This window comes from Brevundimonas sp. TWP3-1-2b1 (genome assembly GCF_049896165.1).
Classification (GTDB): Bacteria; Pseudomonadota; Alphaproteobacteria; order Caulobacterales; family Caulobacteraceae; genus Brevundimonas; species Brevundimonas subvibrioides_B.
In genome coordinates this window covers 1-52,249 of the sequence record NZ_JAFCTT010000002.1, presented here as the reverse complement: position 1 = coordinate 52,249, position 52,249 = coordinate 1, and the positions used below count along the sequence as shown (strand labels likewise).

Here is a 52,249-nt window from a genome sequence, read left to right as displayed (position 1 = left end):
AGCACGCGGACGTTCGGCACGACAGGACCGCCGCGCGCCTCGGCGATCAGTTCGGCGGTGCGACTCTCGACCACGGCTTCGAGCCGGGCGAGGAACTCCTCCTTGCCGAGGCCGGTCGGGATCGGATCGAGGAACTCCAACGTCGCCACGCCCGGATGTTTCGCATAGGCCTCCTGCGGCCAGAACAGGCCGAGGTTGGAGGCCAGCGGCACGACCGGCATGTTGAAGTCGCGGTACATGTGCCAGACGCCCGAGCGATAGCGGAATTTCTCGCCGACCCTGGCCAGATTGCCCTCGGGGTAGATCAGGATCTTGCGGCCCTCGGCATGGGCGGTCGCGCCGCTCTGCTTGAGCGAATCGCGGGCTTCGCGGCCGCCGCAGTTGTTGACGACGATGGCGCCGAGCTTGCGCAGCACGGTCCCCAGCAGCGGGAATTTCTCCAGATGGTCGCCGGTGACGAAGGCAAGATCATCGAACTGGTCATAGGTGGCGAAGCCGTCGCCCCAGCTCTGGTGCTTTGAGGCGATGATGAAGGCGCCGCTGGGCAGACGTTCGCGGCCGCGCACCTCGATGCGGATGCCGGCGAAGATCCGCATGGCCTGAACCATGCGCTTCACATAGTGGCGGATGACCCAGGTGGTGGCGTCCCGGCCGGGCGCCAACGCAGCGAAGGCGGCGGTCAGCCCGTAGCCGATCGACAGAAACCAGTAGGCGACATTGAACGCAAAACTTCGCATCCGGTCAGCCTAGCAGAGTGTGTTGATCAGGTTCACCAGATTGGCGCCCGACCTTGACCGGTTTGATCAGGCCGCCTGTTCCAGCCGCTCGCCGTTGGTGACCTTGTTCCGTCCGGTGCGCTTGGAGGCGTAGAGGGCTTCGTCGGCACGGTCGAGCAGGGAGGAGCCGGTCTCGCCGGGGCGACGCTGGGCGACGCCGGCCGAGATGGTCACGGCGCCGAGCTCGTCGTTGGTCGAGCGGCGGCGCAGGGCGCGGGTCCCGACTTCCTCGCGCATGGTGTTCAACGCGGCCTCGACGACCGAGGCGCTTTCCGACGGGAAGATGATGGCGAACTCTTCGCCGCCATAGCGGGCGGCGACGCGGGGCGCCTTGGATACGCGGCCGATGACGCTGGCGACATAGCGCAGGACCTGGTCGCCGGTCTGGTGACCCCAGGTGTCGTTGAACCGCTTGAAATGGTCGATGTCGATGACGGCGAGGCTGAGGGTCTGGCGCTTCTTCTCGGCCTCGTCGCAGGCCCGCAGCAGCTCTTCGTCGAAGGCCTTGCGGTTGGCGAGGTTGGTCAGGGCGTCCGTCATGGCGTCGCGGCGGACCTGTTCCAGGTGCTCGCGCAGACGGGCGACTTCCTTGGTCGACGTCTCCAGACGCTTCTCGAGGGTCGCGTTCTCGGCCTGGACCTGGGTCGTGGCCTTGGTCAGTTTGGACACGACGCCGAGCAGGACGGTCGGCTCGGACGCGCCTTCCAGATGGGCGGAGGCTCCGGCCAGGGTCTCGCCATAGGCAGCCTGCGACCGCTGGGCCTTGGCAATGGCCTCCGAGACGGTCGACAGTTCGCGGTTCAGCACGGCGCCGGCGTCGCGGATTTCCTCCGAGAGGCGGCCGCGGGGCAGGTATTCGGCGGCGAGCATCTCGGCTGTGCCCTCGGTGAAGGCATCGCCGACGGCGAGGAGACGCAGCATCTCCTGACCGAGCGCGCCGTCGGGATCGCCGAGGTAGTGAAGCCACAGCTCGAAATTGAGCGGGGTCGGCCACACGCCGGCACGCTCCATCTCCTCGACCGCCTTGCGGGCGAGGCCGAAGGCTTCGGGCCCCCGGAGCGTGGTCTGCACCTGTGTGGACATTCTGTTTTTCCGACCGGCGTTCTTTTTTAGCGCTCTATGGTCAGAACTCTAGACCGGCGTTCCGTAACACCGGGTTAAGCGAGGCCGTTAAAGCGGCGAACCCGGCCCGGAATTCAACCTTTACGAGAGGTCGAGCGACGTAGAAACGCAGGGATGTCTCCCCCGAAACCGGCGCCTTCGCGGGCCGGCGGCGCATCGCCTTCGGTCCGGCCGCCGGGTCGGCGATCGGCCTGACGCAGGCGGGGTTCGGCGGCGGCGACGGGCCTGGCGGCCTGTTCCGACACGACGGGCGCCGCGACCACTTCGGCGGGCGCGATCTCGACCTGAGCGGCTTCGACGGGCTTGCTGGAGCGGCGGCTGCGGGTGCGCCGGGCGGGCGGCGCGGTTTCACCTTCGGGCGAAGCCTCCGCGGGCGCGAAGGCGGGAGCCGCTTCAGCGACCTCGGCCACGGGCTCAGGCGCCGGGCGTTCGCCACGGCTGCGGCCCCGGGCGGGACGGCCTTCGGCGCGCTCGGCCGGACGAGCCGCCGCTGGCCGACCTTCCGACCGGCGAGCACCGCCCAGGTTGGACCAGTCGAGATCCAGAACCAGTTCTTCAGGCTGCATCTTGATCAGCTTCATGACCTTGTCGAGCGACTTGTCGTCGGCCGGGGTCACGATCATGAAGGCCTGACCCGTCTTGCCCGCGCGGCCGGTGCGGCCGATGCGGTGGACGTAGTCGTCGGCGTGGTGCGAGACGTCGTAGTTGAAGACGTGGCTGACGTCGGGAATGTCCAGTCCGCGCGCGGCGACGTCGGACGCGACAAGGATCTTCAGCGCTCCGGACCGGAAGTCCGCCAGGGTCCTGGTGCGCAGAGACTGATCCAGGTCGCCGTGGATCGGGGCGGCGTCGAAGCCGTGCTGCTTCAGCGACTTGGCGACGACGTCGACTTCGGACTTCCGGTTGCAGAAGACGATGCCGTTCTTGACGTCCGCCCGCTCCATCAGGGCCCGCAGCGCCGCGCGCTTGGCCTTGGGGTCCGCCGACGGGATGCGGACCAGATACTGGGTGATGGTCTCGGCCGTCATGGCGGGGCGCGAGGCCTCGATCCGGGTCGGGTCCTTGAGGAAGGCCTGGGTCAGACGGGTGATCTCGGGCGGCATGGTGGCCGAGAAGAACAGGGTCTGGCGCTTCGGCGGCGTCAGTTTGAAGATGCGCTCGATGTCGGGAATGAAGCCCATGTCGAGCATCCGGTCGGCTTCATCGACGACCATGAGCTCGACGCCGTTCAGCATCATCTTGCCGCGTTCGAACAGGTCGAGCAGGCGGCCGGGCGTGGCGATCAGGACATCGACGCCCTTGTTCAGGGCCGCGACCTGGTCGCCCATCGAGACGCCGCCGATCAGCAGCACCCACGAAAGCTTGGTGCCCTTGGCGTATTTCTCGAAGCTCATGGCGACCTGGTCGGCCAGCTCGCGGGTCGGGGCCAGGACCAGGGCGCGGGGCATGCGGGCCCGCGCGCGGCCCTTGGACAGGCGTTCGATGAGGGGAAGGGTGAAGGCGGCGGTCTTGCCGGTGCCGGTCTGGGCGATGCCGAGCACGTCGCGGCCGGCGAGGGCGACAGGAATGGCCTGGGCCTGGATCGGGGTGGCGGTCGTATAGCCGGTGTCGATCACGGCTTGCAGGGTCGTGGGCGAGAGGCCCAGCTGGGAGAATTCGGTCATGCGTCCTTAGGACTAAGGCCCGGTCGCCAGGGGCGCCGGGTTGGGACTGTTCGACCGATGCGAGACGGATCGATCGAGGAGGGCCGCGCCATCGGTGGCGAGGCGGGGAATACGCGGAACCACCCTGTCTCTTGGGCGAGCGGGTGGCGCGGTAAGCCAGTCCTGTCCCGAACGTGGGCCGGATATAGAAGCCCCTTCGCCAGAGTCAAGTATTCGCGGGCCACGGCATCGCTTGGCAATTCGTGAACGAACGGTAATAATCGACCCTTGGGATTGGAATGCCGCGTGAGGTCAGGGCATGAGGAAATGGATCGGCGCCCTGGCGCTGGCGGCGGCCGTGATGGCCCCGATCACGGCCTCGGCCGAGATCGACGAGACCTTCGGCAACACCGTCCTGTCGCGCTATCCGGACGGCGGCTGGGTCAAGCACTGGTTCAATCAGGACGGCTCCTATTCTGCTGAGTTCTCCGACGGTCGCCGGCTGGCGGCCCGCTGGCGCGTCGAGGGCGAGCGCATCTGCCTGAACGGCATCCGGCCCTCGTTCATGATGATCTCGCGCTTCTGTTCTCCGTTGATCGAGGCCAGCCTGGGCGAGAGTTGGGTGTCGCGCGATCCGCTGGGCCGGCGGGTGACCAACGTCCTGCAGCCGGGGCGATAGGACACTCGCAATTCCTCCCTTGGAGGGACAGATAATAAAACCCGGGCAATATTGACTTCAGTATTTCGTCCGGGTAAATCCATGTCCGCAAATCCGAGTTGGACCGGATCTTTGGGGAGAATGGCGATGCAACAGGATCTGACCCAGGGGTCCATCACCGGCAAACTGGTGGGGATGGCCGGGTTCATCGGCATCGGTCTGGTGTTCCAGACCCTGTATTTCATCGTCGACCTGTATTTCGTCGCCGGACTGGGCGCGGCGGCCATCGCCGGCGTCGGTCTGGCGGGCAACGCCTTCTTCCTCAGTCTCGCCCTGGCGCAGATGGTGGGCGTCGGCGCCCTGTCGCTGATCGCGCGGTCGATCGGGGCCAGGGATTTCGGCGCCGCGGAAGGGGTCTATCGTCAGGCGATGATCCTGTCGCTCGGGCTCGGGGCTCTGACCCTGGTCGTCGGCTACCTGTTGGCCGAGCCCGCGCTGGCGTCGATCGCGGCGGACGCGGAGACAACGGCCATGGGCAAGGCCTATCTGTATGGTTTCCTGCCGGCGCTGGCGCTGAGCTTTCCGACCAACGCCATGGGATCGGCGCTACGGGCGGCGGGCGTGGCGCGGCCGACCATGTTGCTGCAGACGGCCTCGGTGCTGCTGAACGCGGCGCTGGCGCCTGTGCTGATCGCGGGCTGGGGCACGGGGGCTCCGCTCGGCGTGTTCGGCGCCGGTCTGGCCAGTTCGATCGCGGCCCTTTTCGGTTTTCTGGGCATGCTGTTCGTGTTCGGCCGGTCCCAGACCCTGATCGCACATCCGCTGAAACTGCCTCGGCCGGACTGGAGTGTCTGCCGCCGGATCGTGGGCATCGGCCTGCCGACCGCGGGCGAGTTCCTGCTGATGTTCGTCATCACCGCCGTCGTCTATGGCGTCATCCGTCAGTTCGGCAGCGAGGCCCAGGCCGGTTACGGCGTCGGCGCGCGGGTGATGCAGTCGATCTTCCTGCCGGCCATGGCGGTGTCGTTCGCCGTGGCGCCGGTGGCGGGCCAGAACTTCGGCGCAGGCCGCGCAGATCGCGTCCGGCGCACGGTGCGGGATGCGGCGGTGATCTCATCGGGGTTGATGCTGGTGCTGACGCTGGTCTGTCAGGTCTGGCCGCACGCCATGATCGCGGTCTTCGCCCATGATCCGGCGGTCATCGATGTCGGGGCCATGTTCCTGAGAATCGCCTCGATCAACTTCCTGGCGACGGGGCTGATCTTCGTGGCGTCCGGGACTTTCCAGGCGCTGGGCGACACGCGACCGGCGCTGTGGGGGAGCTTCAGCCGACTGGCGACCTTCTCGATCCCTGCGATCTGGTTGTCGGGGCAGCCCTGGGCCAAGCTTGAATACGTCTGGTGGCTATCGGCGACGTCGGTGGCGATCCACTGCCTGGTAGCGCTGTGGTTCCTGCGTCAGCAGCTCAAGCTCAAGCTCGCAGGAATGACGGTGCCGGCGCCTGTCACCGCCTAGACGTCGAGATCCGCTTGCGCGAATTGCGCATTGTCCTGGATGAAGCGGAAGCGGGCGTCGGCCTTCTTGCCCATCAGCCGCTCGACCAGGTCCTCGATGTCGTCCTCGGATTCCGGGACGGTGACTCGGGCGAGGGTGCGCTTCTTCGGATCCATGGTGGTCTCCTTGAGCTGGGAGGCCATCATCTCGCCGAGACCCTTGAACCGGCCGATCTCGGTCTTCTTGCCCTTGAAGACGGTGGCGATCAGTTCGTCGCGGTGGGCGTCGTCGCGGGCGTACTCGCTCAAGGGACCGGCGCTGATCCGGTACAGGGGGGGCAGGGCCATGAAGAGGCGGCCCTGGCGGATCACCTCGGGCATCGAGCGATAGAAGAAGGTGATCAGAAGCGCCGCGATATGGGCGCCGTCGACGTCGGCGTCGGTCATGATCACCACCCGCTCGTAGCGCAGGGTGTCGATGTCGAAACGCGGGCCGGGGGTGACGCCGAGGGCCAGGGTCAGGTCCGAAAGCTCGATGTTCTGGCGTAGCTTGTCCGCCGTGGCGTTGGCGACGTTCAGGATCTTGCCGCGCAGGGGCAGGATGGCCTGGGTCTGGCGGTCGCGCGCCTGTTTGGCCGAGCCGCCGGCCGAGTCGCCCTCGACGATGAACAGTTCGGTGCCGTTGGCGGACTGGCGGCTGCAGTCCGACAGCTTGCCGGGCAGGCGCAGCTTGCGGGTGGCCTGGGCGCGCTGGACCTCCTTGTCCTTGCGGCGCCGCAGGCGGTTTTCGGCGCGCTCGATGATGAAGCCGAGCAGGATGTTGGCCTGTTTCGGATTCTCGGTCAGCCAGTGGTCCAGCGGGTCGCGCAGCAGGGCCTCGACCAGACGCTGGCCGTCGGCGGACGACAGGCGGTCCTTGGTCTGGCCCTGGAACTCGGGATTGCGGATGAAGACGCTGATCAGGGCGCCGGCGTTGGCGACGACGTCCTCGGCCGTGATCTGGGTCGCGCGCTTTTCGTTGGTCAGTTCGCCGTAGGATTTCAGGCCCCGGACCAGGGCGGCGCGGAAGCCGGCCTCATGGGTGCCCCCGTCGGGGGTCGAGACGGTGTTGCAGTAGGACTGGACGAAGCCGTCGGCCTCGCCGAAGCCGATGGGCGACCAGGTCACGGCCCATTCGACGGCGCCGGTCTCGCCCTTGCGTTCGACGCGGCCCGAGAAGGGCGGGGTGACGGTGTCCAGCGCGCCGATCCGCTCGGACAGGGCGTCGGCCAGGCCGTTGGGGAAGTGGAAGGTGGCGGTCTCTGGCGTGGCGTCGGTGATCCGCTCGGGCGAGCAGGTCCATTTGATCTCCACGCCGCGGAACAGATAGGCCTTGGAGCGGGCCATGCGGAACAGGCGGGCGGGCTTGAAGGCCGCGCCGACGCCGAAGATCTCCGGGTCCGGATGGAAGCGGATCAGGGTGCCCTTCTTCTTCGACGGCTGGAGCTGCTGGATCGGGCCCAGCGGGATGCCGCGCGAGAAGGACTGTTTCCACTCGAAGCCGTCGCGCCAGACCGTGACGTCCAGCACGTCTGACAGGGCGTTGACGACCGAGACGCCGACCCCGTGCAAACCGCCTGAAGTTTCATAGGCTTTGCCCGAGAACTTGCCGCCCGAATGGAGGACGGTCATGACCACTTCCAGAGCCGATTTGCCCGGATGTTTCGGGTGGGGATCGACCGGGATGCCCCGTCCGTCGTCGAACACCGACAGGACGCCGTCCGCGTCGAGATCGACCTTGATGATCTTGGCGTGCTTGGCGACCGCCTCGTCCATCGCGTTGTCGAGGACTTCGGCGAACAGGTGGTGCAGGGCGCGTTCGTCGGTGCCGCCGATATACATGCCGGGGCGTTTGCGGACGGGCTCCAGCCCCTCCAGCACCTCGATCGACGAGGCGGAGTAGCTGCCGGGGACGTGAGCCTGGACGGCCTGCGCAGGCGCTGCGGCCTGCAGCTTCAGGGCCGGTTCCGGGGCGGGCGCGGGTGCGCGTTCCGCAGCCGCCGGCTTCGGCGCTTCGGGCATGTCATCGAACAGGGACGGGACGGTGGACGCGGGCATGGGCGGAGTGTGCGGCGATTCGGGGAGCCGTCTGGTAGGCCCGTGACCTCGCCGTAGCAAGCGGCGCGCGGACGCGATCGGGCTCGAACGCCAGGGCGCGCGCCAGGATGGCCAGCAGCAGGGTCCAGGGCAGGTTGGCGTGGCTGAGCAGCACGCTCTCCGACAGGCTCAGCAGCAGGAAGACCAGCAGATAGCCGACGGCCCAATAGCCTTCGCGGGCGCCCGAGCCCGGGATGCGGAACACGGTGACGACCGCAGCGATGGCGACGGTGATGCCGACCGTGATCGCGCCCGGCCAGCCGAGCTGGATCAGCAGATCGATCCAGCCGTTGTGCGCCGAAGGCACCGGCCACTGGGTCTCGGCGCGGATGAAGGCGGCAGGGACGGAATCCTTGCCCCAGAAGGCCTGGTAGCCGAACCCGGTCCAGGGGCGTTCGGCGACCTCGCGCATCAGGGCTTCCCAGATGTCGGTGCGGCCGGTCAGGGACGGGTCCTTGCCCAGCGCCTGAAGCACCATGGCCGGGTCGGTGATGAAGGCATAGGCCCCGCCCGCCGACAGGACGACGCCGAACCAGACGGCGACGATGGAGAAGGCCGCGCCGCCGCGTTTCATGGCCCATAGGCCTCCGACCGCTCCGACGCCGAGCAGAAGGCACAGCAGCGAGGTCTTGGACTGGGTCGCCAGCACCAGAAGCGTGGTGACGGCCAGGGTCATGGCGGGCAGCAGTCTTCGCTGATCCGCCGAGGCGAGACAGGCGGCGGCGGCCACGGCCCCGGCCGACATGACCAGCCCCATCTGGTTCTTCTCGTACCAGAGGCCGCGCCACAGGCCGGCGTTCTCGATCTGGTGCACGCCGATGGTCGGGTTGGCGAAGACCATGACGAGACTGCCCAGCCCCATGATCAGCGAGGCCAGCATCAGCATGCGCGGCAGGTGGCGGCCGGTGAAGGCGACGCCGAGATAGATGGCGAAGGCGCTGGAGATGGCCATGGCGATGACCCGCCTCTGGGTCACGCCCGGATCGATGGACCACCATTTCGAGGCGAAGGCCTGAAGCACCAGCAGCGCCAGGATCAGCCACGCCGGCCAGGCGCGCACGAGGACCGCCGGACGCAGGGCGATCAGGCCTGCGATGACGGCATAGACCGGCAGCCAGACGAGACGCAGGATCGGCGTCTCCACCTGTGTCGGGGCGAACACCGGGCCGATGAAGGCCTGGGTCAGCATCATGATCACGACGATAGCCGCCGCCTGTTCCCACAGGGGCGGGCCGGGGTCGGTCAGGTCAGGGGATTCGCCAGGCGGTCGCACGACCCGCAGGGTCGGCGCTGACGGCTAATGAACCGTTAGGAAAGCGGATCAGCCGAGCGGTGCGAGAGCCGCGTCGATCTGAGCCGCGGCGGCGGGCATCGAGGCCTTCAGCGCGGCGCCGTCAGCCGCCAGGGCCTCACAGCGGTTGGCCTGGACGGCGGCGGCGATCTCGGCCGCGCGGGCGGCATCGTAGGGCTCTTCGCCGCCGAAGTGGACGCAGAGCTCGGCCCGTTCGACAAAGGCGGCCACCGGATCGGCCGGTGGCGCGGGCGCAGCGGCCTCGACCGCCGGAGCCGCTTCGGCAGGCGCTGCGGGACCTGCGGGCTGGGCTGGCCGGCAGGCGGCGAGAGCGATGAACGCAAGACCGATCGCGAGCACACGAGACATGGCAGACCCTCTGTCACCAGATTGAACGATCACTGTGACGCGAAAGGCCTGCGGTGGAAAGGCCAAGCGAACGGCGACGCCGAAAGGTCACGACGGCGGCTCGCCAGCCCGTCAGTCCTCCTGCCGGGTCAGCAGCGCGTCGATGCGCGCAACGGAAGCCGGGTCGCCCGCCAGCGTCCCGCGCAATTCCCGCGCCTCCGCCAGCAGTTCGTCGCCGCACCGCAGTTCGTCCATGCGGGCATTGATGGCGCGATCCTGTACGGAGTCGTCTCCGCCGAACTCGCTGCCGAGGAAGTCGCAGCGCACCCCGCGCCACATCACGGCCTCGACGGGGTCCGAGGGCTCGACGTTGACCGCCAGATAGCGGTCCTGTTCCGCCGCCCAGGCGGCATCGACGGCAGGCTGGGCCGCGGGGGCCGGCGCGGCGGCCGCCGCAGGTTCGGCAGGGGGCGCCGGTTCGGCGACGGGTTTGCAGGCCGCGAGGACGAGGCCGGCGAGGCCGATGGCGATGACCCGGGACATGGCTGGCCCTCCCCAGGCTGTTGAATAGTCACTGTGATTGGAAAGCGGAGCCGGGGAAAGGGCGTGCTGGACGAAACCGGTCCGGCGCGACACTCGCCGTCTTGGGCGCCCCCGCAAAGCTGACTGACAAGACAGTCTAGTCGCCCGCCTTCTCCACGAAGGTATCGATGACCTTCTTCTCGCCGGCCTTTTCGAACTCGACGGTCAGTTTGTTGCCCTCGACAATCCGCACCGAGCCGTAGCCGAATTTCTGGTGGAAGACGCGCTGGCCCTTGGTGAAGCCCGAGCCCGACTTCGGGTCGGCGGTCGCCACCAGCCGGCCTTCGCCTTCGATGACCGTGTTGCGGGCGGGGCGTGCGCCGGGGGCTCTGGACGCGGTGACCGCCTGGGCCCGATGCCAGCCCGGAGAGGTGTAGCCGGCGCCGAAGGTGGGGGCGTCGTCCCAGCGGGATTTGGCCTCCTTCATCCCGGTGGAGGCGCCGTAGTAGCCGGTGTCGCTCTCGGCCTCGACGTGGGCGATAGGCAGTTCGTCGACGAAGCGGCTGGGCAGTTGCGAGGTCCAGCGGCCGTAGACCAGCCGGTTCGCGGCGAACGAAATCCGCGCGTCCTGTTTGGCGCGGGTGACGCCGACATAGGCGAGGCGGCGTTCCTCCTCGAGACCCTTCTCGCCCTTCTCGTCGATGCTGCGCTGGGAGGGGAAGACGCCTTCCTCCCAGCCGGGCAGGAAGACCAGGGGGAACTCCAGCCCCTTGGCGCCGTGCAGGGTCATGATCTGGACCGCGTCAGACGACGGGCCGCGATCGAGGTCCATCACCAGGGAGACGTGTTCGAGATAGGCCCCGAGGGTCTCGAACGACTGCATCGCCTGGGTCAGTTCCTTGAGGTTATCGAGGCGGGTCGGGCCGGTGACGCGGTCCGCCTTCTGCATGTCGGTGTAGCCGCTCTCTTCCAGTACGGTTTCGGTCAGCAGCCAGTGGCGGGTGTCGGCGGCCAGCGTACGCCAGCGGTCGAGGTCGCGCACGAAGGTCGACAGGGCCGTGCGCGTGCGGGCCTGAAGCTCGTCGGAGCCGATCAGCTCACGCACGGCGGTCATGGCCGAGACGCCGCGATGACGGGCGATCTGGAGGATCTTCTGCACCGAGGTGTCGCCGATGCCGCGCTTGGGCACGTTGACGATCCGCTCGAAGGCCAGGTCGTCGTCCTCGGACTGGATCAGCCGCAGATAGGCGTGGGCGTCGCGGATCTCGGCCCGCTCGAAGAAGCGCGGCCCGCCGATCACCGTATAGGGGATGGCCAGGAGGACGAACCGCTCCTCGAAGGCGCGCATCTGAAACGACGCGCGAACAAGGACGGCCATATCCTTGTAGTTCCTGCCGTCACGCCGCGCGGTCTCGATCTCGTCGGCGATCAGCCGGCTCTCGGCCTCACCGTCCCAGACGCCGCGCACCCGGACCTTGTCGCCCGTCTGGTCCTCGGTCCACAGGGTCTTGCCCAGCCGGTCGCGGTTGGCCGCGATCAGGCCGGACGCGGCCCCGAGGATATGGCTGGTCGAGCGATAGTTGCGCTCCAGCTTGACGATCTTGGCGCCGGGGAAGTCCTTCTCGAACCGGAGGATGTTGTCGACTTCTGCGCCACGCCATCCGTAGATCGACTGGTCGTCGTCGCCGACGCAGCAGACGTTGCCGGTCGAGGCCGTCAGCAGCCGCAGCCACAGATACTGAGCGACGTTGGTGTCCTGATACTCGTCGACCAGGATGTAGCGGAAGCGTTTTCGATAGTCCTCTGCAATATCCGCGTGTTGAGACAGAATCGTAAGGTTGTGAAGCAACAGATCGCCGAAGTCGCAGGCGTTCAGCGTGGCCAGCCGCGACTGGTAGGCGGCGTAGAGGGCATGGCCCTTGCCGTTGGCGAAATCCTCGCCGGCTGGCAGCTGATCGGGCCTCCAACCGCGGTTCTTCCAGTGGTCGATCAGGCCGGCCAGCGACTTGGGCGTCCAGCGCTTGGTGTCGATGTTGGCGGCCTCGAGCAGCTGTTTCAGCAGCCGCTCCTGATCGTCGGTGTCCAGGATGGTGAAGGTCGACTTCAGTCCGGCCAGTTCGGCATGGCGACGCAGGATCTGGGCCGCGACCGAGTGGAAGGTGCCGAGCCAGCGCAGCCCCTCTGCCGACGGCCCGATCAGATGGGTGATCCGCTCGCGCATCTCGCGCGCGGCCTTGTTGGTGAAGGTGACGACCAGCAGCTCCCACGGACGGGCGCGGCCGGTGGCGAGGATATGGGCGAGACGGGTGGTCAGGACCCGGGTCTTGCCGGTGCCGGCGCCGGCGAGGACCAGGACAGGCCCCTCGGTCGTCTCGACGGCCTCGCGCTGTTCGGGGTTCAGGCCGCTGAGATAGTCCGGCGTCTCATGCGCCACGCCTCCGGGACCGCGTGAGCGGGCCAGGTCGGAGATGCGCGGCCCGGACACTGGAGGATTGGGCAGGGAATCGGTCAAACAGAGGCACTCGGGAGCGATGCGGGATTCGAGAACATAATGAGCACATGAGGCAAAGTCAGGCCCTCACGGTTCATCTAGCGGAACCGGCAAGCGTGGCCGGAGTTTGGTCGGCTCAGGGGAAGCTTCCGAGAGGGAAATACAATGGCTGAGAATACCAACAGCGGCGGCGGCAACACAGGCCTCGCCTTTATCGTCGGCGCGGTCGTGGTCGTGCTGGCGATCGTGGCGTACTTCGTCTTTGCACGCGGCGGCATGGGTGGAGACACCAAGGACGTCAACGTCGATGTGAATCTGCCGTCGGTCGAGGCGCCGGCCGTCCCGGGGACCAACTAGATGACGGACCCGAATATGCCGCCCGAACGCGTCGTGGTCGTCGATCCGCCGCGTCAGACCACCGTCAATGTCCAGCCCGAGCGTCGTGGCGGAGGCGGCGGCGCCATGGCCTTCATCGTCGGCGGCCTTCTGGTCGTCGTCGCGGTCATCGCCTTCTTCGTCTGGAACGGCGGCGGCATTGCCACGCCGGACGCGGCGGACACCAACGTCGATGTCGATGTAAACCTGCCAAGTCTGCCGGAAGCGCCGAAGCTTCCGGATGCCCCGACGCTTCCACCGATCGAGCCGCCGACCCTGCCGTCACCGGGTCCGGCCCCGTCGAACTGATCGACTGAATGTCTCCGCCCCACCGCCTTGCGGCAGGGAGGAGACGCTGCAACAGCTAGCGCAGCTGGTAGGTGACCGTGGCGACCACCCGGACGCGCTTGTCCAGCGAGGTGGATTCGCTGTCGACATCCTCTCGGGCGAGGATCTCGAACGAGCCCTGGGTCGCCTGTTTGATCGGACCCAGCGGCGCCCCCGAATCCTTGGCGAACTGTTCGGCGCCCGAACGGGCCGAGGCGGTGGCCTCGGCGATCATCTCCGGACGCACGTCATTGAGCTTGGTGAAGACATAGGTCGGGGCGGTGAAGTCCAGCAGGACGCCCTGACGGACCAGGTCGTTAAGCGCACGTTCGGTCTGGGCGACGCGGGCGACGTCCGTCGTGCGGACCGTCACGCTCTGGGCCACGATATAGTGGGGCGTGCCGTCGGACGGGGCATAGCTCTGCGACTGGGTGTCGGTGACTTCCAGGCGGCCGATGGTGATGATGTCGTCGGCATAGCCCTGTGAGGTCAGAAAGGTCCGGACCTTGGCCAGATCGCCGTCGATCTTGGACTGGACCCCCGGCAGTTCCTCGCCGGCCACGGTGAACCGCAAGGACAGGATGGCCAGATCGGCCTCGACATTGCGCTCGGCGACGCCGCGTACGGTGACCTGGCGGTTACCGGTGTTGGCGTTGACCACGCCCCCGCCGACGGCGATGCCGGCTCCGATCAGGCCGATGGCGATGAGGCCGCCGATGATGGCGGGTGGAATGAGACTGCGGTCGATCTGCACGGCGGTTACCCCTTGATGAGGAGGCCACCCTGCGCCTCAATATCAGTGTTCGCCAATGACCCTTTCTGACGCCGCGAACTCCAGCGCCAGAAGGCGGCAGGCGGAGGCCAGCGGCCGGCGGCCGCGCGTTTCGTCGACCCAGACCAGCAGGCCTGCGTGGCTCAGCCCGCGCGCCAGGGCGATGCGGTCCAGCACGGCCCAGAATTCGGGCTCAAGCGCCACGGAGGTGGCATGGCCGGCGAGGACGACGGAGCGTTTCTTGAGCACAGGATCTCCGGCGGAACGGCTTTGAGAGGACGGTGGGTTGCGATAGGATACCCGACTTCGAGCAGGATGTTTTCGATGACGATGGACGCCGCCGTCTACCCCGATGAATTCGAGGTGCTGAAGCCGCAACGGATTCGGCCGGTCACCGCGTTTCGCGCCTTCCGCAAGCTGATCCGCGACAAGGAGGACACCGCCCAGGTGTTCGAGATCATGCGGGCCCTGGCCGGCCGGTCGGGCGCCAGGGGCTACGGCCGGCTGCTGAAGACGGTCGAGGGCGGGCGTCAGGCCTTCCTTCGCGACGAACTGGCGTTGAAGCTCGACGATCCGGTCTGGCTGGCGCGGTTCGCGCCGGGCACGGTCGGGGCGGAATACAAGGCGTTCCGTGAAGCGCGAGGCTTCACCGCCGACGGCCTGGCCGAGACCGCGCGCGAAGTGGCGCCCGAGATCGATGCCCCGCATCCGGTGATCTGGTACTCGCGCCGGCTCCGGGACGTGCACGATATCTGGCATGTGCTGACCGGCTACGGCACCGACGCTCTGGGCGAAGCCTGCGTGGTCAGCTTCTCCTATGCCCAGACGCACAATCTCGGCTTCGGTTTCATCGGCTATGGCGCGGCGCGGGAAATCCAGCGCGAGAAGCGGTCCATCCCGGCGCGGCGGGCCGTCTTGCAGGCCTGGTCGAACGGGCGCCGGGCGCAATGGCTGCCGGGGCTGGATTACGAGGCCCTGTTCGCCGAGCCCCTGGCGACCGCGCGGGCGCGGCTGGGCATTCGACCGGCGACTGTTTACGCCGCCGTCCCCGAGGCGAATCGGGCGGCGCTGAAGCTTCGCGGCTGACATAAGCGGCGCTTGTCAGCAGTCTTCGGGATCGGTGTTGCACCGTTCCCGCCGGGAGCGCATCCAGCGCAATCCCGTCTCCCCGCCTTCCGTGAGTCTGCCTTGACCCTTTCCGAGCTGCGCCGGCCCTCCGCCGGCGTTCTGGCCATCGCCGGCGTCGCGCTGTGCGCGATCATCTGGGGCACGACCTGGTATGCCATCACCTGGCAACTGGGAACGGTCGATCCGGTGGCGTCCCTGACCTGGCGGTTCGGGCTGGCGGCCCTTGTCCTGTTTGTCGGCTGTGCGGCGACCCGGCGGTCGCTGGCGTTGAACCGGGGCCAGCATCTGGCGGCGCTGGGGCAGGGGGCCTTCGTCTTCGCCGTCAGCTACACCTTCACCTATGCCGCCGAAGGCCATGTGACCTCCGCCATCGTCGCCGTGGTGTTCGCGGCCCTGGCCTTCCTCAATCTGGTGATGTTCCGCGTCTTCGTGGGCCAGAAGGCGTCGCGCATGGCGTGGATCGGGGCGATCCTGGGCGTCGTCGGCGTCGCCGTCCTGTCCGGCGGCGAGGCGCTGGGGGCCGGGTTCGACGCCCGCGCCCTGACCGGCATCGGCCTGGCCGTGCTGGCTGTGAGCAGTTCGGCCGTCGGCAACTATTTCTCCTGGAAGGGGCAGGAGCTCGGGTCCGCGATCCTGCCGCAGACGGCCTGGGCCATGGGCTATGGCACGGCCATGCTGGCGCTGCACGGCCTGGTCAGCGGTGCAGAGTTCACCATTGATCCGTCGCCCGGGTACCTGATCTCGCTGGTCTATCTGGCGGTGCTGGGATCGGTGGTCGCCTTCGTCGTCTATTTCGCCGTCGCCCGGGCGCGCGGTTATGCGCTGGCCAGCTATATCTCGGCCCTGACGCCGCCGATCGCCATGCTGGTGTCAGTCCTGTTCGAGGATGCCCGGTTCGGCTGGACGGCGCTGGTCGGCCTGCTGCTGGTCCTGGCCGGGCAGGCGCTGCTGATCCGGGCGCCGAAGGCCCCCTAGAGGGTTCGGCGGTCAAGGGGAATCAATGGAGCGAGGACCTCCAGGTCCGCTCTTGTCGCCGCCGAAGAGCGGACCTGGAGGTCCGCGCTCCAAGGGCGCCGCAACTCACCCGCCGAAGGTCCCCTAGCGGAACCAGCCGCGCGTCTTGGGCTTCGCTTCGGCCTTCGTCGCCGTCTTTGCCTCGCGTTCGGCCTCTTCCAGCTTGCGACGTTCGCGCATGGCCCTCGCCTGACGGATGGCGACCAAGGCGATGAGGCCGTAACGGGTCCGGGACGATGTCGTCGGAGTGTCGGTCGCGCCCATGAGTCAGTCCTCGCGCTTCGTCTGATCGAGAAGCCGCGACAGCCGCTCCCGTTCCGCCTTCGCCGTTTCGCGCTGCGCCTTCGTCAGGCCGTGGGAGACACGATTGGCGGCGGCGTCGGATTTTGCCGCGGCCTTGTCGCGCGCCTTTCTGGCCCGGTTCAGATTGACGATCTCGGCCATCGGTTCCTCGCAACCGGCTGAAGCAAGCGGCGTTTCAGGGTCTCACCATTCGACAGGAGACACCCGATGGTAGACCTCACGCTCATCAAGGAACATCTCGAAGTCGTCGGCTCCGACGGCGGCCATGTGGGCCGCGTCGATCACGTCCTCGGCGACCAGATCGAACTGGCCAAGCTCGATCTCGCCGGCGGCTTCAAACATCACATGATCCCGACCAGCTGGGTCGACCATGTCGATGACGACAAGGTCCGCCTGACCCTGACCAAGGATCAGGCCAAGGCGCAGTGGACCGAAAAGCAATCCCACTAGATCTCGCCACACGACTAACCGCGAATTCACGAGGGCCCCGCTGATATCGGCGGGGCCTTTCGCCTATCTAGGGTCCGTCGGCGACTCCGCCGATGAGGAGAGACGCGCGTGATCCGACTGATCCTGAATATCCTGTGGTTCATCCTCGGCGGCTGGATCTCCGGCCTGCTGTGGCTGATCGGGGGCGCGGTACTGGCCCTGACCGTCGTCGGCCTGCCGTGGAGCTTCGCGGCCTGGCGGATCGCCAGCTATTCCTTCTGGCCGTTCGGACGCGAAGTCGTCTGGGGCGGCGAGGCGGACGGCAAGGACATCGGCTGTTTCGGCGTCGGCCTGAACATCATCTGGTTCCTCTTCGCCGGCTGGTACATCGCTCTTTCGCACCTGCTGATCGCCTTCGCCGAGGCCATCACTCTCATCGGCATCCCCTTCGCCCTGAAGGACCTCGAACTGGCCAAGCTGGCCCTGGCCCCGGTCGGCGCGACGATCCGGGACAAGGCCTGATCAGAAGCCGGTGAACAGCAGGTCGAGCGCGCGTCGGATGTCGTCTTCATGGGCGAGGAGGGAGCCTACGCGGCGTTTGAGCCTTGCGGAACTGATAGCTGCCAGTCCGATGACGCTGACCAGATGCCGCTCCTCATCCACCACGACCGGGACATCGAAATCGCTGGGTGTCAGCAGGTTGGGTCTGACGACGGGTGCAACGACGACTTCGCTCAGATCCGCGAAGAGGTGCGAAGACAGGACGACCAGATAGGGCGCCGTCTGGCGCATCTCAGGAGACGGGTTTTCGAAGAAGTCGAACTGCCTCACAGCCACCAGGGACGCAGGTGATCCGACAGAAGTCCATGCTTGGCCACGAACTCATTGTGGATGCGGATCGCCTCGGCGTTCTCCTCGGCCCAGCGCTTCGCACGCGCCTCGGCGCCGGCCGGATCGACCTTCTGGAGATGCAGGCGCAGGGCGCGTTCGTCCATGCCGGCGATCGAAATGCCGAGACGCCCAGCCTGTTCGATCAGCTCCGGATCGATGCCGATGTTCAGTTCGACCTTGCCCATGCGCGGAAGGTAACCCGAAAGGCGCCAGAGCCCAAACCCGGCTCACTCCGGTTTCAGCAGCACGTCCAGCATCCTCTCGCGCCGCGTCAGGAAGTTCTTCGTGACCTTATAGTGGTCGGTGTCCTCGTACTCGATCCGGTCGAGGCCGTGGTCCGAGGCCTGATAGATCCAGGCGTTGGGATAGCCGAGCAGGATCGGCGAATGGGTGGCGATGATCAGCTGGGATCGGGCCAGGACCAGTTCGTGCATCCGCGCCAGGAAGGACAGTTGGCGGCTCGGCGACAGGGCCGCCTCCGGCTCGTCGAGGATGTACAGGCCGTCGCCGATGAATCGGTTGTCGAACAGGGCGAAGAAGCTCTCGCCATGCGACTGTTCGTGCAGGGATTTCTGCCCGTAGCGATTGGCGCCGGCGGCCTCGAGATAGCTGGCGACCGTGAAGAAGCTCTCGGCGCGAAGGAAGAAGCCGTCCTGGAGCCGCAGCGGTGATTTGATCGGCCGCACGAACCTGTGCAGTGGCGAATGCGATTGCCGCGTCCCGAACCGGTGCTCACGCCCGCCGCCCTCGGCATTGAAACCCCAGGCCACGGCCAGGGCTTCGATCAGGGTCGACTTGCCGGAACCGTTCTCACCCACAAGGAAGGTGACGTTCGGATGAAATTTGAGCGTGTGCAGGGACCGCACGGCCGGCAGGTTGAACGGATAGACGCCCTCATCCCACCCCTCGCGCCGCTCGAAGCGCGCCTCGATCCAGTAGGGGCGGGTAAGGGCTGTCATCCTCAGCCCGGCGAGATCATCTTCTCGGGGCGCACCGCCTTGTCGAACTCGGCATCGGTCAGATAGCCGCCGCCGACGGCTTCCTGGCGCAGGGTGGTCCCGTTCTTGTGCGCCGTCTTGGCGATCTTCGCGCAGGTGTCGTAGCCGAGTTTGCCGTTCAGCGCCGTGACCAGCATCAGCGAGTTGTTCAGGCCGCGCGCGATGTTGTCTTCGCGCGCCTCGATGCCGACGACGCAGTTGTCGGTGAAGCTGATGGCCGCGTCGGCGACCAGGCGGACCGACTGCAGGAAGTTGTAGGCCATCACCGGGTTGTAGACGTTCAGCTCGAAATGCCCTTGCGAGCCGGCGAAGGTGATGGCGGCGTTGTTGCCGAATACCTGGATGCAGACCTGGGTGAGGGCCTCGACTTGCGTCGGATTGACCTTGCCCGGCATGATCGAGGAGCCCGGCTCGTTCTCCGGCAGGGCCAGTTCGCCCAGGCCCGAACGCGGGCCGGACCCCAGGAAGCGGATGTCGTTGGCGATCTTGAACAGCGACGCGGCGACCGTGTTGATGGCGCCGTGCGAGAAGACCATGGCGTCATGGGCGGCCAGGGCCTCGAACTTGTTGGGAGCGGTCGTGAAGGGCAGGCCGGTGATGCCGGCGATCTGTTCGGCGACGGTCTCGGCGAAGCCTATCGGAGCGTTCAGACCGGTGCCGACGGCGGTGCCGCCCTGGGCCAGTTCCATCAGTTTCGGCAGGGTCAGTTCGATCCGCTCGATGCCGTTGGCGACCTGCTGCGCATAGCCGCCGAATTCCTGACCCAGCGTCAGGGGCGTGGCGTCCTGGGTGTGGGTCCGGCCGATCTTGATGATGTGCGCCCAGGCCCGGGACTTGGCGTCCAGGGCTGCGTGCAGCTGCTTCAGCGCGGGCAACAGGTCGTTGACCACCTGTTCGGCGCAGGCGACGTGCATGGCCGTGGGATAGGTGTCGTTGGACGACTGGCTCATGTTGACGTGGTCATTGGGGTGGACCGGCTTTTTCGACCCCATCTCGCCGCCCAGCATCTCGATGGCGCGGTTCGAGATCACCTCGTTGGCGTTCATGTTCGACTGGGTGCCCGAACCCGTCTGCCAGACGACCAGCGGAAAGTGGTCGTTGAGCCTGCCCTCGATGACCTCGTTGGCAGCCGAGACGATGGCGGCGCCGATCTCCGGGTCCAGCTTGCCCAGCGCCATATTGGTCTCGGCGGCGGCGCGTTTGACGATGCCCAGGGCGCGCACGATCGGCAGGGGCATTTTTTCCCAGCCGATCTTGAAGTTGCCGAGGCTGCGTTGGGCCTGGGCGCCCCAGTATTTCGAGTTATCGACCTCGATGGGGCCGAAGGTGTCGGTCTCGGTGCGGTAGGCGGTCATCGGCTTCGGCTCTTCAGGGCGTGGCGGGAGGATGAGCGGCGGTGTAGCACGGGGGGATGACCGGGCAAGCGCGGGGCCGGCGGAGGCATGGGATAGGCGTGATCAGAAGAACCCCGACGATACTGGCGACGATGATGCTGGCCATGACCAACGGCCCGGCGCTCGCGCAGGACAATCAGGCCCTCGTCATCCTGCATACGACGCAGGGCGACGTCATCGTTCGTCTCGACGCCGGGCATGCGCCGATCACCACCTGCAACTTCCTGCGCTACGTCGAGCAAGGTCGGTACGCAGGCGGCAGCTTCTTTCGCACGGTCGTGGCCGCGACCAACGACAGTCCCGATCCCATCGACGTGATCCAGGCGGCCACTCCGGCGGGCAGCGATGACCCCGGCCTGGGGCCGATCCCGTTGGAGCGGACGATCGACACCGGCCTTCGGCATTCCGCCGGCGCAATCTCGATGGCGCGGGACGGCCCGGACACGGCGACGTCCAGCTTCTTCATCGTCACCCGCGACACGCCCGCACTCGATTTCGGCGGGGGACGCAATCCGGATGGCCAGGGATTCGCGGCGTTCGGCCGGGTCATCTCCGGCATGGAGATCATCCAGGCGATCCACTCGGCCCCGGCCGAGGACGAGCAACTCGTCAGTCCGGTGGCCATCGGGGCGGCCACCCTGTCGACCGGGTCGCCGATGGTCTGCCGCTCGTGAACGATGACTGGATCATATCCGGCAAGGTCCGGGCGCGGGAGGAGGGGGAGACGGTCGTCATCATGATCGACGGCCTGACCACCCAGGCCAAATACTACAAGCCGCTGGTCTACGAGTTCTTCCGCAAGGAATGGCGCGGGTCACGGCCCGCCTATGGCGACTTCGTCGTCGAGATCGTCATGGAGCATATCGGCGACCCTCCGTGGATGGACCTGGACAATCTGGCCAAAGCCTTGCTCGACGCGATCAAGGGCTATCTGTTCCACGACGACGCCCAGGTGGCGCGGCTGCTGGTCGAGCGGCGCGAGGGCGAACGCGAGCGGATCACGATCCGGGCGTTTCCGCGCAAGGCCTAGCCCGGCGGTCCTGGATAGCGTTCGAACGACGGGAGTCTGTGCAGTTCGGCCATCCAGCCGATGCCGTCAGCGGTCTGGATCTGGGCCTGGAGGGGAATGGCGTCAGGGTTGTCCAGCGTCGCACTCTGAACGTCAATCTGGTCGGGGAAGATGTCTTCGTTGGTATAGAACAGGCCCGTCCCGCACCGTCCGCAGAACCCGCGCCGTCCATGTTCGGACGAGGCATACCAGACCGGCTCGCCCGTGATCCTGACCTGATCAGACGGCGCCAGGGCCCATGCGACCGCGGGCGCCCCCGCGCATTTGCGGCAATCGGTGCAGTGGCACAGGGTGTGATGGATCGCTTCCTCGGCGGTCTCATAGCGAATGGCGCCGCAATGGCAGCCTCCGGTCAGCATCGACAACCTCCTTGTATGTTCATGGTATGTTCTATTCGCTGAATGATGGCGAGGCAATCCTTCAAGGCGACGGATGGGTGAAGCGCAGCGTCGGCAGAAGCAGTTGCAGGTCGGCCCCGATCGAGACCTGTGGCTCCGACGCGGGTGAGAGGCCCTCGGCCTCCTCCCGGGCCTTCACGCAGGCCCGGGTAGTGTTGGCGAGGGAGATGAAATCGCTGGCCATCGGCAAGGTCTGGATCACGCAAGCGTCGAAATACGGGTAGGTCGCGTCCTCCGAGCAGCCGAAGGACGACCGGTCACGGCGGGCCGCGGTCATGATCATCCGGTTGGGCGCAGCGAGGGAGTCCACGAAGATGCCGGAATAACAGGCTGAGAGGACCACCACTGTCGGCCGGTCCTGGCACCATCCGCGCACCAGCGTCACCATGCTGGTCGGGCTCAGGATCCGGTTCGGGCCGAACACAAGGCCCTGAGGACCGCCGTGCGAGGTGAGGTAGAGCAGGCAACCGCGCGTGGCCCGCGCCGTCGCCTCGGCGATGCCTGTGACAGCCGCCACGTCGGTGGTGACGGGCGCCACATCGGGACGCAGGGTGTAGTCGACCATGTCCGCCCGCGAGAAGCCCGCCGCGAGGAAGCCGACGGTCAGATCACGACGGGCATTGTCGAAGGCCTGGATCGGATCGCCCTGGCTGGTGCGCCAGTCGGCGGCGACGATGGCGGAGGCCCAGCCGTCGAAGCGACTGGCGGGCGCGGTCTGGGCGGCAGCCGTCGTCGCGCAGGCCATGCTGAGCAGCACCGACAAAACCAATCTGAACATGCGGCCCCCGACGCCAACCCCCATCACACCGTGCACCCCGGCGAAGGCCGGGGTCCAGATGGAAAATCTGGCAGTCGCAGTCTGGGTCGAGCTTCAAATCCCGGCGATCGAGTGCGCGATCCGGGCCCCGGCCCTTGGTTCATCCTCGGGCCGGCGAAGCCGGACCCGGGGGCCTGGCTTTACCTACTTCTTCCGGAACTGGTCCAGGGAGACGACCTTGGGGCCGTCGTCGCCGGACGGCGGCGGGGCGGTGCGGGTCGGGGGCGGCAGTTCGGCGACGGGTTCGGGCACCGGCTCGGGCGCCTCGAACTGCAGCAGGAACTGGACGCTGGGGTCGTAGAAGCGGGTCACGGCCGTATAGGGGACGGTCAGGACCTTGGGCATTCCACCGAACTTCAGCATGACCGAAAACAGGTCGTACTCAACGGCGAGGTCCCAGTACTGATGCTGGAGGACGACCGTCATCTCGTCGGGATATTTGGCGATCACGTCCGGCGGGACGGAGACCCCGGGGCCGCGCGTCTTGAAGGTGATGTAGAAATGGTGGGCGCCGGGGATGCCCGAGGGGCTGGCCGCGCGTTCGAGGGCGGAACGGATCACCCCGCGCAGAGCGTCCTGCGCCAGCTTCTCGTACTGCATCTCGTCGACGGGCGGGGTCTCTTCGGCCATGGGTATCCTCGCTGCGGGGCGACAGATAGCGGGACCGTGCCCTGGGCGGAAGATAAGAATGCGAGGAAAGTGCCGGAGGTTCTGTTGGCAGGCCCTCCGGCGGCCCCGCCTAAGGATCTGAACCCCTAGGACTTAAGATTCGAAATCAACCGAACCGCATTACGCGGCGAGGCGGACTTCTCCAGCGAAGTTATCGTTCGCAGTTAGAAAATGGCCCGATACGGTGGGCCAGGACGGGCAAAAGCAGTCTTCTTTACACGTCCGTCGATGCTAGTCGGCCCCATGCTGTCCCGCCGATAACGCGGAGGAAGAGATGGTGGAGCCGCCGGGAATCGCACCCGGGTCCGGTCCGCTTATTACAAGCGCGTTTATCGCCATATCCGGAGCAAGCCCCCGGCAAGTCCAATATAGGCGCTCCGGCCCTTGCATCCAAGTGTCGAAGTGAAGTCTGGTTCGGGGCTGGGGGATCGACCATGGACGCGGACGGCAGGCTGGAGATCGCGGCGGGGTTCGCCACGGCGCTGGGGCCGCGCAAGGACAACCAGGATTTCGGCGCGGTTCATCTGGGCACGCCGTCGGAACAGGCCCTGCACGGCATGCTGGCCCTCGTCGCCGACGGGGTCAGCGGGTCCAGGGCCGGGCGGGTCGCGTCGGAACTGGCGGGGCGGACCTTTATCGACGGTTATCTGGACCAAAGCCCGCTGAAGGGCATCGCTGCGGCCGGGGTGGCGGCTCTTTCGGGCTATAACCGCTGGCTCCACGCCAAGGGCCGGTCCGATCCGGAGATGGCCGGAGCGGCGACGACCTTCACCGCCCTGGTCATGCGCGGGCGCGAGGCGACGGTCCTGCATGTGGGCGACAGCCGGGCCTGGCATTTCCGGGACGGCGTCCTGACCCGGCTGACCGAGGACCATGTGCTGGCCCAGCCCGGCCTGAGCCATGTCCTGTACCGCGCCATCGGCATCGAGCCGGACCTGAGGCTCGATGCGCGGGCGGTGACGCTGAAGGCGCACGATCGGCTTTTGCTGACCACCGACGGCGTGCACGGGGCGGTGTCGGACGAGGACCTGACGCGACTGCTGGCCCGCCGCGCCTCGCCCGAGGCCGACGCCCAGGCCATCGTCGACAGGGCGGGTGCAGAAGAGACCCGCGACAACGCCACTGCCATCGTCATCGACGTCATCCGAATTGGGGCGGTGGATCAGGACGCCATCGGCGCCGAGGCAGCCGGCCTGGCGATAGAGCCGCCGCCGAGCGTCGGCGACAATGTCGACCGCTTCCGGCTGGAGCGGCTGCTATCGGACGGGAAATACACCCGGGTCTTCGCGGCGAAGGACGAGGAGGGCGGGGGCCCGGTCGTCCTGAAATTCCCCAAGCCCGCCCTGGTGTCCGAGAGCGGCGCACGCGGCGCCTTCCTGCGCGAGAGCTTCATCGGCCGGCGGATCGACAGTCCATATGTCGGCAAGACCCTGACCCTCGACGCCGGGCGCCAGAGCCGGCTCTACATCGCCCAGCCGCTCTATGTCGGCCGGACCCTGCATGCGAGGATCGCCGAAGAACCGTTTGATATTCCTGAAGGTGTCACCATCGCCATCCGTCTGTCGCGCGCGGTCGCGGCCCTGCACCGCCAGGGCATCACCCACCGCGACATCAAGCCGGACAATGTGCTTCTGGAGACGAACGGCGGCCTCAAGCTGATCGACCTGGGCGTCGCCCGCCTGCCCCGAATCGAGGAGTTCGCCGAGGCGGAGGCCCCCGGCACCCCCGGCTACAAGGCACCCGAGATGTTCGCCGGCAACAAGGGCGACGCGCTGACCGACCAGTATGCCCTGGGCGTGACCCTCTACCGCCTACTCACCGGCGACTATCCGAGCGGCCAGGAAGAAGACTTCAACCGCATGCGGTTCGAGAAGCCGACCCGCCCGACCAGCCATCGCCCCGATATGCCCGCCTGGCTGGAGGCCGCGATCCTGCGGACCCTCGCCGTCGAGCCCGGCGACCGCTTCGCCGACGTCGAGGAACTGATCCACGTCCTCGAAGGCGGCAGCGCCGCCGCCGTGCCGCCCAGCCGCGAACTGTCGCTGATGGAGCGGGAGCCGGTGCGGTTCTGGCAGGGGGTCAGCGCGGTGTTGCTGGTGCTCTTGCTGGCGTCTTTGATGGCGGGGTGAGCCAAGGTCCGCATCCGACCCCGAGGCGACATCCGTCAGGTCTGCTCTCCAGCGGACGTGGAAAACGTCGGATTGCGTATCAAGCGGCTTGGCTTCGACCGATTTTTACACCGTCGTCACTGTCGCGAGGCTCGTCAGGACCCGTCATTTACTGGCAGCACTGCAAGCCGCTATGGTCCGAACGACGAAATTGTTTGACGTCGCTTTTTCTAACTACGCCGGCATCCCGTCGGCCTTGGGGGACTGCACTTATGAAGACCAATCTTTTCGTGGCGGCCTCGGCCGTCGTTCTCATGTTTGGCACCAGCGCAATGGCGCAGGCCACGATGACCGTAACCAACGACGGCGAAGTGGCCATTGTCGGCCTGGCCATCTCAGGCGAGTCTTCCGATGATTTCGGTGACAACCTGCTCGACGAAGAAATCGCCCCGGGCGAAGGCGTCGAAGTGACCTTCGAGGTCGGCGATGACTGCGTTCAGGACGTCCAGGCCACCTACGAAGATGGCGACACCGAAGAAGTCATGGGCGTCGACCTTTGCGAAGGCGGCGACTTCGAAGTCGAGGACGAAGACTAAAGCGAAGACGGCGACGAGGAACAGGAGCCAAATTCCTACTCACGCTGAATGATGCGGCGGCTCCTGAGAGGGGGCCGCCGTTTTCGTGGCTGGCTCTACTTCGATGCGACCCGGACTGACTTTTGCGGTTGCGCGGATGACAGCTCCCCACCCGAAGCCTATGTTTGGTTCGTCTGATGTCAGCCTGGACCCTTGCCCTGTCCGGGCACGGGTTCCTGAACCAGGTCAGCTGGCTTTTCGCGTAGTTGCGGGCGGCCTGCTGCAGGGCGGCCACCGCATCGGCGCGTGGCGTCGTACCGCCTGTCAGTCCGACAGCGACCGGCCGGTGGACCGGGCCACGGCGAAGGCGCGGGACAGGCGCTTCGCCGCCACAAAAACTAGCCGGCACGGGTGATCGAAACCAGTTCGACGTTCACGTCGTCCACATACTGCAGGGTGACGGTCCGGCCGTTGGCGCGGGCCATCCCCGGCTCGATGAAGGCGTCGAAGGTCACCGCGGTTCCGTCGCTCGCAGTGACGGTCAGGGCCGAGGGCAGGTCGCCGCTCTCGCCTTCGGCGCCGCTCAGAACGCCCTCGATCGTGCGGGTCCCGGCCACCGGGCCAGGCCCGCCCTCGACGGGCAGGAGCACCGAGGCTCCGTTGAGCAGGATGTCGGTCATCTGGGTTCCGGCGGTGACCGAATAGCGGACCGTGACGGCCTGGCCGACCAGGGGCTGGATCGCGGCCGGGGCCACGGGTCCACCGGCGTCCGGGTCGAGCGTCAGCACCTGCAGATTGGCCTCATCGCCGGCCGCCCCTCCGGCCGCACCGACCTCCATGGCGAACATCGGATAGCCGGCGTCCTCGAAGCCATGCAGCACGCCGGTCACCATATGGGTTCCGACCGTCCGGGGTGCAGAGAACCCGGCCGTGGCCGGCGCCGAGGAGGGCGCCGTCTGCGTTTCCCCGGCCGGGGCCTGACAGGCCGCCAGAACAAGGGCCGCCAGCCCGATGATGAAAAGCCTGTCCCGCATGCCCGGTCCGTCCCTGCTGACTCTCTTGCTGTGACGCTAGTCGAGCCTCATCGCGGCTGCAATCGTCAGCCGCGCCCGGGTGTGACCCTCAGGACGGATCATCCGGGATCGCTTCAGACCGTCTCCGGTGCGAGGCCATAGGTCTTGCCGTCATAGGCGATCACGCCGCTGTAGGCGCCGTCGGTCAGGCGAAAATCGCCGAACACGGACCCCTCGGCCCCGATCAGCCGGATGCCGCCGCCTTCCAGTTCTTCCCAGCCCGTCAGGACGGCGAGGAAGGGATAGGCCTCCTCGCAGGGAACCTCGCCGGCCACACCGGCGGTCACCAGAGCTGCGCCGAGGGTTACACCGAAGAAGCCCGGAGCCCCCTCGATGGCCCGCCCCTCAAGCACGAGGCTGCAGGACGCCGCCGTCAGATTGTCACCGAAGAACGTATAGGCGCCCGCCAGTGCCGGTGTGCCCGTCGCCGGTGCTGTGACCGCTGCAGGAGCGGCAGCGTCCGGGGCCGGGGCAGTCGCCTCTTGAGAGCAGGCCGCCACCAGCAAGGCCGCGCCGAAGATCAGGGTCCGCATCCGTCACATCCCTTTCGAGACCCACAGCGGGTTCGACGTCAGCCTAGCCGAGAGCCGGGGCCAGGCAATGCGAAAACGCCGTTATCCCCAATGCCGATCCGCCCGCCGATCCGGCAGGGCGTCGGGTTCTGACTTTCACTGCCCTGCGCCCGGAATGCCGGGAGGGAGGGTGGCCTCCGCCTCCGCGCGCGTCGGCTCGCCGGCCAGCCAGGCCGAGAGTTCACCTCGCCCCGACGGTCTTCATGCACCGAAGAGCCGGATTGGCGCAGGTCGTCGTCTCGCCGACGGGAGGCGAGTCAGTGACGGTTGACGTGCGTTCACGACAATTGTAGCGGTTGCGTTACAAATGCGGAGCCGACATGTCGCCGACCGAAACACCGACCCCCACGGACGCCGAACTGGAAGTCCTGAAATGCTTCTGGCGCGATGGCGATCTGTCGTCGCGCGAGGTGCATGACCGGATCTCGGCCCGGATGGACTGGACGCCGTCCACCACCCGCACCGTCCTGGAGCGGATGCGGACCAAGGCCCTGGTCTCGCGGCGCGATGTGCATGGCGTGGCCGTCTATTCCCAGACTCGGCCGAAGGTGGAGGTCCTGACCGGATTGATGCGCCGGTTCTCGGCCCTGCTCGACATGGACGAGGCGCTGCCGGCGGCCGCCTTCACCGGCAGCCAGCTTCTGAATGATGCGGACATCGCCGAACTGGAGGCGCTGCTGAACGCGCCGCTCAAGGTGGAGGCGGGCGATGGGAACGGCTGAACTTCTTGCCCTGTCGCTGGGGCTGTCGCTGGTTCTGGCCGGCGCGGCCTATGGGCTGGTGCGGCTGTTCGAGGCCGGCGCGCCGGACCCGGTCCTGCGCGAGACCGCCTGGGCTCTGGCGCTCTATCTCCCGGCCTTGCCGATCGTCCTCGTCGGGGCTGCGCTGCTCCTGCCGCCGCCGACCGTTGCGAGCTCCGTCGGGCTCGGAGGTCCGGCAACCGGCCCCGCCGTGATCGAGATCATCGTCCAGCGGGCCGCCTCCAGGGGCTCCATCGGCGAACCGCTGGTGTTCGGCGTCCTCATCCTGGCCGGTTTGCTGGCTCTCATCAGGATGATCTGGCTGGCGAGGCGCAGCCTGCGCCTGCATCGCCTGATCGGTGCTTCGGGCGAGGTCTCGCCTGCCGTCCGACAGATCGTTGAAGCCACGGCCCGGCGCCTCGGCGCGCCGACGCCGGAAGTCCGGGTGCGCGCGGCCGGAGGCGAGGCGCTGATCGCCGGACTGCTCAGGCCCGTTCTCGTCTTGCCGGCCAGCCTTCTCGAAGCGACGGATCCGCAAGCCCTGGGCGCCGTCTGCGCCCACGAACTGGCGCATCTCAAGCGCGGCGATCATCGCGCGTTGTGGATCGAGGAGGTGCTCCTCACGGTTCTGGCCTGCAACCCGCTCCTCCGGATCATTCGCGACCATCGCTCCGCCGCGCGGGAGGAGGCCTGCGACGCTGCGGCCCTCGCTCACGCCGGGGACGATGCCCGCAAGCTCTACGCCCGCTCTCTCCTCGACGCGCTTCGCGCCTCGCCCAAGGGCGATGACGCACCCGCACTCACATTCACCAGCAGCAGAAGGATACTCGTCATGCGTCGCCTGAAAGCCATCCTGTCCCCGGTCCCGACCTCGGGCGTTCGCCAGCGCCTGGCTGTCCTCGGTTTGGGCGTCGCCGTAGCAGCGGTCGCCGGTACGAGCTCGTTCGCCCTCGCGGCCCAGAGGGAGGCCGTGGTCGCCCCGCAACCTGCACCGGTCATGACCGTGAGCCGTGCGCTTCCCGCGCCTCGGGCGGTCGTCTCCGCGACGCGAGCCGTGCCGTCCGTCGCTTCGCGAGCGATCGCCGCGCCCGCGCCGAAGGCGGAACCGGCCCCGCGACCCGTCGCGATCCCGGCCGCTCAGCCTCAGGCCCAGATGATCACCAACCCGGGCTGGACCCGTCATCCGATGCCGTTATCCTACCCGGCGGCGGCGTTCGAACAGGGTTCGCTCAGCGGCAGCGCCGACCTGTCCTGCAACGTGCAGGCCGACGGCCGCGTCTCGGGCTGCTCGATCCTCAATGAAACGCCCGTCGGCGCGGGATACGGCGCCGCCGCAGTCGCAGCCGCTGCCGACGCTCGCCTGTCGCCCCGGAGCCTCGAGGGCGTCGCGGTCGGCGGCACGGTCCGGTTCACCATCCGCTTCACGCGCCAAGCCGAATAGACTGACAGGGCCTGGCGGCGCCCGCTGTCAGGCCCTCGCCCAATCCCGGCACTGGTTTCTGAACCAGGTCAGCTGGCGTTTCGCGTAGTTGCGGGTGGCCTGCTGCAGGGCCGCCACCGCATCGGCGCGGGTGGTTTCGCCCGCCAGCCATGCGGCGATCTCCCGAACCCCCACGGCCTTCATGGCGGGCAGGGCCGGGTCGAGGTCGCGGGCGATCAGGGCGCGGATCTCCTCGACGGCGCCGTCCTGCATCATCGCCAGAACCCGGGCGTCGCAGCCAGCGTAGAGGGTCTCCCGCTCCGGCTCGAGGACCAGCCGGTCATAGGTTCCGGGTTGCAACAGGGGCGTCGTCCCGGCCTGCCAGTCCGACAGCGACCGGCCGGTCGACCGGGCCACGGCGAAGGCGCGGGTCAGACGCTGACGGTCGCCGCTCTCGATGGCTGCCTCGGCGGGTGGATCGAGGGGGATCAGTCGCAGGCGAAAGGCGGCCTCGCCCTCGGTGTCATACAGGGCCATGGCCTCGTCGCGGGCTTCGGTCGGCACCTCGGGGATGTCGGCCAGTCCCTTTGTCAGGGCGGTGAAATACAGCCCCGTGCCGCCGACGATGAGGATCGGGTGACCCTGGCTGCGTAGCGTGTCGATCAGGGGCAGGACCGCGCGGGTCCAGCGGCCGACGGACCAGGCCTCCGCCGCATCGACGGTCCCATAGAGATGATGCGGCGCCTGCCGTTCCTCGTCGCTCGACGGTCGGGCCGTCAGCACGCGCAGGTCGGCATAGAGCTGCTGGCTGTCGGCGTTGACGATGGCGGCGCCGCTCGCCCGGGCGCGCTCCAGGGCGAGGCGCGACTTGCCCGAGGCGGTCGGTCCGGCGATCAATGTAATGGGCGGATGGGGCAACGGATGCTCGCGCGGGACAGGGGATGGCGATAGAACGCGCATCCTTCCCTCGCAACCGGGACAGATCCCCTTGATCGACCGCGCCTCCGTCGAAGCCGTGCTCAACGCCATCCTCGATCCTGACACGGGCCGGGGACTGATCGACGCCGGGGTGCCGAAAGGGCTGACGGTGGCCGAGGATCGCGCCGGCTTCGTGATCGAGGTCCCCGCCAACCGGACCGCTGCCTGGGCCCCGGTGCGAGATGCGGCCGAGGCGGCGCTGAAGGCCATGCCGGGAATGGCGCGGGTGTCGGTGGTGCTGACGTCGGAGCTGGCCCCGGTCGGCAGGAAGGCCTCCCTGTCGCCCGCCGCCGTCGACCAGACGCGCGCCAGGGCGCCCGTGCCGACCGATCGCCCGGCCCATGTGCGGCGCGTGTTGGCCGTGGCCAGCGGCAAGGGCGGGGTGGGCAAGTCCACTGTCGCGGTCAACCTCGCGACGGCCCTGGCGCGGCGCGGCCTGAGCGTCGGCATCCTCGACGCCGACGTCTACGGGCCGTCGTTGCCGACCATGCTGGGGCTGTCGGGCCAGCCGGCCTATGAGGACGGGGCGATCGTGCCGCACACGGCGCACGGACTGAAGGCCATGTCGGTGGGCCTGCTCACCCAGAGGACCGACGCCATGATCTGGCGCGGGCCGATGGCGTCCCAGGCGATCACCCAGATGTTGACCCAGACGCGCTGGGGCACGGAAGCCGAGCCGCTGGACGTGCTGGTCGTCGACCTGCCGCCGGGCACGGGTGACGTGCAACTGACCGTGATCCAGAAGACGCCGCTGGACGGCGCGGTGATCGTCTCGACGCCGCAGGAGGTGGCCCTCGCCGACGCGCGGCGGGCCCACACCCTGTTCCAGCGGGTGAATGTTCCGACCCTGGGCCTGATCGAGAACATGAGCGGCGACGTGTTCGGGCGCGGCGGCGCCGAGGCGGAGGCCGGACGGCTGGGCGTCGACTTCCTCGGCCACCTGCCGCTGGATGCCTCGCTGCGGGAGGCGGGGGATGCAGGCGCGCCTCTCACGTCCGGGCAGGTTGCGGATCGGTTCGACGCGATGGCGGCCAGGGTCGTGCAAAAACTCGACCTCTGAGGGTTTTCAAACGCAACGGAAACGGCCACCTTGGTGGTTCCTGAATCCTCCCGCGAGACTTCCGATGAGCGTCGACACCCTGTTCCGGCCCTTCACGATCAAGGGGCTGACGCTGCCGAACCGCATCGTCATGGCGCCGATGACGCGATCCTTCTCACCGGGCGGCATCCCGACCCCGGATGTCGCGGCCTACTACCGTCGCCGGGCCGAGGGCGAGGTCGGGCTGATCATCACCGAGGGCACGGTGGTCGAGCGTCCCGCCGCGCGCAACGACGCCAGTGTGCCGGTCTTCCACGGCGAGGCCCTGCCCGAATGGAAGAAGGTGGTGGACGAGGTCCATGCGGCCGGGGGCCTGATCGCGCCGCAGATCTGGCACGTCGGCGCCGCGCGCGGGCGAACGGCGGACTGGGAGCCGCTGGGCCAGGTCGACAGCCCGTCCGGCCTTGTCGCGCCCGGCAAGCAGAAATACGAGCCGATGACCGAGGAGGACATCGCCGACACCATCGCCGCCTTCGGCCGGTCGGCACGGGCGTCGCGTGAGCTGGGCTTCGACGCCGCCGAGATCCATTCGGCCCACGGCTATCTGATCGACCAGTTCTACTGGTCGGGTCTCAATGCCCGCGGCGACCGCTGGGGGGGTCCGTCGATCGCCGAACGCGCCCGCTTCGGGGTCGAGGTCGTGAAGGCTGTGCGTGAAGGCCTGGGGCCGGACATTCCTCTGATCATCCGTCTGTCGCAGTGGAAGCTGCAGGACTACGACGCGAAGATCGCCGCCAATCCTGACGAGATGGCCGAGTGGCTGCTGCCGCTTTCGGATGCGGGCGTGGACGTCTTCCACTGTTCGCAGCGCCGCTTCTGGGAGCCGGAGTTCGATGGATCGGACCTGAATTTCGCCGGCTGGGCCAAGGTGATCACCCAAAAGCCCACCATCAGCGTCGGCTCGGTCGGTCTGGACGGCGAGTTCATCGCGGCCTTCGGCGGGGCCGGGTCGAAACCGGCGTCGCTGGACGGTCTGATCGGGCGGATGGAACGCGAGGAGTTCGACCTGATCGCCGTGGGCCGCGCCCTGCTGGCCGATCCGGACTGGGTGCAGAAGGTCCGCGAAGGCCGCCAGGCCGAACTGACCGATTTCGACCGCAGCCATATGGCTGTGCTGCACTGATGGTCCTCCCCCGACGGTGGAGGAAGGGGTAAGGGGGATCCATGGTCGTCGCCATCCTCGTCACCACAGTCTGGCTGAGCCTGATCATCGGTGCGCGCTATCTGCTGGTCGCGGGCGGCGTGTGGTGGATCACCTGGGGGCGAGCGAACGGCGTCGGGCGCCGATTGAACCGCGAGCGGCCGTCGCGCAGGCTGATGCTGCACGAGATCCGCTACTCGCTGTTGTCGACGCCGATCTACGCCTTCCCCGCGGCCATCGCCCTCGAGGCGTGGAAGGCGGGCGGGACGAAACTGTATCTCGATCCCGCCGCCTGGCCCCTGTGGTGGCTGCCGCTCAGTTTCGGGCTCCTGCTGATCGTTCAGGACGCCCACTACTACTGGACGCACCGGATGCTGCACGACCAGCGGGTCTTCGCCTGGGCCCATGCGGCGCATCACCGGGCGCGCGACCCCAGCCCCTTCGCCAGCTTCGCCTTCGATCCGGCGGAGGCCGCGCTGACGGCCTGGCTGCTGCCGGTTCTGGCCTTCATTGTCCCGCTGAACATCTGGATGCTGGCGGTCATGCTGACGGTGATGACGGCGACGGCGGTGATGAATCACTGCGGCCGGGAGATGTGGCCGGATCGCTGGGTGCGCGGGCGGATCGGATCGCAGTTGATCACCGCGACCCATCACAGCCGGCATCACACGCATATGAAGACGAATTTCGGGCTCTATTTCCGGGTCTGGGACCGCTGGTGCGGGACGGACGCCATGCCGCCTGCGGACAAGACTCAGACGGGTTCGACGACGACCGCCGTGCCGTAGGCCAGCACTTCGGTCACGCCGGGCATGATCTCGGTGGCGTCGTAGCGCATGGCCAGGATGGCGTTCGCCCCGGCGGCCCTGGCGTGTTCGACCAGATGCTCGAAGGCTTCCTGCCGCCCGACCTCGGCCAGCTTCACATAGGCCCCGACGCGGCCGCCGAGCATCGACTGGACGCCCCCCACCATGTCCGAAATGGCGTTGCGCGAGCGCACGGTGATACCGCGCACGACGCCGATGTGGCGCACGACCTTGTGGCCGAAGATCTCGTTGGTGGTGGAGGTCATCATGGCGGGCGGCTCCGGGGTCTGAGGCGTTCGAGGACGTGAAAGACGAAAGGATGGTCGTCCTTTTCGCCCGCATCATGGCGTTCGTTCAGGGGCTCGCGAAAGTGGGTTTCGTGGAAGGCCGGGACACCCGGTCAAGGGGCGCAACGATAAGTTTAACTGAGAATGTTTGGGTTGTATTTCCGCGAAACCGGGATACCACTGTTCTTGCGGATATCCCGCCCCAGGAGAAAACCATGCTCAAGAAGGCTGTTCTGGCCGCCATGATTGCGGCGTCTACCCTCGCAGCATTACCCGCTTCCGCTCAGGACCCCATCCCTCCTTGCTGGAATAATTGCGTCTGGATCTCGACAGATCACAACCCCAATGGCACAGGCGGCGGAGGCTACTGGATCTGTGAAGTGCAGATGGACTGCGTTAACCCCTAGACCCCGACATTGAGGCGGCCGTCGGGACAGCTCCCGGCGGTCGTTTCTCCGCATCCGGCCGCTTCCAGTCTGAGCCAGAGCGTTCGACGGGTGAGTTGCGACGCCCTTGGAGCGCGGACCTCCAGGTCCGCTCTTCTGCGGCGACAAGAGCGGACCTGGAGGTCCGCGCTCCTTTGACTCCCCTTGACCGCCGAATCCTCTAGCGGCGGTCCAGCACGCGGAAGACAAAGGCATGGTCGTCCTTCTCGCCTGCGGGATGCGCCTCGGACGAGACCTCGACGAAATCGGCTTCATCGAAGCCTGGGAAGACCGCGTCGCCCTGCGGCTCCGCGTCCACCTCGGTGATGTAGAGTCGCTTCGCACGCGGCAGGGCGGTCTCGAACAGGGCCGTGCCGCCGATGACGCAGACCTCGTCGATGTCATCGTCCTCGGCCGTCTCGCGGGCGATATCGATGGCGTCGGCGAAGCTGGAGACGACCACCGCCCCCTTCGCCTTGCCGGATTCCTCGTAGGACAGGTCGCGCGACAGGATCAGGTTCAGCCGGCCGGGCAGGGGGCGCAGCGGCAGGCTCTCCCAAGTCGCCCGGCCCATGATACAGGGCTTGCCCGTGGTGATCGCCTTGAATCGTTGCAGGTCGCTGCGCAGAGTCCACGGCAGGTCGCCGTCCCTGCCGATGACGCCGTTCCGGGCGCGCGCCACCACGAGAGCGATGTGAGGAATAGGCATGGGCGGCTCCGTCGATGCAGAGCCGCCCACTGACCTGTGTCAGGCGTCCGGGTCCAGCACTTTCAACCGGAACAGCAGGGCGCCCAGCACCGCGCCCACTGCCGGGGCGACGATGAACAGCCACAGCTGGCTGATCGCCGTGCCCCCCGCGAGGACGGCGGGGCCGAAGCTGCGGGCCGGATTGACCGAGACGCCGGTCACCTGGATGCCGACGATGTGGATGACCGCCAGGGTGATGCCGATGGCCACGCCCGCGAACGGTCCATGCCCCCTGTCTCCGGTGACCCCCAGGATCACAACGACGAAGATGGCCGTCATCACGACCTCGAAGATGGCCGCCGCGTGCAGCCCGTACTCCCCGAGATAGCCCGGCCCCCAGCCGTTCTGACCCAGGTTGGCCATGCCGGTCTTGGCGATCAGCGACAGCAGGAAGGCCCCGATGAGGGCGCCGATGAACTGGGCGACCCAGTAGACCAGCATGTCCTTCGCCGACATTCGCCCGGCGACGAAGGCGGCCAGGCTCACCGCCGGGTTGACGTGACAGCCCGAGACCGGGCCGATGCCATAGGCCATCGCGACAATGGCGAACCCGAAGGCCAGCGACACCGCCAGCTGGTCGAACGGCGCCGGCCCCAGAACCGCCGCCCCGCACCCGAACAGAACCAGCACCATCGTGCCGACAAGCTCGGCCGAAAAACGCTTCACCATGGCGAACCCTCCCGTTTGCCCCGTCCGCTTGAGCGCGGATCGAGCCGGAAGGCTGCGCCGAGTCTTATGGCGACGCTAGGCTGGTTGAACGTTGGTTTCCGGCTTGAGCCAGTGCAGCCATTTACGCTGCATCGCCTGCTCCAGATCGATTCCGGCGCGGTCGCAGTAGATCAGAAGCATGCCCAGGACATCGGCCGCCTCGTCGCCCAGCGCCTGCTCGCTCGGTTCGCCGCGCGCGCGGCCGCTGATCCGCAGGTGCTCGGCGGTCAGTTCGCCGAGTTCTTCCTGCAGCTTCAGGATCGCCCAGTCGCCGGAGCGGTCGATGCCGTGCTCGGCGGCGTAGATGTCGGAGATGCGGGCGACCTTCTCCGACAGTTCGGAGAGGATCATACGGCGACGGCCGCCTTGATGTGCGGATGCGCTTCATAGCCCGACAGGACGAAGTCCGACGGTTCGAAGGCGAACAGGTCGCGCTTGGGCGCGATGGTCATCGTCGGCAGGACCAGCGGCTGGCGGGTCAGCTGGAGCTCGGCCTGTTCCAGGTGGTTTGAATACAGGTGGGCGTCGCCGAGGGTGTGGACGAAGTCGCCGGGCTCCAGCCCCGTGAGCTTGGCGACCATCATCGTCAGCAGCGCATAGGAGGCGATGTTGAACGGCACGCCCAGGAAGACGTCGGCCGAGCGCTGGTACAGCTGGCAGCTCAGCTTTCCGTCGGCGACGAAGAACTGGAACAGGCAGTGACAGGGAGGCAGGGCCATGTCCTCGATATCGGCCGGGTTCCAGGCCGAGACGATGTGACGGCGGCTGTTGGGGTTGGTCTTCAGCCCCTCGATCAAACGGGCGATCTGGTCGATCGACTCGCCGTTCGGGGCGGCCCAGGAGCGCCACTGCTTTCCATAGACGGGACCCAGTTCGCCGTTCTCGTCGGCCCACTCGTCCCAGATCGAACAGCCGTTCTCCTTCAGCCAGCGGGTGTTGGTCTCGCCGCGCAGGAACCACAGAAGCTCGACGATGATGGAGCGCAGGTGCAGCTTTTTGGTGGTCAGAAGGGGGAAGCCCTTCGACAGGTCGAACCGCATCTGGCGGCCGAACACGCCCAGGGTGCCCGTGCCGGTGCGGTCGTCGCGACGCACCCCGTTGTCGAGAATGTCGCGCAACAGGTTGAGGTACTGGAATTCCGGATGATCGGCCGGCGCGGCGCCGATACGGTCCTGGAGGTCACTGATCTGGGCCACGGCGTTCATCGCCACAGTGTGCCGGTGATTCGCTGTCGTCACATCGGCGCGATTCGGTTGCTCACAGGAAATTGGCCTCGCCTGCGACCGGATCTGGCGCACCCGCGTGGCAGGGTTCCGGCATGAAAAGCGGCAGCCAGATCAACTCTCCCGGACCTCGACGGTCAGGGCGCCGCTATGCCCCGCCGGTGGAGTGCACTCGCCAACCCCTGTCTCTATGCGTGCCCAGTCCAATGACTCTCATGATTTGAATGAGATAGGGACAATATCGCTCACACAAACTGAGAAGTTGGACTCTTTGGACTCCGTTTTTTCGAGTCCAGTTCGGCGGTTCAGCCTCCGAACCCGCCCTGATCCAGAAAGGCCTGTTCCTCCGCCGTCGTCTCGCGGCCCAGCGCCCGGTTGCGGTGCGGGAAGCGGCCGAAGCGAATGATGATGTCCCGGTGGATGTGGGCGTACTTCAGCACCTCGGGCATGTCGGCGCACAAGGGCAGGGCGGCGTCCTGTTCGGCCAGGTCCTCGGAATGCTCGAACGGGGTGACGAAGAACTGGCGCAGATCCGGCTCGAACGTCCGGGGGTAGCCGCGCTCCCAGGCCCGTTTCGCGTACATCAGCCCCAGGCTGTCGGTGGCGAACTGGTGCGCCGTGCCGCGGTAAGAGTTCCGGGGATACTGATCGAGCAGGACCATGAGAGCCAGCGCCCCTTCGGCCGTCTCGATCCAGTCATCCAGTTCCCGCCGGGCGGCGGCCCAGTGCAGGTCGAGAGCGGCGTCGCGGAACGCGCGGTCGAAGGCCTCGCCCTTGGCGTACCACTTCTGCGGACCCGCTTCTTTCCAGAAGGCGACGACGGAGAAAGGCGTTATGAGGACGGTCATGAGCCAGCTTGTACCCAATCCGCTTCCCGTCTTCCACGACCGCGACTGCGACCTGTCGATCATCCGCGGCAAGCGGGTGGCGATCATCGGCTACGGCAGCCAGGGGCGGACCCACGCCCTGAACCTGCGCGACAGCGGCGTCGCCAACATCGTCGTGGGGCTGAAGGCCGGTTCGACGACGCGGGCGAAGGCAGAGTCCGACGGCTTCCATGTCCTGACCGCCAGCGAGGCGACGGCGGGCGCCGACGTCATCGCCGTCATGGTCTCGGACGAGGCGCATCGCGATCTCTGGCGCGATGAGATCGAGCCGAGCATCCGGCCGGGCGCGGCCCTGATCTTCGCCCACGGCCTGTCGGTGCGGTTCGGGCTGGTGACGCCGCGCGCCGACCTCGACGTCATCCTGGATTCGCCCAAGGGCATCGGACCGCGCATCCGCGATCTCTACGAAGCCGGGGAGGGAGTCTTCTGCCTGTTCGGTGTCCATCAGGACGCGACCGGCGGAGCCCACGCCCTGGGCCTGTCCTATGCGGCGGCTCTGGGCTGCGGCCGCAAGGGCATTCTGGAGACCACCTTCGCCGCTGAATGCGAGAGCGACCTGTTCGGCGAACAGGTGGTGCTGTGCGGCGGCGTCGGCGAGCTCATCGACGCGGCCTTCATGAAGCTGGTCGATGCCGGCTATCCGCCGGAGGTGGCGTGGTTCGAATGCTTCTACGAGGTCAAGCTGGTCACGGACCTGATGTACGAACGCGGCATCGCCGGGGCCTTCGCCAAGATCTCCAACACCGCCGAGTACGGCGCCTATCTGACCGGCCCTCGCGTGATCGGGGAAGCGTCGCGGACGGCGATGGACGGGGTGCTGGCCGATGTGCGCGACGGGTCGTTCGTGAAGCGGCTGATGGCCGACTACGACGCCGGCTCGCCCGAACTTCTGGCGCGGAGGAAGGCGCTGGGAGAACGCACCATCGAATCTGTGGGGAGGGATCTGAACGACATGGCGGCCAGGGCGGGCTGACCGCAACCGCCGGCGCGGCCTCGCGTTTCCCTCTCAGGAAGAATCGCGATGGAAATCCTGATCGGACTTGTGGTGATGGCGTTGCTGTGCGGCCTTGTGGCCCTGGCCTTCCAGCCGCTGGATGTCCCGCACCGGGTCCGCGACGTCAACGTCGATGTCGAACCGGACTGAATGGGACGGGCGGGCGGGAACCGCTGGAAAGATGGTCGGAGTGAGAGGATTCGAACCTCCGACCCCTGCCTCCCGAAGGCAGTGCTCTACCAGACTGAGCCACACTCCGACTTGGAGGCGGGCTTATAGCGAGGGGTTTCGGAGCCTGCAAGCGCCTTCCGGGGCATTGCAAAATAGTCCGGAAACCGGGTGTTGCATCCCCGGCAGCCTTGGCGTATTCGACCGCCTCCCTCGGGCCTAGGCCCTCGGGCGCACCGGTCCTGCTGGGGAATGGTGTAATGGTAACACTCCGGTTTTTGGTACCGTCATTCAAGGTTCGAGTCCTTGTTCCCCAGCCACGGCCTTCCAGGCAGTCCAGCCATGACCACGCCCTCTGGGGCGGGTGTCAGTGCGTCGTGTCGGGCCGTATCGGCAGGCGCACGCGGAGGCCGACACCGGCTCCGGCCGCGGATTCGATGACCATGGCGCCGCCCAGATGGGCGACCAGCCCCTCCACCAGCGCCAGGCCGTCTCCCTTTGCGAGGTCATCCGCGCCGATCCCCGAGTCGCGAACCGCCAGGCTGACGCCGTCGGAGGCGCGGGAACAGGCGATGGCGATGGAGCCCCGCCGGTCGTCCGGGAAGGTGTGGCGCACGGCGTTGGACATCAACTCGTGCACGATGATGGCCAGGGGCAGGGCGTGGTTTTCCGGCAGGGCGGTCGGGGCGGCGCGCAGATCGATGCGCACGCCGCGAGTCTCGCAGGCCCGCCGCCAGAAGCCTGCCGCGTCATCCAGGTAGGCGGCGAAATCGACCGATCCGCCCTCCACCACGCGGCGATTGATCAGACCCATGGCGGCGACGATGTCGCTGAGCCAGGTCAGATGGCGCGGGCTCTCGGAATCCCGGACGCTGCGCAGCCGGATGCCGACCAGCGCCTGGAGCAGCGGATAGCCGCCAGGCAGCGGCGGATCGATCTCGGCGATTGTCAGTTCCGCGTCGGCGGCCATTCGCCCCCCAAGGCGTGCAACTTAGAGATTCTGGTACCGCACGGTGAACCAACCGTCCAAGCGCGCGTTTGGATTGTGCGGTAACCGACACAGTAAGCTTTACGACCGTCGGCAGTGCGCTTTGGTGAGTAGATTGCAGCAGACGTCTGACCTGCGGGTCATGATCGTGGAGGATCAGGCCATCCTCGCGATGGAATTGGAACTCGTGCTCGGCGACGCCGGGTTCCACGTGGTCGGTTGCGCCATGGATCGCAAAGGCGCCTTCGAGATCGCCGAGCGCGAGCGGCCCAGGCTGGCCCTGGTGGATGTCAACCTGCTGGACGGGATGACCGGGCCGCAGATCGCGCATCGACTGGTGAGCGACTACGGCATGGCCGTGATCTTCCTGACCGCCAACCCGGAACAGATTCCCGACGGATTCGCGGGCGCGCTGGGCGCGGTGTCCAAGCCGTTCGACGAGCAGACGATCCGCGCCGTGGTGGCCTTCGCGCAGCGTTTTATCCTGACCCGGAAGGTGGACGCTCCGCCGAGGCGGTTCCGGCTGGCGCCGTGGCTGACCACGCCGCCGGCGGACATCGCCCCGCACTGATCAGGCGAGACCTCCGGTCAGGTCGACGCCCGGAGCCGCGGGCGGGGCGCCGGTCGGATCCAGATCGAGCTGCATCAGGTGGACGTCCAGCCAGCGATCGAACTTCCAGCCGACCTGATGGTAGGTCCCGGCACGGATGAAACCGAGGTGTTGGTGAAGGGCGATGGACGCCTGGCTGGTGGCGCTGTCGCTGATGGCGCCGATGATGTGTCTGAGGCCCAGCTCGCGGGCCCGATCGATCAGGGCGGCCAGCAGGGCGCGGCCGACGCCGTGGCCGCGCGCGGTCTCCTCGACATAGACCGAGCCCTCGACGCCGTAGCGATAGGCGGGACGCGGCCGGAACGGCGAGGCGTAGGCATAGCCGGCGAAGGCGCCGTCGATCTCGGCCACGAACCACGGCAGACCCCTGGCGCGGACGGCCGCGAAACGGTCGGTCATCTCGGCCAGCGAGGGCGGCTCCAGCTCGAACGTCGCCGTGCCGGTCAGAACCTCGCGGCCATAGAGGGCCGTGATGGCGGGGAGGTCATCGGGTGTCGCCTCCCGGATCACGCGGCCTCCCACCCCCGCTGGATCGCCCAGACCGCGAAGGCATAGTCGTGGGCGACCTCCTTCAGATAGTCGAAACGGCCGGAGGCTCCGCCGTGGCCGGCCTCCATGTTGATCTTGAGCAGGACCGGCTTGCCCGAGGTCGTCGCGGGCCGCAGCCTGGCGACCCACTTCTCGGGCTCCCAGTAGGTCACGCGGGGGTCGGACAGGCCCCCCGTGGCCAGGATCGCCGGATAGGCCCTGGCCTCGACGTTGTCATAGGGGCTGTAGCTGGCGATGTAGTCGTAAGCCTCGACGTCCTCGATCGGATTGCCCCACTCGGGCCATTCCGGCGGCGTCAGGGGCAGGCTGACGTCCGACATGGTGTTGATCACGTCCACGAACGGCACCTGGCCGATGACCCCGGCCCAGAGCTCGGGCCTCATGTTGGTCACCGCCCCCATCAGCAGGCCGCCTGCGGACCCCCCTTGCGCCACGATGTTCCCGGCGCGGGCGTAGTCGCGGCTGATCAGATGGTCGGCGGCGGCCGTGAAGTCGGTGAAGGTGTTCTTCTTCTTGAATTTGCGCCCGTCCAGGAACCAGCCCCAGCCCTTGTCCGAGCCGCCCCGGATGTGGGCGATGGCGTAGATCCAGCCGCGATCGACCAGCGACAGCCTTCCGGTCGAGAAGCTGGCCGACATCGGGATGCCGTAGGAGCCGTAGCCGTAGAGCAGCAGGGGTGCGGACCCGTCGACGGGCGTCGAACGACGACGCAAAACAGTGACCGGCACCAGCTTGCCGTCCGACGCAGGGGCGTTCAGCCGCTCGACGACATAGTCCGCCGGGTCGTGGCCCGAAGGGACTTCCTGGACCTTGCGCAAGGTCCGCTCACGGGTGGCGAGGTCGTAGTCGTAGGTCGAGGTCGGGGTGGACGGCGAGTTGTAGCCGTAGCGCATCGTCGTGGTTTCGAACTCCGACGCCCCCGCCAGCGACAGGGCGTAGGCGGGTTCGTCGACGGCGATCTCGTGCTCGTCGCCCGCGCGGCTGCGGATGACGATCTTCGTGTTGGCGTCGGCGCGTTCCTGGCGGGCGAGGAAGCTCTTCACCAGGGCGACGCCCTCGATGAAGCGGCCGGGCGTGTGGGGGACCAGGTCCTCCCAGCTGGCGCGGGCGGGCCTTTCGGTCGGGGTCTGGACAATCTTGAAGTCGATGGCGTCGTCGGCATTGGTGCGGATGACCCAGCGGTCCTGCCAGTGATCGACGTCGTAGCGGACGGCGACCTCGCGCTCGGCCAGGATGACGGGCAGGTTGGTCGGCCGCTGGCCGGAGATGTAGCGGGCCTCCGACGTCTCCTGATTCTGGATCGAGATGACGATGAAGGCGTCGTCCGAGGTGCGTTCGACGCCCATGAACATGCCGTCATCGGCTTCCTCGTAGACCAGGGTCGTTTCGCCGCCGCGGGAGGGGCGGCGGAAGATCTTGTCCGGGCGGCCGTTGTCGTCGCGGTTGGTCCAGAAGATCCAGCAGGAGCAGGGCGAGAAGGTGAAGTTGCCGGTCGCCGACGGGATCGGGTCGGGCAGGAGCTCGCCGGTCGCCAGGTCGCGGGTGTAGATGTGGTGGACCTCCGACCCCTGGGCGTCCTCGGCCCAGGCGAACAGGGTGTGGTCGGGGCTGTGCTCGACGGCCGAGACCTCCGAATAGGCCTTGCCCTCGGCCAGCAGGTTGCAGTCCAGCAGCAGTTCAGGCGTCGGGGCGACGATGAAGGTCTTCGTCACCTGTCGACCGTCGGCGATCCAGGTCCCCTGGCGCTCGACGCGCATATAGCGGGGGTGCTGGTCGCCGGTGCGGTATTCGGTGAAATACTCCCACGGGCCGTCGGGCGAGGGGACGGACGAATCATCCTCCTTGATGCGGCCCTTCATCTCCTCGAACAGCTGCGCCTGCAGCGGGAGGGTCGAGGCCAGCATGGCCTCGCGATAGGCGTTCTCGGCCTCCAGGTGTTCCTTGACATCGGCCTTGATCAGGGTCGGGTCGCGCAGGACGGCCTGCCAGTTGTCATCCTTCATCCACTGATAGTTGTCGGTGCGTGTGCGCCCCAACTGTTCGATGACGACGGGAATTTTCCGGGCGACGGGGGGCGTAGGCGACATCTGGGCTCCGGGGGAACGGGCGAGGGCGGGGGAGGCGGCGGCGAGCGCCGAGGCGGCGGTCGTGGCGACGAATTCGCGGCGGTTCATCGTGGTCGCTCCCCTGTAAGTCAGTGGCGCAGCTTGTGCGACCGGCATGCACGCCGTCAAATGCAGCGTCTGTCCACAAAGGTTGCCCATGATCGAGATCCCGCCCGCCCAGGACGACGCGCCCCCGCCGATCGTCGGCCCTGTCTGGGATCTGACGGTCGGTCTGATCGACGCGACGGTGCAGCTGGACCAGCCGTCGGGACCGACCACGCGGACCGTGGGCACCGGGTTTCTGATCCAGGCACCGAGGCCCGACGGGACGCCGCGCGTCGTTCTGGTCACCGCGGCGCACGTGCTGGAGACCATGAACGAGGCCGAGGCGCGGATCGGCTGGCGCACGGCGCTGGGCGACGGGACGTGGCGTTTTGACCCCGAGCCCCTGACGATCCGCGACGCAGAGGGGCAGCCGCTGTGGACCCAGCATCCGGATCGCGATGTGGCCGTGATGGAGGTGCAGGCCCCGGAAGCCTTCGCCCGGGCGGCGATCCCCCTGGGCTGGCTGGCGGACGAGAATGCCTTCGACGCCTGGCAGGTAGGGCCGGGCGATGAGCTGTTGTCGCTGGGCTTTCCGCGCGGACTGTCGGCCAACCGGGCCGGTTTTCCGATCCTGAGGGTCGGGCGGATCGCGTCGTATCCTCTCTCGCCGGTCAGCGCGTTTCCGACCTTCCTGCTGGATTTCAACGTCTTCCCCGGCAACTCCGGGGGGCCGGTCTTCTGGACCCCGAGCGCGCGGAAGCGTCCCGGCACGACGGAGCCGGATACGGCCTTCATCGCCGGCCTGCTGAGCCAGGAGGTGAGGGTCAACGACGAACAGCTGGAGATCGGGGTGGTGACCCACGCCGTCTATGTCCGCGAGGCGATCGCGCTGCTGGACAGATAGGCTCCGGACGACGCTCCGGCCGGGCTGGATTGGACTCCTGAAAAACAGAGTCCAAAGAGTCCAACGGGCAGTGACTTTCGAGTGTGTTCAGGGTGTTGGAACGATGTCCTGATTGGACTCGAGTCCAATGTGAGTCCAACGCCCTGACCTGATCCGACGATTTCAAAGACCTCCGTGAGGAGGTGAGTGTGGCTCTCCTGCCGCGCAAGAGGCCGTGAGGAATAAATGCCTCTTACCTTCTTTCGCTAAGCGCTGCTCTACATTCAACGGTGCTGACTTTATCACCATGCACCCCGGCGAAGGCCGGGGTCCAGATGGCGCACTCCGACTCTCGGCACGAAGATGAGCGCCAAATTCCAGCCGCCTGGGTCTGTGATCTGGACCCCGGCCTTCGCCGGGGTGCACGGAAAAGCGAAGGGCGCCTTGCTGAATCTCGAACCTGGCGACGTAACAGGAGCCGCTAAGCCCCCAGCGCTTCCCGGGTCATCCGCGACAGAAGGTCTCCGCCCTGACCGATGGCCGCGAGGCGGCTGGAGGCGTGGCCGAGGATGTTGGCGGCATAGACCTCGTAGAGATCGATCTTGCCCTGCAGCCAGGCCGGATCGCCGTCGTGGGCGTCGAGGCGAGCCCTGGCCGCCAGGGCCCCCTTGGCCAGCATCCAGCCGCCGATGACGTCGCCGAGCAGCTTCAGATAGGCGTCGGCGGCGGCGAGTACGTCGGCGCCGCGCGCCGCATCGGCCTTGGCGTCCAGGAGCCACAGGGTCGCGTCCTCGACCGCGCCGATGGCGGCGGCGAACCGCTCGACGGGCTTGCCGGTGTAGATCGCGCCGAGGGCCTTCAGCGTCGCCCTCATCTCGGTGATGACAGCCTTGGCCGATGCGCCGCCGTCCTGGGACAGTTTGCGGCCGACAAGGTCTATCGCCTGGATGCCGTTGGTGCCCTCGTAGATCGGGGTGATGCGGGCGTCGCGGTAGTACTGGGCGGCGCCGGTCTCCTCGATGAAGCCCATGCCGCCGTGGATCTGGATTCCGTCCGAGGCCACGTCGCAGCCGACGTCGGTGCCCCAGGCCTTGGCGATCGGCACCAACAGGTCCTCACGGCCCTTCCAGGCCCTGCGCTCGTCTTCGGTGGCGGCGTGCTGGGCCATGTCGGCGGCGACCCCGGTGGCGAAACAGATGGCGCGGGCGGCCTCGATCTTCGCCTTCATGACCGCGAGCGTGCGACGGATATCGGGGTGGTCGATGATCGGGGCGTTGGCCTCTCCGGTCCAGATCGAGCGGCCCTGACGCCGGTCCAGCGCATAGGCCAGGGCGTGCTGGTAAGCCCCCTCGGCGACGCCGACGCCCTGGACGCCGACCGCGAGGCGAGCGTTGTTCATCATGACGAACATGTGGGCCAGGCCCTGGTTCGGCTGACCGACGAGCTCGGCCCGGGCGCCCTCGTAGCTCATGACGCAGGTCGGGGAGGCGTGAATGCCCAGCTTGTGCTCGATCCCGACAGGGCGAAAATCGTTGCGAGCGCCCAGCGAACCGTCGGCCTTGACCTCGAACTTCGACGCCAGGAACAGGCTGATGCCCTTGGGGCCGGGAGGGGCGTCGGGCAGGCGGGCGAGGACCAGATGGACGATGTTCGGTGTCGCGTCGTGGTCGCCCCAAGTGATGTAGATCTTCTGGCCGTTGAGGGCGTAGGTCCCGTCGCCGTTCGGCGTCGCGGTCGCCGTCAGGGCGCCGAGGTCCGAGCCTGCGCCCGGCTCGGTCAGGACCATGGCGCCGGTCCATTCGCCGGAGACAAGCTTGGGCAGGTAGGTTGTTTTCTGGTGCTCGGTGCCGACCTGTTCCAGCGCCTCGATCGCGGCCAGAGACAGCATGGGGCACAGGGCGAAAGCCATATTGGCCGACTGGATCGTCTCGTAGGCCGCCAGCTCCAGCGCCTTGGGCAGGGCCTGGCCGCCCGCCTCGGCCGAGGCCGTCAGACCGGTCCAGCCGCCTTCGGCAAACTGGCGATAGGCGTCGGCGAAACCGGGCGCGGCGGTGACCGAGCCGTTGGCGTAGGTCGAACCCTTTTGATCGCCGATGCGGTTCAGCGGCGCCAGCACGCCTTCGGAGAACTGGCCGGCGGCCTCCAGCACGGCGCCCAGAACGTCGGCGTCATAGTCCGGGAAGGCGCCGGTGGCGGCGACCTGGTCGATGCCGGCGATGGCGGTCAGGCTGAAGGCGAGATCCCGAACGGGGGCGCGATAGGGCATGGCGGAGGTCTCCGGTCGGGCTGAAGCGTCTTGTTACACAAGTCACCTCGTGCGTCAGACCTTCTTGCGACGATGCCGTCGCGTCAGGCAAGGGACCGCTTGGCCTGCGCCGTCCCTTGCGGCAAGCTGCCGCCGACGCGACGTGGGAAGATGCATGGCCGAGCCGAGAAACCGATATTCGATCGTGTCGCTGGTCTTCCACTGGGGACTGGCGCTGCTGGTCCTGTGCCAGGTGCTGCTGATCACGGCGAAGGAGGCGACCGACGGGCCGATCTCGCGTGAGTTCGTTCAGATCCACAAGGCTCTGGGCCTGACCGTCCTGGTCCTGACTTTGGCGCGAATCGGCTGGCGAATAGCCAACCCGGCCCTGCCCATGCCGCCTGGCACACCGGACTGGCAGAAGTTCGCAGCCAAGGCGACGCATGTGCTTTTCTATGTGCTGCTGATCGGGATTCCGATGTTCGGCTGGGCGGCGGCGAGCGCCGGCGGACGGGACATCCCCTGGTTCGGGCTGTTCAACTGGCCGCTGCTGCCCGTCGAACGGAGCCGCGATATGGCCGGGACCCTCATGGGCCTGCACGAGGCCGGGGTTAAGGTGCTGTACGTCTTGCTCGCCCTGCATGTGCTGGCGGCGCTGAAGCATCATTTCGTCGATCGCGACAATGTCCTGCACCGGATGATCCCCCTGATTCGCCGGCGGCCCTGAGATGCGCCTTGCCCTGATCGCACTGCTGATCGGGGCGGCCTGTCTGGCGACGGGCGCGAGCCGGGCCGATTTCGAGCGCTGGGCCGTTGTCCCGGGTGATTCGGCCATCACCATGCGGGTCGGGACCCCGGTCGGCGCGCGGACCGGGCGGTTCATGCGCTGGACGGGCGATATCCGTTTCGATCCCGACGCCCCGGAGACGGCGCAGGTCGCCATCGAGGTCGAGGCGGCGTCGCTGAGAATGGATGACGGCCGCCTGACGTCCACGGCGGCCGGTGCAGGCTTTCTCGACAGCGGCCGCTATCCCCGCATCGCCTTTCGCCTGACCGGGCTGGAACCGGCGGGCGGCCAGCGCTTCACGGCCCGTGCGGACATCACGGTCAAGGGCGTCACCCGGTCCGTGACCTTCCCCGCGACCTTGCGCAGCGAAGGGCGGACGGCGCAGATGACCGGCGGCTTCTCGCTGGATCGGGCGGCCTTCGGCATTGGAACGCGTGGACCGTGGAACGGACTGATCGGACGTCAGGTGAGGGTGGACGTGTCCCTGGCGACGCGCCCGGTCGGCTGAGCGGCGTCGAGGGCGCCGTCGCGGCGCTGAAGGCCGGTGAGCTGCTGATCCTGCCGACCGAGACCGTCTATGGTCTGGCGGCGGATGCCGGGAACGCCGGGGCGGTCGCGAAGATCTTCGAGGCCAAGGAAAGGCCTCGCTTCAATCCCCTGATTTCGCATGTGTCTGATGCCGTAGCAGCCGAGCGGATCGCCGTCTTCGACGATGCGGCGCGGCGTCTGGCGGCGGCCTTCTGGCCCGGGCCGCTGACGATCGTGGCCCCGTGCCGGGATATGACGGCTGTCAGCGATCTGGCTCGCGCAGGGCTGGACAGTATCGCGGTGCGGGTCCCCGGCCACGCCAGGGCGCGGGCGGTGCTGGACGCGTTCGGCGGTCCCGTGGTGGCGCCCTCGGCCAACCGGTCCGGGCGGCCCAGTCCGACGACCTTCGCCGATGCCATGGAAGAGACGGGCGCCTTCGCGAGCGCGGCGCTGGACGGGGGGCCTTGCGCGGTCGGGGTCGAGAGCACGGTCGTTTCGGTGCTGGACGGGCGGGTCTCTCTGTTGCGGCCGGGGTCGGTGACGCGCGAGGAGATCGAGGCCCTGGTCGGTCCGCTGGACGGGGCGGGCGAGAGGCATCGGTCGCCGGGGCGGCTGACGCGCCACTATGCGCCTGTGTCGCCGGTGCGGCTGGAGGCGACGAGGGCTGAGGCCGGGGAGATTCTGCTCGGCTTCGGGCCGGGATCGGGCGTCGAGCGCTGGAGTCTGAGCCCGTCCGGCGACCTGCGCGAGGCGGCGGCGAACCTGTTCCGGCTGTTGCGTGAGGCCGATCGGGAAGGCCCCGCGGCGATCGCCGTGGCGCCCGTGCCGATGGCGGGCCTGGGCGAGGCCATCAATGATCGATTGGCGCGCGCCGCCGGCTTCGTCGGCTAGCCGAACCGCGCCTGCAGATCGACGCTCGACCGCACCCCCACATCTCCGAAGCAACTGTCCAGCCATTCCTCCGCCGCCGCGCGCCCGCGCGTCTTGAGGTCGTTGAGGAAGGTCCATTCGGTGTTGAACTTGGATCCCAGCGACAGGTCGCCCAGCCAGCCGTCGGCCTCGATGGCGTGCATCAGGATGTGGCGATACTGCTCGCGGGCGGAGGGGGTCAGGCGGCCGTCCTCGATCAGTTCCTGGACGAAGGCGACGGCGCGTAGTTCGGCGACCAGAGGCGCGTTGAAGACGACCTCGTTCAGCCGGTCCATGATGTCGCCGGCGGCCTTGGGCGCATCGGCGCGCTCGAAGGCGTTGAGGGTGATCAGCAGGACGTCGTCCGGCGTGTCCTGGTAGAACAGGGGCCAGAGCGGCGGGTTGGCGAGGTAGCCGCCGTCCCAATAGGGCTCACCGTCGATCTGCACGGCCTGGAACAGGTGCGGCAAACAGGCGGAGGCGAGCAACACTTGATCGGTGATCTCGGTCGAGGTGAAGACCCGCGACTTGGCGTGGCGAACCGCCGTGGCGGCGACGAAGAACTTCACCTCCGACTTACGGACGGCCTCGAAATCGATCGTGGCCTGCAGAACCCGCTTGAGAGGATTATGATTGAAGGGATTGAATTCATAGGGCGACATCGACATCGCCAGGGTCTCTGACGCGCGCCACAGGGGCGAGTCCTTCAGCCAGGTCGGTTGCAGGGCATTGGACCAGATCGAGGTGTCGCCGAAGACGTTCTTGCCGCCCGACTGGTTCGTCTCGCGCCACAGTTTGTCCAGCGCCTCGCGGGCTCCGTCGGGACCGCCGGTGGCCAGGCCGGAGACCAGGGCCGCGCCGTTCATGGCGCCGGCCGAGGAGGCGGTGACGGCCCGGATGTCGACCACGTCGGCTTCGAGCAACCGGTCGAGCACGCCCCACTGGAAGGCACCGTGCGCGCCCCCGCCCTGAAGCGCCAGGCAGATGGGGCGGCGACCGCTGACGGGCGGATCAGGCGCTGCAGGCGCCGGGGTCGACTTGCGTTTGAAGAGCGCCATCGTTCCCCGGCAGGGTTGCTATTGAGCGGTCCAGCCGCCGTCGATGGAGAAACTCGCCCCGTTCGCGGAGGCTCCCAGGTCCGAGACCAGATAGAGGAAGAGACCGGCCAGTTCGTCGGTCGTGACGAACCGCTTGGTCGGCTGGGCGGCGAGGATCACGTCCTTCAGGACCTGATCCTTAGAGATCCCGCGCGTGCGGGCCTGATCGGCGATCTGCTTCTCGACGATCGGCGTCTCGACGAAGCCGGGGCAGATGGCGTTGCAGGTGATGTTGTCCTGCGCCAGCTCCAGAGCCACGGTCTTGGTGAAGCCGAGGACGCCATGCTTGGCGGCGACATAGGCGGACTTGAACGGCGAGGCGACCAGGCCGTGGGCCGAGGCGATGTTGACGATCCGGCCGCGGCCCTGCGCCTTCATGATCGGGATGGCGGCGCGGGTGGCGTAGAAAGTCGAGGAGAGGTTGATCGCAATGATCTTCTCCCACTGGTCGGACGGGAATTTCTCGACCGCCTCGACGTGCTGGATGCCGGCGTTGTTGACCAGGATGTCGAGTCGGCCGAGCTGATGCCTGGCATAGGCGACCATGTCGGCGACCTCATCGCCCTTCAGCATGTCGGCGGCGTGATAGCGGACCCGGACGCCGCAACTGGCCTCCATCTCGGCGCGCGTGCGCTCGATCTCCGACGGGTCGCCCAGACCGTTGAGGACGACGTCGCCGCCGCGCGAGGCGACCGCCCGGGCGAGGGCCAGGCCGATGCCTGACGTCGAGCCCGAGATGACGGCCACCTGGCCCTTGAGGTCGTTGGGATCACGATAGACGGGGCGCTCGGTCTCCGAGCCGTCCTTCTTGCCGGGCCATTGGAACATGGGGTCGTTCACTCTCGTCTCTTGCCCTTGTCCGCGTCGTTCGGACGCGTCGGGGGTCTCTGGTTTGCCGGGACTCTAACCTTTCGCGACTGCGAAGGCGACCCGGTCTCAGGAATTTCCCTGCCTGGTGAATATCCAGTCGGTCTCGGTCGAGGCGGCCTTCTGGAAGCGATAGCCGTCGCGATCGAACGCCTTCAGATCGCCGGCGGTTTCGATCCGCTCGTCGATGGCGAACCGCGCCATGGTCCCCCGGGCCTTCTTGGCGAAGAAGGAGATGATGCGGCTTTCGCCATCCTTTTCCTCGCGGAAATGCGGGGTGACGACAGGCAGTTTCAGGGCTCTTGCGTCGACCGCGCCGAAATATTCCTGGCTGGCGAGGTTGACCAGTCTGGGATCGGATTGGCCTTCGGCGTCCGCGTTGAGCTGTTTCGAGATCCGGTCACCCCAGAAGTCGTAGAGACTGGACCCGCGCCGGGTCTTCAGCCGGGCGCCCATCTCGAGGCGATAGGGCTGGATGCGATCCAGCGGACGCAGCAGGCCGTAGAGGCCCGACAGGATGCGCAGACGATCCTGGGCGAAGGCGAGGCCAGCCTTGTCGAGCGTCCGGGCGTCGAGTCCCTGATAGACGTCGCCGTCGAAGGCGAAGGCGGCCTGGATGCCGGCGTCGAGCGCGTCGGGCTCGAAGGCCTTGAACCGGGCCTGATTGAGCTTGGCGAGATCGGCGGAGATGCCCATCAGACGGCGTAAATCGGCCTGGCTCTGGTTGCGCGCGGTCCTCGAAAGTGTCGCTGTGTCGTCGATGAAGCGCCGATGCGTCGCGGGGACGTCATGCGAGGGTTCGGTGAAATCCAGCCGCTTGGCGGGAGAAAGCACGATCAACAAGGGCAGGGCGCTCCGTTCGTCAGCCGCGGGGTTTAGGCGTGTTCGGCGACGGTTTGAAGAGTGCTCGACGCTCGCTGATTGCGTGTGCGCAGCGAATTCAATCTTCCAGCGAGAGTGTAACAGGGATATGCGATCCGCTTGGACGCGAACGAACCGCTCAGCGCTGATGCCTTCCTTCAGCTTGTGGAGAGCAAGCGGGCAGTTGCGCGCGCAGTTGTTGATGATCGACTAGCGTGCAGAGAAGCCTGGTTGGCTTCTGGTTTCGCTGTTGAGTTCGCTTTGAAGGCCTACATCATCAAGCGGGAACGCCTGAACGGTTGGCCGTCCAAGGACGCCCGACCGGACCTATATACACACAATCTCAAAGCGCTCTTCGCTGCTGCCCAGATTGATTTCAGCAGCATCCCCAAAGAATTGCGGGGCTCGATCCGAACCGTTTTGGACTGGGATAGAGGACACGAGTATACTTCTCGTCGGATGAGCCGTGCGAACTGACGTGACCCCCGTTTCTCATCCAGCCATAACGAGAGTCCTTTGGTGATCTGAGCCGTGATTGGCTGGGGTGGCAAGAGGCCGGTCTGCGCAGCCATCAACCAGCGCAGCAGGCCGGCCGATGTGTCCGGTGAGCGCCTCGGCGTAGGCCTCGGGCGTCAGCCAGCCGAGCTTCGAGTGCGGCCGGGTTTCGTTGTAGTCGCGCCGCCAGGTTTCGAGGACGGCGCGGGCGTGAGGCAGCGAGCGGAACAGCGTCTCGTTCAGCAGCTCGTCGCGCAGACGGCC

At 67.4% G+C, this 52,249-nt stretch carries 61 protein-coding genes, 2 tRNA genes, 1 other RNA gene and 1 pseudogene (1 of these 65 cut by a window edge); 26 read left to right on the top strand and 39 right to left on the bottom strand.

The annotated features are described in order from the left end of the window. The 3 genes from ACP7AB_RS02015 to ACP7AB_RS02005 form a co-directional block, all read right to left on the bottom strand. Positions 1-737, bottom strand: partial view of a lysophospholipid acyltransferase family protein gene (locus ACP7AB_RS02015; RefSeq protein WP_425987228.1) — the 5' portion only. The gene continues 46 nt to the left of window position 1, outside the view; 737 of the gene's 783 nt are visible here — the first part of the coding sequence; the start codon lies at positions 735-737; its stop codon lies off the left edge, out of view. 66 nt (positions 738-803) lie between these two features. Continuing rightward, complete coding sequence (locus ACP7AB_RS02010) at positions 804-1,859, bottom strand: diguanylate cyclase domain-containing protein (protein ID WP_425987226.1); 1,056 nt, start codon at positions 1,857-1,859, stop codon at positions 804-806. A 113-nt stretch (positions 1,860-1,972) separates the two neighbouring features. Beyond that, complete coding sequence (locus tag ACP7AB_RS02005; protein WP_425987225.1) at positions 1,973-3,562, bottom strand: DEAD/DEAH box helicase; 1,590 nt, start codon at positions 3,560-3,562, stop codon at positions 1,973-1,975. Positions 3,563-3,860: 298 nt separating this feature from the next. Here ACP7AB_RS02005 and ACP7AB_RS02000 point away from each other — a divergent pair, with 298 nt between their 5' ends. Both ACP7AB_RS02000 and ACP7AB_RS01995 read left to right on the top strand, forming a co-directional pair. Next, positions 3,861-4,220, top strand: a complete 360-nt coding sequence (locus ACP7AB_RS02000) for a hypothetical protein (RefSeq protein WP_425987224.1) — start codon at positions 3,861-3,863, stop codon at positions 4,218-4,220. A gap of 126 nt (positions 4,221-4,346) precedes the next feature. Continuing rightward, entirely contained in the window at positions 4,347-5,714 is a 1,368-nt protein-coding gene (locus ACP7AB_RS01995; protein WP_425987223.1) for an MATE family efflux transporter, read from the top strand. Here the strand turns inward: ACP7AB_RS01995 and parE are convergent. From parE to ACP7AB_RS01970, 5 genes are all read right to left on the bottom strand, one after another. Continuing rightward, entirely contained in the window at positions 5,711-7,789 is a 2,079-nt protein-coding gene (parE, locus tag ACP7AB_RS01990; RefSeq protein ID WP_425987222.1) for a DNA topoisomerase IV subunit B, read from the bottom strand. The two genes, ACP7AB_RS01995 and parE, sit on opposite strands and share 4 nt — an antisense overlap. Continuing rightward, positions 7,755-9,101, bottom strand: a complete 1,347-nt coding sequence (locus ACP7AB_RS01985; RefSeq protein ID WP_425987221.1) for an O-antigen ligase family protein — start codon at positions 9,099-9,101, stop codon at positions 7,755-7,757. The genes parE and ACP7AB_RS01985 overlap by 35 nt, the downstream gene beginning before the upstream one ends. Positions 9,102-9,149: 48 nt before the next feature. Continuing rightward, positions 9,150-9,488 carry a hypothetical protein gene (locus ACP7AB_RS01980; RefSeq protein WP_425987220.1) on the bottom strand — a complete coding sequence of 113 codons (339 nt, stop codon included), beginning with the start codon at positions 9,486-9,488 and terminating at the stop codon, positions 9,150-9,152. A gap of 111 nt (positions 9,489-9,599) precedes the next feature. Further along, positions 9,600-10,010, bottom strand: coding sequence for a hypothetical protein (locus ACP7AB_RS01975; RefSeq protein ID WP_425987219.1), 411 nt, complete (start codon positions 10,008-10,010; stop codon positions 9,600-9,602). Between the two features lie 136 nt (positions 10,011-10,146). After that, on the bottom strand, positions 10,147-12,522 hold the full coding sequence (locus tag ACP7AB_RS01970; RefSeq protein ID WP_425987614.1) for a UvrD-helicase domain-containing protein: 2,376 nt from the start codon (positions 12,520-12,522) through the stop codon (positions 10,147-10,149). A gap of 123 nt (positions 12,523-12,645) precedes the next feature. Here ACP7AB_RS01970 and ACP7AB_RS01965 point away from each other — a divergent pair, with 123 nt between their 5' ends. Together ACP7AB_RS01965 and ACP7AB_RS01960 are read left to right on the top strand one after the other, a co-directional pair. Continuing rightward, positions 12,646-12,837, top strand: a complete 192-nt coding sequence (locus ACP7AB_RS01965) for a hypothetical protein (RefSeq protein ID WP_425987218.1) — start codon at positions 12,646-12,648, stop codon at positions 12,835-12,837. Continuing rightward, positions 12,838-13,164, top strand: coding sequence for a hypothetical protein (locus tag ACP7AB_RS01960; protein ID WP_425987217.1), 327 nt, complete (start codon positions 12,838-12,840; stop codon positions 13,162-13,164). A gap of 55 nt (positions 13,165-13,219) precedes the next feature. On the opposite strand, the gene ACP7AB_RS01955 is transcribed toward ACP7AB_RS01960, so the two are convergent. After that, positions 13,220-13,936 (bottom strand): SIMPL domain-containing protein, encoded by a 717-nt coding sequence (locus ACP7AB_RS01955; RefSeq protein WP_303695604.1) that lies wholly within the window; start codon positions 13,934-13,936, stop codon positions 13,220-13,222. A gap of 42 nt (positions 13,937-13,978) precedes the next feature. Next, positions 13,979-14,203 carry a ribbon-helix-helix domain-containing protein gene (locus tag ACP7AB_RS01950; RefSeq protein WP_425987216.1) on the bottom strand — a complete coding sequence of 75 codons (225 nt, stop codon included), beginning with the start codon at positions 14,201-14,203 and terminating at the stop codon, positions 13,979-13,981. A 75-nt stretch (positions 14,204-14,278) separates the two neighbouring features. Between ACP7AB_RS01950 and ACP7AB_RS01945 the strand changes: the two genes are divergently transcribed. Both ACP7AB_RS01945 and ACP7AB_RS01940 read left to right on the top strand, forming a co-directional pair. Continuing rightward, the gene (locus ACP7AB_RS01945; protein WP_425987215.1) at positions 14,279-15,040 is read left to right on the top strand and encodes a Coq4 family protein; all 762 of its coding nucleotides are present in this window, start codon (positions 14,279-14,281) and stop codon (positions 15,038-15,040) included. 102 nt (positions 15,041-15,142) lie between these two features. Beyond that, entirely contained in the window at positions 15,143-16,057 is a 915-nt protein-coding gene (locus ACP7AB_RS01940) for a DMT family transporter (RefSeq protein ID WP_425987214.1), read from the top strand. A gap of 123 nt (positions 16,058-16,180) precedes the next feature. On the opposite strand, the gene ACP7AB_RS01935 is transcribed toward ACP7AB_RS01940, so the two are convergent. Then, a complete protein-coding gene (locus tag ACP7AB_RS01935; protein ID WP_425987212.1) occupies positions 16,181-16,360 on the bottom strand; it encodes a hypothetical protein in 180 nt (59 codons plus the stop codon). 3 nt (positions 16,361-16,363) lie between these two features. Beyond that, positions 16,364-16,540, bottom strand: a complete 177-nt coding sequence (locus ACP7AB_RS01930) for a DUF4169 family protein (RefSeq protein WP_425987211.1) — start codon at positions 16,538-16,540, stop codon at positions 16,364-16,366. A 66-nt stretch (positions 16,541-16,606) separates the two neighbouring features. Between ACP7AB_RS01930 and ACP7AB_RS01925 the strand changes: the two genes are divergently transcribed. Beyond that, positions 16,607-16,849 carry a DUF2171 domain-containing protein gene (locus tag ACP7AB_RS01925; protein ID WP_425987210.1) on the top strand — a complete coding sequence of 81 codons (243 nt, stop codon included), beginning with the start codon at positions 16,607-16,609 and terminating at the stop codon, positions 16,847-16,849. Between the two features lie 108 nt (positions 16,850-16,957). Next, positions 16,958-17,350: a YccF domain-containing protein gene (locus ACP7AB_RS01920; RefSeq protein WP_425987209.1), complete on the top strand. Its 393-nt coding sequence runs from the start codon at positions 16,958-16,960 to the stop codon at positions 17,348-17,350. Here ACP7AB_RS01920 and ACP7AB_RS01915 read toward each other — a convergent pair whose 3' ends face one another. The 4 genes from ACP7AB_RS01915 to fumC are packed head-to-tail and all read right to left on the bottom strand — an operon-like array spanning position 17,351 to position 20,072. After that, entirely contained in the window at positions 17,351-17,659 is a 309-nt protein-coding gene (locus tag ACP7AB_RS01915; protein WP_425987208.1) for a CcdB family protein, read from the bottom strand. Then, a complete protein-coding gene (locus tag ACP7AB_RS01910; RefSeq protein WP_425987207.1) occupies positions 17,656-17,904 on the bottom strand; it encodes a type II toxin-antitoxin system CcdA family antitoxin in 249 nt (82 codons plus the stop codon). Before ACP7AB_RS01910 ends, ACP7AB_RS01915 begins: the two co-directional genes overlap by 4 nt. A 42-nt stretch (positions 17,905-17,946) precedes the next feature. Further along, on the bottom strand, positions 17,947-18,678 hold the full coding sequence (locus tag ACP7AB_RS01905; protein ID WP_425987206.1) for an AAA family ATPase: 732 nt from the start codon (positions 18,676-18,678) through the stop codon (positions 17,947-17,949). Positions 18,679-18,680: 2 nt separating this feature from the next. Beyond that, the gene (gene fumC, locus ACP7AB_RS01900; RefSeq protein ID WP_425987205.1) at positions 18,681-20,072 is read right to left on the bottom strand and encodes a class II fumarate hydratase; all 1,392 of its coding nucleotides are present in this window, start codon (positions 20,070-20,072) and stop codon (positions 18,681-18,683) included. A 98-nt stretch (positions 20,073-20,170) separates the two neighbouring features. Here fumC and ACP7AB_RS01895 point away from each other — a divergent pair, with 98 nt between their 5' ends. After that, positions 20,171-20,785, top strand: a complete 615-nt coding sequence (locus ACP7AB_RS01895; RefSeq protein WP_425987204.1) for a peptidylprolyl isomerase — start codon at positions 20,171-20,173, stop codon at positions 20,783-20,785. Further along, positions 20,782-21,141 carry a RusA family crossover junction endodeoxyribonuclease gene (locus tag ACP7AB_RS01890; protein WP_425987203.1) on the top strand — a complete coding sequence of 120 codons (360 nt, stop codon included), beginning with the start codon at positions 20,782-20,784 and terminating at the stop codon, positions 21,139-21,141. The genes ACP7AB_RS01895 and ACP7AB_RS01890 overlap by 4 nt, the downstream gene beginning before the upstream one ends. Here ACP7AB_RS01890 and ACP7AB_RS01885 read toward each other — a convergent pair. The 4 genes from ACP7AB_RS01885 to ssrA form a co-directional block, all read right to left on the bottom strand. Beyond that, complete coding sequence (locus tag ACP7AB_RS01885; RefSeq protein WP_425987201.1) at positions 21,138-21,539, bottom strand: GFA family protein; 402 nt, start codon at positions 21,537-21,539, stop codon at positions 21,138-21,140. The genes ACP7AB_RS01890 and ACP7AB_RS01885 overlap by 4 nt on opposite strands. A gap of 61 nt (positions 21,540-21,600) precedes the next feature. Continuing rightward, the gene (locus ACP7AB_RS01880; RefSeq protein WP_425987200.1) at positions 21,601-22,356 is read right to left on the bottom strand and encodes a C13 family peptidase; all 756 of its coding nucleotides are present in this window, start codon (positions 22,354-22,356) and stop codon (positions 21,601-21,603) included. A 183-nt stretch (positions 22,357-22,539) separates the two neighbouring features. Beyond that, positions 22,540-23,025: an SspB family protein gene (locus ACP7AB_RS01875; RefSeq protein WP_425987199.1), complete on the bottom strand. Its 486-nt coding sequence runs from the start codon at positions 23,023-23,025 to the stop codon at positions 22,540-22,542. Between the two features lie 68 nt (positions 23,026-23,093). Beyond that, positions 23,094-23,462: a transfer-messenger RNA gene (ssrA, locus tag ACP7AB_RS01870) on the bottom strand. Positions 23,463-23,498: 36 nt separating this feature from the next. Between ssrA and ACP7AB_RS01865 the strand changes: the two genes are divergently transcribed. Then, complete coding sequence (locus ACP7AB_RS01865) at positions 23,499-25,193, top strand: bifunctional protein-serine/threonine kinase/phosphatase (protein ID WP_425987198.1); 1,695 nt, start codon at positions 23,499-23,501, stop codon at positions 25,191-25,193. A gap of 251 nt (positions 25,194-25,444) precedes the next feature. Further along, positions 25,445-25,768 carry a hypothetical protein gene (locus tag ACP7AB_RS01860; protein WP_425987197.1) on the top strand — a complete coding sequence of 108 codons (324 nt, stop codon included), beginning with the start codon at positions 25,445-25,447 and terminating at the stop codon, positions 25,766-25,768. Here ACP7AB_RS01860 and ACP7AB_RS01855 read toward each other — a convergent pair. The 3 genes from ACP7AB_RS01855 to ACP7AB_RS01845 all read right to left on the bottom strand — a co-directional run bounded on the left by ACP7AB_RS01855 (position 25,713) and on the right by ACP7AB_RS01845 (position 27,353). Next, positions 25,713-26,042 (bottom strand): hypothetical protein, encoded by a 330-nt coding sequence (locus ACP7AB_RS01855; protein ID WP_425987196.1) that lies wholly within the window; start codon positions 26,040-26,042, stop codon positions 25,713-25,715. The two genes, ACP7AB_RS01860 and ACP7AB_RS01855, sit on opposite strands and share 56 nt — an antisense overlap. Positions 26,043-26,145: 103 nt before the next feature. Then, positions 26,146-26,781 (bottom strand): hypothetical protein, encoded by a 636-nt coding sequence (locus ACP7AB_RS01850; protein ID WP_425987195.1) that lies wholly within the window; start codon positions 26,779-26,781, stop codon positions 26,146-26,148. Between the two features lie 113 nt (positions 26,782-26,894). Beyond that, positions 26,895-27,353, bottom strand: a complete 459-nt coding sequence (locus tag ACP7AB_RS01845; RefSeq protein ID WP_425987194.1) for a hypothetical protein — start codon at positions 27,351-27,353, stop codon at positions 26,895-26,897. A gap of 359 nt (positions 27,354-27,712) precedes the next feature. On the opposite strand from ACP7AB_RS01845, the gene ACP7AB_RS01840 reads away from it, so the two are divergent. Together ACP7AB_RS01840 and ACP7AB_RS01835 are read left to right on the top strand one after the other, a co-directional pair. Then, positions 27,713-28,114, top strand: a complete 402-nt coding sequence (locus tag ACP7AB_RS01840; RefSeq protein WP_425987193.1) for a BlaI/MecI/CopY family transcriptional regulator — start codon at positions 27,713-27,715, stop codon at positions 28,112-28,114. Next, positions 28,101-29,573 (top strand): TonB family protein, encoded by a 1,473-nt coding sequence (locus ACP7AB_RS01835; RefSeq protein ID WP_425987192.1) that lies wholly within the window; start codon positions 28,101-28,103, stop codon positions 29,571-29,573. Before ACP7AB_RS01840 ends, ACP7AB_RS01835 begins: the two co-directional genes overlap by 14 nt. 27 nt (positions 29,574-29,600) lie before the next feature. Here ACP7AB_RS01835 and miaA read toward each other — a convergent pair whose 3' ends face one another. Then, entirely contained in the window at positions 29,601-30,470 is an 870-nt protein-coding gene (gene miaA / locus ACP7AB_RS01830) for a tRNA (adenosine(37)-N6)-dimethylallyltransferase MiaA (protein WP_425987191.1), read from the bottom strand. Positions 30,471-30,540: 70 nt separating this feature from the next. Here miaA and ACP7AB_RS01825 point away from each other — a divergent pair, with 70 nt between their 5' ends. From ACP7AB_RS01825 to ACP7AB_RS01815, 3 genes are all read left to right on the top strand, one after another. After that, positions 30,541-31,590, top strand: a complete 1,050-nt coding sequence (locus tag ACP7AB_RS01825; protein ID WP_425987190.1) for an Mrp/NBP35 family ATP-binding protein — start codon at positions 30,541-30,543, stop codon at positions 31,588-31,590. 64 nt (positions 31,591-31,654) lie between these two features. Next, positions 31,655-32,752 carry an NADH:flavin oxidoreductase gene (locus tag ACP7AB_RS01820; RefSeq protein WP_425987188.1) on the top strand — a complete coding sequence of 366 codons (1,098 nt, stop codon included), beginning with the start codon at positions 31,655-31,657 and terminating at the stop codon, positions 32,750-32,752. Between the two features lie 41 nt (positions 32,753-32,793). Next, a complete protein-coding gene (locus tag ACP7AB_RS01815; protein ID WP_425987187.1) occupies positions 32,794-33,558 on the top strand; it encodes a sterol desaturase family protein in 765 nt (254 codons plus the stop codon). On the opposite strand, the gene ACP7AB_RS01810 is transcribed toward ACP7AB_RS01815, so the two are convergent. From ACP7AB_RS01810 to ACP7AB_RS01785, 6 genes are all read right to left on the bottom strand, one after another. Further along, positions 33,525-33,845, bottom strand: a complete 321-nt coding sequence (locus ACP7AB_RS01810) for a YbjQ family protein (RefSeq protein ID WP_303695630.1) — start codon at positions 33,843-33,845, stop codon at positions 33,525-33,527. The two genes, ACP7AB_RS01815 and ACP7AB_RS01810, sit on opposite strands and share 34 nt — an antisense overlap. A 624-nt stretch (positions 33,846-34,469) precedes the next feature. Next, positions 34,470-34,997 carry a dihydrofolate reductase gene (locus tag ACP7AB_RS01805; protein ID WP_425987185.1) on the bottom strand — a complete coding sequence of 176 codons (528 nt, stop codon included), beginning with the start codon at positions 34,995-34,997 and terminating at the stop codon, positions 34,470-34,472. Between the two features lie 39 nt (positions 34,998-35,036). Continuing rightward, the gene (locus tag ACP7AB_RS01800) at positions 35,037-35,705 is read right to left on the bottom strand and encodes an aquaporin (protein WP_425987184.1); all 669 of its coding nucleotides are present in this window, start codon (positions 35,703-35,705) and stop codon (positions 35,037-35,039) included. 75 nt (positions 35,706-35,780) lie between these two features. Further along, positions 35,781-36,095 carry a phosphoribosyl-ATP pyrophosphohydrolase gene (locus ACP7AB_RS01795; protein WP_425987183.1) on the bottom strand — a complete coding sequence of 105 codons (315 nt, stop codon included), beginning with the start codon at positions 36,093-36,095 and terminating at the stop codon, positions 35,781-35,783. Next, a complete protein-coding gene (locus tag ACP7AB_RS01790; protein WP_425987612.1) occupies positions 36,092-36,949 on the bottom strand; it encodes a thymidylate synthase in 858 nt (285 codons plus the stop codon). Before ACP7AB_RS01790 ends, ACP7AB_RS01795 begins: the two co-directional genes overlap by 4 nt. A gap of 323 nt (positions 36,950-37,272) precedes the next feature. Further along, the gene (locus ACP7AB_RS01785; RefSeq protein ID WP_426046082.1) at positions 37,273-37,815 is read right to left on the bottom strand and encodes a DUF924 family protein; all 543 of its coding nucleotides are present in this window, start codon (positions 37,813-37,815) and stop codon (positions 37,273-37,275) included. Here ACP7AB_RS01785 and ilvC point away from each other — a divergent pair. Further along, a complete protein-coding gene (ilvC, locus tag ACP7AB_RS01780; RefSeq protein WP_426046081.1) occupies positions 37,814-38,827 on the top strand; it encodes a ketol-acid reductoisomerase in 1,014 nt (337 codons plus the stop codon). The genes ACP7AB_RS01785 and ilvC overlap by 2 nt on opposite strands. A gap of 48 nt (positions 38,828-38,875) precedes the next feature. Next, positions 38,876-38,998 carry a hypothetical protein gene (locus ACP7AB_RS01775; RefSeq protein WP_425987180.1) on the top strand — a complete coding sequence of 41 codons (123 nt, stop codon included), beginning with the start codon at positions 38,876-38,878 and terminating at the stop codon, positions 38,996-38,998. A 32-nt stretch (positions 38,999-39,030) separates the two neighbouring features. Here ACP7AB_RS01775 and ACP7AB_RS01770 read toward each other — a convergent pair. Then, positions 39,031-39,107: transfer RNA gene (locus ACP7AB_RS01770), tRNA-Pro, on the bottom strand. A 155-nt stretch (positions 39,108-39,262) separates the two neighbouring features. Here ACP7AB_RS01770 and ACP7AB_RS01765 point away from each other — a divergent pair. Continuing rightward, a tRNA-Gln gene (locus tag ACP7AB_RS01765) sits at positions 39,263-39,336 on the top strand. Positions 39,337-39,383: 47 nt separating this feature from the next. On the opposite strand, the gene ACP7AB_RS01760 is transcribed toward ACP7AB_RS01765, so the two are convergent. Then, positions 39,384-39,986, bottom strand: coding sequence for a sensor histidine kinase (locus tag ACP7AB_RS01760; RefSeq protein ID WP_425987179.1), 603 nt, complete (start codon positions 39,984-39,986; stop codon positions 39,384-39,386). 133 nt (positions 39,987-40,119) lie between these two features. On the opposite strand from ACP7AB_RS01760, the gene ACP7AB_RS01755 reads away from it, so the two are divergent. Continuing rightward, positions 40,120-40,575, top strand: a complete 456-nt coding sequence (locus tag ACP7AB_RS01755; protein ID WP_425987178.1) for a response regulator — start codon at positions 40,120-40,122, stop codon at positions 40,573-40,575. On the opposite strand, the gene ACP7AB_RS01750 is transcribed toward ACP7AB_RS01755, so the two are convergent. After that, positions 40,576-41,124: a GNAT family N-acetyltransferase gene (locus tag ACP7AB_RS01750; protein ID WP_425987177.1), complete on the bottom strand. Its 549-nt coding sequence runs from the start codon at positions 41,122-41,124 to the stop codon at positions 40,576-40,578. Continuing rightward, positions 41,121-43,337: a S9 family peptidase gene (locus ACP7AB_RS01745; RefSeq protein WP_425987176.1), complete on the bottom strand. Its 2,217-nt coding sequence runs from the start codon at positions 43,335-43,337 to the stop codon at positions 41,121-41,123. The genes ACP7AB_RS01750 and ACP7AB_RS01745 overlap by 4 nt, the downstream gene beginning before the upstream one ends. Positions 43,338-43,425: 88 nt before the next feature. Here ACP7AB_RS01745 and ACP7AB_RS01740 point away from each other — a divergent pair, with 88 nt between their 5' ends. After that, entirely contained in the window at positions 43,426-44,217 is a 792-nt protein-coding gene (locus ACP7AB_RS01740; RefSeq protein WP_425987175.1) for a trypsin-like serine peptidase, read from the top strand. A 460-nt stretch (positions 44,218-44,677) separates the two neighbouring features. Here the strand turns inward: ACP7AB_RS01740 and ACP7AB_RS01735 are convergent, their stop codons facing one another. Continuing rightward, positions 44,678-46,462, bottom strand: coding sequence for an acyl-CoA dehydrogenase (locus ACP7AB_RS01735; protein ID WP_425987174.1), 1,785 nt, complete (start codon positions 46,460-46,462; stop codon positions 44,678-44,680). 154 nt (positions 46,463-46,616) lie between these two features. On the opposite strand from ACP7AB_RS01735, the gene ACP7AB_RS01730 reads away from it, so the two are divergent. The 3 genes from ACP7AB_RS01730 to ACP7AB_RS01720 are packed head-to-tail and all read left to right on the top strand — an operon-like array spanning position 46,617 to position 48,647. Beyond that, the gene (locus tag ACP7AB_RS01730) at positions 46,617-47,168 is read left to right on the top strand and encodes a cytochrome b (protein WP_425987173.1); all 552 of its coding nucleotides are present in this window, start codon (positions 46,617-46,619) and stop codon (positions 47,166-47,168) included. 1 nt (position 47,169) lies between these two features. Further along, positions 47,170-47,736 (top strand): YceI family protein, encoded by a 567-nt coding sequence (locus tag ACP7AB_RS01725; protein ID WP_425987172.1) that lies wholly within the window; start codon positions 47,170-47,172, stop codon positions 47,734-47,736. Next, complete coding sequence (locus tag ACP7AB_RS01720; RefSeq protein WP_425987171.1) at positions 47,670-48,647, top strand: L-threonylcarbamoyladenylate synthase; 978 nt, start codon at positions 47,670-47,672, stop codon at positions 48,645-48,647. The genes ACP7AB_RS01725 and ACP7AB_RS01720 overlap by 67 nt, the downstream gene beginning before the upstream one ends. On the opposite strand, the gene ACP7AB_RS01715 is transcribed toward ACP7AB_RS01720, so the two are convergent. The 3 genes from ACP7AB_RS01715 to yaaA all read right to left on the bottom strand — a co-directional run bounded on the left by ACP7AB_RS01715 (position 48,644) and on the right by yaaA (position 51,472). Further along, entirely contained in the window at positions 48,644-49,723 is a 1,080-nt protein-coding gene (locus ACP7AB_RS01715; protein WP_425987170.1) for a patatin-like phospholipase family protein, read from the bottom strand. The genes ACP7AB_RS01720 and ACP7AB_RS01715 overlap by 4 nt on opposite strands. A gap of 18 nt (positions 49,724-49,741) precedes the next feature. Continuing rightward, on the bottom strand, positions 49,742-50,590 hold the full coding sequence (locus ACP7AB_RS01710; protein WP_303695930.1) for a 3-hydroxybutyrate dehydrogenase: 849 nt from the start codon (positions 50,588-50,590) through the stop codon (positions 49,742-49,744). A gap of 108 nt (positions 50,591-50,698) precedes the next feature. Further along, on the bottom strand, positions 50,699-51,472 hold the full coding sequence (yaaA, locus tag ACP7AB_RS01705) for a peroxide stress protein YaaA (RefSeq protein WP_425987169.1): 774 nt from the start codon (positions 51,470-51,472) through the stop codon (positions 50,699-50,701). A 138-nt stretch (positions 51,473-51,610) separates the two neighbouring features. On the opposite strand from yaaA, the gene ACP7AB_RS01700 reads away from it, so the two are divergent. Beyond that, the gene (locus ACP7AB_RS01700; RefSeq protein ID WP_425987168.1) at positions 51,611-51,967 is read left to right on the top strand and encodes a hypothetical protein; all 357 of its coding nucleotides are present in this window, start codon (positions 51,611-51,613) and stop codon (positions 51,965-51,967) included. Between the two features lie 143 nt (positions 51,968-52,110). Here the strand turns inward: ACP7AB_RS01700 and ACP7AB_RS01695 are convergent. Further along, positions 52,111-52,249 (bottom strand): annotated as a pseudogene (locus tag ACP7AB_RS01695) (integrase core domain-containing protein); the annotation flags it as partial.

What these genes read in the sequence shown, in the direction of transcription:
- ACP7AB_RS01875 (WP_425987199.1), bottom strand. Translation starts at nt 23,025, where the DNA reads ATGGCCGAAGAGACCCCGCCCGTCGACGAGATGCAGTACGAGAAGCTG.
- ilvC (WP_426046081.1), top strand. Translation starts at nt 37,814, where the DNA reads ATGAGCCAGCTTGTACCCAATCCGCTTCCCGTCTTCCACGACCGCGAC.
- ACP7AB_RS01760 (WP_425987179.1), bottom strand. Translation starts at nt 39,986, where the DNA reads ATGGCCGCCGACGCGGAACTGACAATCGCCGAGATCGATCCGCCGCTG.
- ACP7AB_RS01975 (WP_425987219.1), bottom strand. Translation starts at nt 10,010, where the DNA reads ATGTCCCGGGTCATCGCCATCGGCCTCGCCGGCCTCGTCCTCGCGGCC.
- ACP7AB_RS01805 (WP_425987185.1), bottom strand. Translation starts at nt 34,997, where the DNA reads ATGCCTATTCCTCACATCGCTCTCGTGGTGGCGCGCGCCCGGAACGGC.
- ACP7AB_RS01980 (WP_425987220.1), bottom strand. Translation starts at nt 9,488, where the DNA reads ATGTCTCGTGTGCTCGCGATCGGTCTTGCGTTCATCGCTCTCGCCGCC.
- ACP7AB_RS01935 (WP_425987212.1), bottom strand. Translation starts at nt 16,360, where the DNA reads ATGGGCGCGACCGACACTCCGACGACATCGTCCCGGACCCGTTACGGC.
- ACP7AB_RS02010 (WP_425987226.1), bottom strand. Translation starts at nt 1,859, where the DNA reads ATGTCCACACAGGTGCAGACCACGCTCCGGGGGCCCGAAGCCTTCGGC.
- ACP7AB_RS01885 (WP_425987201.1), bottom strand. Translation starts at nt 21,539, where the DNA reads ATGCTGACCGGAGGCTGCCATTGCGGCGCCATTCGCTATGAGACCGCC.
- ACP7AB_RS01910 (WP_425987207.1), bottom strand. Translation starts at nt 17,904, where the DNA reads ATGGGCAAGGTCGAACTGAACATCGGCATCGATCCGGAGCTGATCGAA.
- ACP7AB_RS01730 (WP_425987173.1), top strand. Translation starts at nt 46,617, where the DNA reads ATGGCCGAGCCGAGAAACCGATATTCGATCGTGTCGCTGGTCTTCCAC.
- ACP7AB_RS01995 (WP_425987223.1), top strand. Translation starts at nt 4,347, where the DNA reads ATGCAACAGGATCTGACCCAGGGGTCCATCACCGGCAAACTGGTGGGG.
- ACP7AB_RS01845 (WP_425987194.1), bottom strand. Translation starts at nt 27,353, where the DNA reads ATGCGGACCCTGATCTTCGGCGCGGCCTTGCTGGTGGCGGCCTGCTCT.
- ACP7AB_RS01775 (WP_425987180.1), top strand. Translation starts at nt 38,876, where the DNA reads ATGGAAATCCTGATCGGACTTGTGGTGATGGCGTTGCTGTGCGGCCTT.
- ACP7AB_RS01715 (WP_425987170.1), bottom strand. Translation starts at nt 49,723, where the DNA reads ATGGCGCTCTTCAAACGCAAGTCGACCCCGGCGCCTGCAGCGCCTGAT.
- ACP7AB_RS01735 (WP_425987174.1), bottom strand. Translation starts at nt 46,462, where the DNA reads ATGCCCTATCGCGCCCCCGTTCGGGATCTCGCCTTCAGCCTGACCGCC.
- ACP7AB_RS01905 (WP_425987206.1), bottom strand. Translation starts at nt 18,678, where the DNA reads ATGACAGCCCTTACCCGCCCCTACTGGATCGAGGCGCGCTTCGAGCGG.
- ACP7AB_RS01725 (WP_425987172.1), top strand. Translation starts at nt 47,170, where the DNA reads ATGCGCCTTGCCCTGATCGCACTGCTGATCGGGGCGGCCTGTCTGGCG.
- ACP7AB_RS01860 (WP_425987197.1), top strand. Translation starts at nt 25,445, where the DNA reads ATGAAGACCAATCTTTTCGTGGCGGCCTCGGCCGTCGTTCTCATGTTT.
- ACP7AB_RS01930 (WP_425987211.1), bottom strand. Translation starts at nt 16,540, where the DNA reads ATGGCCGAGATCGTCAATCTGAACCGGGCCAGAAAGGCGCGCGACAAG.
- ACP7AB_RS01790 (WP_425987612.1), bottom strand. Translation starts at nt 36,949, where the DNA reads ATGAACGCCGTGGCCCAGATCAGTGACCTCCAGGACCGTATCGGCGCC.
- ACP7AB_RS01710 (WP_303695930.1), bottom strand. Translation starts at nt 50,590, where the DNA reads ATGTTCCAATGGCCCGGCAAGAAGGACGGCTCGGAGACCGAGCGCCCC.
- ACP7AB_RS02000 (WP_425987224.1), top strand. Translation starts at nt 3,861, where the DNA reads ATGAGGAAATGGATCGGCGCCCTGGCGCTGGCGGCGGCCGTGATGGCC.
- ACP7AB_RS01840 (WP_425987193.1), top strand. Translation starts at nt 27,713, where the DNA reads ATGTCGCCGACCGAAACACCGACCCCCACGGACGCCGAACTGGAAGTC.
- parE (WP_425987222.1), bottom strand. Translation starts at nt 7,789, where the DNA reads ATGCCCGCGTCCACCGTCCCGTCCCTGTTCGATGACATGCCCGAAGCG.
- ACP7AB_RS01785 (WP_426046082.1), bottom strand. Translation starts at nt 37,815, where the DNA reads ATGACCGTCCTCATAACGCCTTTCTCCGTCGTCGCCTTCTGGAAAGAA.
- ACP7AB_RS01745 (WP_425987176.1), bottom strand. Translation starts at nt 43,337, where the DNA reads ATGAACCGCCGCGAATTCGTCGCCACGACCGCCGCCTCGGCGCTCGCC.
- ACP7AB_RS01850 (WP_425987195.1), bottom strand. Translation starts at nt 26,781, where the DNA reads ATGCGGGACAGGCTTTTCATCATCGGGCTGGCGGCCCTTGTTCTGGCG.
- ACP7AB_RS01810 (WP_303695630.1), bottom strand. Translation starts at nt 33,845, where the DNA reads ATGATGACCTCCACCACCAACGAGATCTTCGGCCACAAGGTCGTGCGC.
- ACP7AB_RS01945 (WP_425987215.1), top strand. Translation starts at nt 14,279, where the DNA reads ATGACGATGGACGCCGCCGTCTACCCCGATGAATTCGAGGTGCTGAAG.
- ACP7AB_RS01925 (WP_425987210.1), top strand. Translation starts at nt 16,607, where the DNA reads ATGGTAGACCTCACGCTCATCAAGGAACATCTCGAAGTCGTCGGCTCC.
- ACP7AB_RS02005 (WP_425987225.1), bottom strand. Translation starts at nt 3,562, where the DNA reads ATGACCGAATTCTCCCAGCTGGGCCTCTCGCCCACGACCCTGCAAGCC.
- ACP7AB_RS01960 (WP_425987217.1), top strand. Translation starts at nt 12,838, where the DNA reads ATGACGGACCCGAATATGCCGCCCGAACGCGTCGTGGTCGTCGATCCG.
- fumC (WP_425987205.1), bottom strand. Translation starts at nt 20,072, where the DNA reads ATGACCGCCTACCGCACCGAGACCGACACCTTCGGCCCCATCGAGGTC.
- ACP7AB_RS01820 (WP_425987188.1), top strand. Translation starts at nt 31,655, where the DNA reads ATGAGCGTCGACACCCTGTTCCGGCCCTTCACGATCAAGGGGCTGACG.
- ACP7AB_RS01835 (WP_425987192.1), top strand. Translation starts at nt 28,101, where the DNA reads ATGGGAACGGCTGAACTTCTTGCCCTGTCGCTGGGGCTGTCGCTGGTT.
- ACP7AB_RS01965 (WP_425987218.1), top strand. Translation starts at nt 12,646, where the DNA reads ATGGCTGAGAATACCAACAGCGGCGGCGGCAACACAGGCCTCGCCTTT.
- ACP7AB_RS01795 (WP_425987183.1), bottom strand. Translation starts at nt 36,095, where the DNA reads ATGATCCTCTCCGAACTGTCGGAGAAGGTCGCCCGCATCTCCGACATC.
- ACP7AB_RS01800 (WP_425987184.1), bottom strand. Translation starts at nt 35,705, where the DNA reads ATGGTGAAGCGTTTTTCGGCCGAGCTTGTCGGCACGATGGTGCTGGTT.
- ACP7AB_RS01740 (WP_425987175.1), top strand. Translation starts at nt 43,426, where the DNA reads ATGATCGAGATCCCGCCCGCCCAGGACGACGCGCCCCCGCCGATCGTC.
- ACP7AB_RS01865 (WP_425987198.1), top strand. Translation starts at nt 23,499, where the DNA reads ATGGACGCGGACGGCAGGCTGGAGATCGCGGCGGGGTTCGCCACGGCG.
- ACP7AB_RS01815 (WP_425987187.1), top strand. Translation starts at nt 32,794, where the DNA reads ATGGTCGTCGCCATCCTCGTCACCACAGTCTGGCTGAGCCTGATCATC.
- ACP7AB_RS01880 (WP_425987200.1), bottom strand. Translation starts at nt 22,356, where the DNA reads ATGTTCAGATTGGTTTTGTCGGTGCTGCTCAGCATGGCCTGCGCGACG.